The organism is Paenibacillus sp. NPDC057886 (assembly GCF_042796655.1).
In the GTDB taxonomy this organism is placed as follows: domain Bacteria; phylum Bacillota; class Bacilli; order Paenibacillales; family Paenibacillaceae; genus Paenibacillus.
On the sequence record NZ_JBHVMZ010000001.1, the window covers coordinates 1,211,104 to 1,268,774 of the forward strand.

48 protein-coding genes (2 of these 48 only partly in view) are annotated in these 57,671 nt (G+C 45.3%); 40 read left to right on the forward strand and 8 right to left on the reverse strand.

All coding sequences use genetic code 11. The features are described from left to right. Nucleotides 1-914, forward strand: the 3' portion of a protein-coding gene (locus ACFVQB_RS05375; RefSeq protein ID WP_379435342.1) for a glycoside hydrolase family 2 protein. Its footprint begins 871 nt before the window's first position; only the last 914 of its 1,785 coding nucleotides appear in the window; the start codon falls outside the window, past its left edge; its stop codon occupies nt 912-914. A gap of 15 nt (nt 915-929) precedes the next feature. After that, a complete protein-coding gene (locus ACFVQB_RS05380) occupies nt 930-1,937 on the forward strand; it encodes an aldose 1-epimerase (RefSeq protein ID WP_379435343.1) in 1,008 nt (335 codons plus the stop codon). A 105-nt stretch (nt 1,938-2,042) separates the two neighbouring features. Here the strand turns inward: ACFVQB_RS05380 and ACFVQB_RS05385 are convergent, their stop codons facing one another. The 3 genes from ACFVQB_RS05385 to ACFVQB_RS05395 are packed head-to-tail and all read right to left on the reverse strand — an operon-like array spanning nt 2,043 to nt 4,782. Beyond that, nucleotides 2,043-2,573, reverse strand: a complete 531-nt coding sequence (locus ACFVQB_RS05385) for a chromate transporter (RefSeq protein WP_379435344.1) — start codon at nt 2,571-2,573, stop codon at nt 2,043-2,045. A 24-nt stretch (nt 2,574-2,597) separates the two neighbouring features. Then, nucleotides 2,598-3,251 (reverse strand): chromate transporter, encoded by a 654-nt coding sequence (locus ACFVQB_RS05390; RefSeq protein WP_379435345.1) that lies wholly within the window; start codon nt 3,249-3,251, stop codon nt 2,598-2,600. Continuing rightward, on the reverse strand, nt 3,244-4,782 hold the full coding sequence (locus ACFVQB_RS05395) for a sulfatase family protein (RefSeq protein ID WP_379435346.1): 1,539 nt from the start codon (nt 4,780-4,782) through the stop codon (nt 3,244-3,246). The genes ACFVQB_RS05390 and ACFVQB_RS05395 overlap by 8 nt, the downstream gene beginning before the upstream one ends. Nucleotides 4,783-4,905: 123 nt before the next feature. Between ACFVQB_RS05395 and ACFVQB_RS05400 the strand changes: the two genes are divergently transcribed. From ACFVQB_RS05400 to ACFVQB_RS05430, 7 genes are all read left to right on the forward strand, one after another. After that, complete coding sequence (locus tag ACFVQB_RS05400; protein WP_379435347.1) at nt 4,906-5,760, forward strand: AraC family transcriptional regulator; 855 nt, start codon at nt 4,906-4,908, stop codon at nt 5,758-5,760. Between the two features lie 76 nt (nt 5,761-5,836). Further along, nucleotides 5,837-7,636 (forward strand): sensor histidine kinase, encoded by a 1,800-nt coding sequence (locus tag ACFVQB_RS05405; protein ID WP_379435348.1) that lies wholly within the window; start codon nt 5,837-5,839, stop codon nt 7,634-7,636. A gap of 3 nt (nt 7,637-7,639) precedes the next feature. Continuing rightward, nucleotides 7,640-9,331 (forward strand): response regulator, encoded by a 1,692-nt coding sequence (locus ACFVQB_RS05410; protein ID WP_379435349.1) that lies wholly within the window; start codon nt 7,640-7,642, stop codon nt 9,329-9,331. A 158-nt stretch (nt 9,332-9,489) separates the two neighbouring features. After that, nucleotides 9,490-11,058, forward strand: a complete 1,569-nt coding sequence (locus tag ACFVQB_RS05415) for an extracellular solute-binding protein (protein WP_379435350.1) — start codon at nt 9,490-9,492, stop codon at nt 11,056-11,058. A gap of 33 nt (nt 11,059-11,091) precedes the next feature. Continuing rightward, nucleotides 11,092-12,054, forward strand: a complete 963-nt coding sequence (locus tag ACFVQB_RS05420) for an ABC transporter permease (protein WP_379435351.1) — start codon at nt 11,092-11,094, stop codon at nt 12,052-12,054. 16 nt (nt 12,055-12,070) lie between these two features. Then, nucleotides 12,071-12,964, forward strand: a complete 894-nt coding sequence (locus ACFVQB_RS05425) for a carbohydrate ABC transporter permease (RefSeq protein ID WP_379435352.1) — start codon at nt 12,071-12,073, stop codon at nt 12,962-12,964. Between the two features lie 33 nt (nt 12,965-12,997). Then, the gene (locus tag ACFVQB_RS05430) at nt 12,998-15,016 is read left to right on the forward strand and encodes an alpha-L-arabinofuranosidase C-terminal domain-containing protein (protein ID WP_379436352.1); all 2,019 of its coding nucleotides are present in this window, start codon (nt 12,998-13,000) and stop codon (nt 15,014-15,016) included. 129 nt (nt 15,017-15,145) lie between these two features. On the opposite strand, the gene ACFVQB_RS05435 is transcribed toward ACFVQB_RS05430, so the two are convergent. After that, a complete protein-coding gene (locus tag ACFVQB_RS05435) occupies nt 15,146-16,387 on the reverse strand; it encodes an MFS transporter (RefSeq protein WP_379435353.1) in 1,242 nt (413 codons plus the stop codon). 151 nt (nt 16,388-16,538) lie between these two features. Further along, complete coding sequence (locus tag ACFVQB_RS05440) at nt 16,539-17,012, reverse strand: MarR family transcriptional regulator (protein ID WP_379435354.1); 474 nt, start codon at nt 17,010-17,012, stop codon at nt 16,539-16,541. 206 nt (nt 17,013-17,218) lie between these two features. Between ACFVQB_RS05440 and ACFVQB_RS05445 the strand changes: the two genes are divergently transcribed. The 8 genes from ACFVQB_RS05445 (at nt 17,219) to ACFVQB_RS05480 (ending at nt 25,317) form a co-directional block, all read left to right on the forward strand. Further along, on the forward strand, nt 17,219-18,565 hold the full coding sequence (locus ACFVQB_RS05445) for a spore germination protein (protein ID WP_379435355.1): 1,347 nt from the start codon (nt 17,219-17,221) through the stop codon (nt 18,563-18,565). Next, nucleotides 18,558-19,628: a GerAB/ArcD/ProY family transporter gene (locus tag ACFVQB_RS05450; RefSeq protein ID WP_379435356.1), complete on the forward strand. Its 1,071-nt coding sequence runs from the start codon at nt 18,558-18,560 to the stop codon at nt 19,626-19,628. The genes ACFVQB_RS05445 and ACFVQB_RS05450 overlap by 8 nt, the downstream gene beginning before the upstream one ends. After that, a complete protein-coding gene (locus tag ACFVQB_RS05455; protein ID WP_379435357.1) occupies nt 19,625-20,719 on the forward strand; it encodes a Ger(x)C family spore germination protein in 1,095 nt (364 codons plus the stop codon). The genes ACFVQB_RS05450 and ACFVQB_RS05455 overlap by 4 nt, the downstream gene beginning before the upstream one ends. A gap of 260 nt (nt 20,720-20,979) precedes the next feature. Then, complete coding sequence (locus ACFVQB_RS05460) at nt 20,980-21,705, forward strand: SAM-dependent methyltransferase (RefSeq protein WP_379435358.1); 726 nt, start codon at nt 20,980-20,982, stop codon at nt 21,703-21,705. A gap of 57 nt (nt 21,706-21,762) precedes the next feature. Further along, nucleotides 21,763-22,917 carry an NAD(P)/FAD-dependent oxidoreductase gene (locus tag ACFVQB_RS05465; RefSeq protein WP_379435359.1) on the forward strand — a complete coding sequence of 385 codons (1,155 nt, stop codon included), beginning with the start codon at nt 21,763-21,765 and terminating at the stop codon, nt 22,915-22,917. A gap of 177 nt (nt 22,918-23,094) precedes the next feature. Then, nucleotides 23,095-24,279 (forward strand): aminotransferase-like domain-containing protein, encoded by a 1,185-nt coding sequence (locus tag ACFVQB_RS05470; protein WP_379435360.1) that lies wholly within the window; start codon nt 23,095-23,097, stop codon nt 24,277-24,279. Between the two features lie 15 nt (nt 24,280-24,294). Then, entirely contained in the window at nt 24,295-24,603 is a 309-nt protein-coding gene (locus ACFVQB_RS05475; RefSeq protein ID WP_379435361.1) for a hypothetical protein, read from the forward strand. A 213-nt stretch (nt 24,604-24,816) separates the two neighbouring features. Next, a complete protein-coding gene (locus tag ACFVQB_RS05480) occupies nt 24,817-25,317 on the forward strand; it encodes a GNAT family N-acetyltransferase (protein ID WP_379435362.1) in 501 nt (166 codons plus the stop codon). A gap of 107 nt (nt 25,318-25,424) precedes the next feature. Here the strand turns inward: ACFVQB_RS05480 and ACFVQB_RS05485 are convergent, their stop codons facing one another. Then, on the reverse strand, nt 25,425-26,699 hold the full coding sequence (locus ACFVQB_RS05485) for a stalk domain-containing protein (RefSeq protein ID WP_379435363.1): 1,275 nt from the start codon (nt 26,697-26,699) through the stop codon (nt 25,425-25,427). 172 nt (nt 26,700-26,871) lie between these two features. Between ACFVQB_RS05485 and ACFVQB_RS05490 the strand changes: the two genes are divergently transcribed. From ACFVQB_RS05490 to ACFVQB_RS05525, 8 genes are all read left to right on the forward strand, one after another. Further along, entirely contained in the window at nt 26,872-28,107 is a 1,236-nt protein-coding gene (locus tag ACFVQB_RS05490) for an aminopeptidase (RefSeq protein WP_379435364.1), read from the forward strand. A 454-nt stretch (nt 28,108-28,561) separates the two neighbouring features. Continuing rightward, nucleotides 28,562-29,071 (forward strand): sigma-70 family RNA polymerase sigma factor, encoded by a 510-nt coding sequence (locus ACFVQB_RS05495; RefSeq protein ID WP_379435365.1) that lies wholly within the window; start codon nt 28,562-28,564, stop codon nt 29,069-29,071. Then, entirely contained in the window at nt 29,068-29,919 is an 852-nt protein-coding gene (locus ACFVQB_RS05500) for a hypothetical protein (RefSeq protein ID WP_379435366.1), read from the forward strand. The genes ACFVQB_RS05495 and ACFVQB_RS05500 overlap by 4 nt, the downstream gene beginning before the upstream one ends. A gap of 319 nt (nt 29,920-30,238) precedes the next feature. Continuing rightward, a complete protein-coding gene (alr, locus tag ACFVQB_RS05505; protein WP_379435367.1) occupies nt 30,239-31,393 on the forward strand; it encodes an alanine racemase in 1,155 nt (384 codons plus the stop codon). Next, nucleotides 31,359-32,165 carry a D-alanyl-D-alanine carboxypeptidase family protein gene (locus ACFVQB_RS05510; protein ID WP_379435368.1) on the forward strand — a complete coding sequence of 269 codons (807 nt, stop codon included), beginning with the start codon at nt 31,359-31,361 and terminating at the stop codon, nt 32,163-32,165. Before alr ends, ACFVQB_RS05510 begins: the two co-directional genes overlap by 35 nt. A gap of 54 nt (nt 32,166-32,219) precedes the next feature. Beyond that, nucleotides 32,220-33,272, forward strand: a complete 1,053-nt coding sequence (gene vanG, locus ACFVQB_RS05515) for a D-alanine--D-serine ligase VanG (RefSeq protein WP_379435369.1) — start codon at nt 32,220-32,222, stop codon at nt 33,270-33,272. Between the two features lie 14 nt (nt 33,273-33,286). Next, nucleotides 33,287-33,772, forward strand: a complete 486-nt coding sequence (locus tag ACFVQB_RS05520) for a TetR/AcrR family transcriptional regulator (RefSeq protein WP_379435370.1) — start codon at nt 33,287-33,289, stop codon at nt 33,770-33,772. Between the two features lie 79 nt (nt 33,773-33,851). Continuing rightward, entirely contained in the window at nt 33,852-34,865 is a 1,014-nt protein-coding gene (locus tag ACFVQB_RS05525; RefSeq protein WP_379435371.1) for an alpha/beta hydrolase, read from the forward strand. A 56-nt stretch (nt 34,866-34,921) separates the two neighbouring features. Here the strand turns inward: ACFVQB_RS05525 and metE are convergent, their stop codons facing one another. After that, nucleotides 34,922-37,213: a 5-methyltetrahydropteroyltriglutamate--homocysteine S-methyltransferase gene (metE, locus tag ACFVQB_RS05530; protein WP_379435372.1), complete on the reverse strand. Its 2,292-nt coding sequence runs from the start codon at nt 37,211-37,213 to the stop codon at nt 34,922-34,924. Nucleotides 37,214-37,341: 128 nt separating this feature from the next. Between metE and ACFVQB_RS05535 the strand changes: the two genes are divergently transcribed. The 12 genes from ACFVQB_RS05535 to ACFVQB_RS05590 all read left to right on the forward strand — a co-directional run bounded on the left by ACFVQB_RS05535 (nt 37,342) and on the right by ACFVQB_RS05590 (nt 50,898). Then, nucleotides 37,342-37,818, forward strand: coding sequence for a TetR/AcrR family transcriptional regulator (locus tag ACFVQB_RS05535; RefSeq protein WP_379435373.1), 477 nt, complete (start codon nt 37,342-37,344; stop codon nt 37,816-37,818). A 105-nt stretch (nt 37,819-37,923) separates the two neighbouring features. Then, the gene (locus tag ACFVQB_RS05540; protein WP_379435374.1) at nt 37,924-38,895 is read left to right on the forward strand and encodes an MBL fold metallo-hydrolase; all 972 of its coding nucleotides are present in this window, start codon (nt 37,924-37,926) and stop codon (nt 38,893-38,895) included. 260 nt (nt 38,896-39,155) lie between these two features. Next, on the forward strand, nt 39,156-39,977 hold the full coding sequence (locus ACFVQB_RS05545; RefSeq protein ID WP_379435375.1) for an AraC family transcriptional regulator: 822 nt from the start codon (nt 39,156-39,158) through the stop codon (nt 39,975-39,977). 85 nt (nt 39,978-40,062) lie between these two features. Beyond that, on the forward strand, nt 40,063-41,337 hold the full coding sequence (locus tag ACFVQB_RS05550; RefSeq protein ID WP_379435376.1) for an ABC transporter substrate-binding protein: 1,275 nt from the start codon (nt 40,063-40,065) through the stop codon (nt 41,335-41,337). A 52-nt stretch (nt 41,338-41,389) separates the two neighbouring features. Then, complete coding sequence (locus ACFVQB_RS05555; protein WP_379435377.1) at nt 41,390-42,280, forward strand: carbohydrate ABC transporter permease; 891 nt, start codon at nt 41,390-41,392, stop codon at nt 42,278-42,280. A gap of 15 nt (nt 42,281-42,295) precedes the next feature. Then, nucleotides 42,296-43,177 carry a carbohydrate ABC transporter permease gene (locus tag ACFVQB_RS05560; protein ID WP_379435378.1) on the forward strand — a complete coding sequence of 294 codons (882 nt, stop codon included), beginning with the start codon at nt 42,296-42,298 and terminating at the stop codon, nt 43,175-43,177. A 233-nt stretch (nt 43,178-43,410) separates the two neighbouring features. Next, nucleotides 43,411-44,166, forward strand: a complete 756-nt coding sequence (locus ACFVQB_RS05565; protein ID WP_379435379.1) for a response regulator transcription factor — start codon at nt 43,411-43,413, stop codon at nt 44,164-44,166. Continuing rightward, nucleotides 44,135-45,787, forward strand: coding sequence for a sensor histidine kinase (locus ACFVQB_RS05570; RefSeq protein WP_379435380.1), 1,653 nt, complete (start codon nt 44,135-44,137; stop codon nt 45,785-45,787). The genes ACFVQB_RS05565 and ACFVQB_RS05570 overlap by 32 nt, the downstream gene beginning before the upstream one ends. 212 nt (nt 45,788-45,999) lie before the next feature. Beyond that, nucleotides 46,000-47,637, forward strand: coding sequence for an extracellular solute-binding protein (locus ACFVQB_RS05575; protein WP_379435381.1), 1,638 nt, complete (start codon nt 46,000-46,002; stop codon nt 47,635-47,637). 112 nt (nt 47,638-47,749) lie between these two features. Further along, the gene (locus tag ACFVQB_RS05580; RefSeq protein ID WP_379436355.1) at nt 47,750-48,691 is read left to right on the forward strand and encodes an ABC transporter permease; all 942 of its coding nucleotides are present in this window, start codon (nt 47,750-47,752) and stop codon (nt 48,689-48,691) included. 10 nt (nt 48,692-48,701) lie between these two features. Beyond that, a complete protein-coding gene (locus ACFVQB_RS05585) occupies nt 48,702-49,589 on the forward strand; it encodes a carbohydrate ABC transporter permease (RefSeq protein WP_379435382.1) in 888 nt (295 codons plus the stop codon). Between the two features lie 160 nt (nt 49,590-49,749). Then, the gene (locus ACFVQB_RS05590; protein WP_379435383.1) at nt 49,750-50,898 is read left to right on the forward strand and encodes a glycoside hydrolase family 76 protein; all 1,149 of its coding nucleotides are present in this window, start codon (nt 49,750-49,752) and stop codon (nt 50,896-50,898) included. Between the two features lie 217 nt (nt 50,899-51,115). Here ACFVQB_RS05590 and ACFVQB_RS05595 read toward each other — a convergent pair whose 3' ends face one another. Then, nucleotides 51,116-53,170: a GxGYxYP domain-containing protein gene (locus ACFVQB_RS05595; protein ID WP_379435384.1), complete on the reverse strand. Its 2,055-nt coding sequence runs from the start codon at nt 53,168-53,170 to the stop codon at nt 51,116-51,118. Between the two features lie 307 nt (nt 53,171-53,477). Between ACFVQB_RS05595 and ACFVQB_RS05600 the strand changes: the two genes are divergently transcribed. From ACFVQB_RS05600 to ACFVQB_RS05610, 3 genes are all read left to right on the forward strand, one after another. Continuing rightward, on the forward strand, nt 53,478-54,626 hold the full coding sequence (locus ACFVQB_RS05600; RefSeq protein WP_379435385.1) for a GntR family transcriptional regulator: 1,149 nt from the start codon (nt 53,478-53,480) through the stop codon (nt 54,624-54,626). A 166-nt stretch (nt 54,627-54,792) separates the two neighbouring features. Then, nucleotides 54,793-56,997 (forward strand): hypothetical protein, encoded by a 2,205-nt coding sequence (locus tag ACFVQB_RS05605; protein WP_379435386.1) that lies wholly within the window; start codon nt 54,793-54,795, stop codon nt 56,995-56,997. A gap of 41 nt (nt 56,998-57,038) precedes the next feature. Further along, nucleotides 57,039-57,671, forward strand: partial view of an alpha-mannosidase gene (locus ACFVQB_RS05610; RefSeq protein ID WP_379435387.1) — the 5' end (the start) only. Its footprint extends 2,451 nt past the window's final position; only the first 633 of its 3,084 coding nucleotides appear in the window; it begins with the start codon at nt 57,039-57,041; its stop codon lies beyond the right edge, outside the window.

Genomic DNA, 57,671 nt, shown 5'->3' on the forward strand with positions numbered 1-57,671 from the left:
GCAAAATCTCCATTGAACAGGGCAAGCTGTTTCTGAATAACCGTCCTTACTATATGAAGCTCGTTTTGGATCAAGGGTATTTCCCGGATGGAAATCTGACTCCGCCGAGTGACGAGGCCATTCGGCGTGATGTGGAATTAACGAAGGAACTGGGGTTTAACGGCGCCAGAAAACATCAGAAGATTGAAGATCCGAGATATCTGTACTGGTGTGATAAGCTCGGACTTCTGGTGTGGGGGGAGATGGCGAATGCTTACGATTTCTCAGAACAATACGTCGCCCAGGTAACACGGGAGTGGCAGGAGGCGCTGGAAAGGGACTACAACCATCCATGTGTTGTGGTCTGGGTACCTCTTAATGAAAGCTGGGGTGTTCCGAACATCCTGACCAGCAAGGAGCAGCAGTATCACGCCTTGTCGATGTATTATTTGACCAAGTCGGTGGATTCCACCCGTCCGGTCATTTCCAATGATGGCTGGGAGATGGTACAGACCGACTTGTATAACATCCATGATTATGAATGGAGAAGGGACGTTTTGGAGGAACGGTATCGTACCCGTGAAAACGCGGTAAGCGCCCTGCCGGGCAATCGGAAGCTGAGTGTGGGTGGCTACCGCTATGAAGGACAGCCTATTTTAATTACCGAATTCGGTGGAATCGGGTATAAGAAAAGTGACTGGGAGGGCTGGGGTTACTCCGGAGCGGAAAATGACGAAGATTTTGCACAGCGATTGCATGCCGTAGTACAGCCGCTATTGGATTCACCAGTAGTAGAAGGATTTTGTTACACACAGCTGACGGACGTGGAACAGGAGATTAACGGTCTGCTCACGTATGACAGACAGCCCAAGATGCCGATGGAACAGATTCGGGCTATTATTGAAGGACATTATCCATCGTCCGCTGGCGAATAAGGAGGGGAATACGCATTGAATACAAAGGAGACAAGCAGGTCCTGGGAAGGCGATTTTCAAGGGGAAAAGGCCATTTACCTCCGCTTTGGTTCCAGTGAGGCTGTGATGCTGCCGGAGATTGGTGGTAATCTGGTCGCGTATCGTGATCTTGAGCGGGGGCTTCGCTTTCTTCATGAACCGTCACCCGAAGAGATGGAATCATTCAAGGCTAGACCGATGATTCATGGGATTCCCGTCCTGTTTCCGCCAAATCGTTATGAGGACGGGCGGTTTGCCTGGAACGGGCAGACACTTCAGTTTCCGGTCAATGAGGAAGCAACAGGCAATCATTTGCATGGATTTTTGTATAATACGCCATGGATTGTGGATGAGTATGGACATACCGAGAAGGAAAGTTATGTCTCGGTGTCCATTACTGTTGATGAAACTCATCCGATATACGTTTCCTTTCCTTTTCAGTTCAGTATTACATTACGCTACTCGCTGAGCAGTGATGGACTCATGCAGCATGTCCGCATTCGCAATCATGGAAGCTCCTGCATGCCGTGCCTGATCGCTTTTCATACCTCAATTAATGCTCCATTTAATTCAGATGGATCAGCACGGGATTATAAGCTCAAGCTGACGATTGGAGACAGATGGGAATTGGATCAACGCATGCTGCCGACGACTCGTTTTCAGCCCCTGATTCAGGAGGAAGAGCAGATGCGTGACTCAGGGGTATATCCGTTCTTTGCAGAAATGGATAATCACTACACTGCTGTACCGCAAAATGGTAGAAACCGGATGGAGCTTCAGGATACGAAGAATGGAATGACACTGATCTACGATGTGGGAACTTCCTATAAACAATGGATGATCTGGAACAATAATGCGGAAGAAGGGTTTTTCTGCCCCGAACCGCAGATTAATCTTGTGAATGCACCTAATCTGGATATGCAGGCCGAGGAAGCTGGATTATTTAGTTTGCAGTCGGGAGAGATCTGGGAGGAAACGAGCAGATTATATCTGCGTCATTCGTAAAAATAAAGATGAAGGGGAGCAGCCAGGACAGCTAATGCTGTGATCGCGCTGCTCCTTTTAAAACCATTGAAACAGTGGCTTCTGCCTGTCGTCGCCACGCTGAATTTAAAATAAAATAATGCCTGCTGCTCCAGCAACACTGAGAATCAGCAGGGGATGAAGCTTGTACTTGAGCAGGAGAAACAAACAAACTCCGCTAATAAGCAGTGTCGCGATCCATACCCAGCTTATGCCTGCTTCTTCAGTTGGATAGCCAAAATGAATGGCAGCATAGATAATAAGCCCCGTCGTTACTGGGCGCAAGCCATATAAAGAGGACTTTACCCATGAATTGTCGTGTATCCTATAAAATAAGGCAGAGAGTAGTACTATGACGACTAATGAAGGCAAAATCATACCTGCAGTAGAGACTGCGGCTCCGATGTAACCTGCCGTCCGATAACCAATCAACGTCGCGGCATTGGTTGCAATCGAGCCGGGCGCCATACTGGCCAGCGCTACGGTTTGTTGGAATTCTGCGCTTGTCAGCCATCCTTTTTCCGTTACCTCGTGTTGAATGATCGGGATAACGGCATAACCGCCACCAAACGAAACGAGGCCTACACGTATAAATATCATGAACAGGTCCCAGTACATCTCAATCGCTCCGATTCTTCTTGCTTAAATGTAATATTCCAGTTCCGGGTAGCTTCCTGTTACAGACTTCTTCTCCATTTTCACTTGAAGGCCCAGCCGTTTCTTGATCCGAATCATGACCATACCGCATATTAATCCCGAAAGAATAAGATAGAGGGGATGGATACCTGCAAACAACAGCACAGCTACGGTTACAATGGCAGCTATCGCTGTTGTTGTATCTAGGATGGAATACCTGGCCGTCCGATAAGCTGCCATACTAATTAGTGCAATAATGCCACCGTTCATTCCTTTTAAAGCGGCTTCAACTTTGGGTTGGTTACGAAATAGGATGGCGAGCATGCTGATCAGGATCACGATCAAAAACGTGGGACATGTCACGCCGATGACGGCTGACACAGCTCCCGCAATTCCTGCCTGGCGATGTCCAATCATGGCAGCGGCATTGACGCCAACTCCTCCGGGAGCGGAGCCGGCAAGCGATATAAGCTCACCGATTTCGTCCTCTTGCATCCATTTTTTCTTGTTCACCACTTCACGTTCAATAATGGGCAGCATCGCATATCCGCCTCCAAAGGTGGAAGGACCGATGCGGAAGAAAATCCAAAAAAGCTGTGCAAGTATCATACATTGTTCTTTCAGGTTTTTGATGCTACCCTCATCCTTTCCATCAGGCATGATGAATTCGAGGCATCGGCATGGACTCCTTGCCAAGCTCAGCCCAGATATATTTGAGCAGCAACTCTGTCTTGAGCTGGGTGTACTCAGGTTCATTCCACAAGTTAAAGCGTTCATCGGGGTCCTTTTCAAGATCGAAAAGTTCACCATAGGTTTGATTGTAATAAACGGTGATTTTATAACGCTGTTCGATATACGTTTTTTGATGAATCGTGGTGGGTTCGTGTCGAAATTCGCAGATAGCGTGATTACGAACGGCTTCATTGGTGCCAAGCCACACTTTCTTTTGATTCATGCCCGTCATGGCGTGCGGAATTGCAATGTTGCAAAGAGACAAAAAGGTGGGAGCCAGATCGACCAGCGATTGTATGGCATTTGATTTTTTTGCAGCAGGCACCATACCAGGATATCTTACAATAAATGGGATTTTTATGAGATCCTCGTAATGGAATCCACCCTTGGCCTGAAGACCATGCTGCCCGAAGAAATGACCATGATCGGTTGTGAAAACGACGATTGTATCGTCTGCAATGCCCAACTCATCCAGCTTATCGAGAATTTTGCCAATATATTTATCCATCATGCTGATCATCCCGTAATACACACCAACCAGTTTTTTCTTGTCATACGCTGTTAAGCGGGATTTGTCGCCATATTCATAATAATGATGCGAACGGTAGCCGTGGATGCCGAAGCCGGTTTCAACCAGATGCTCAAAATTCGGATTCTCTTCCTGAGTCAGCTGAAAATGTGGGGGGTTACGATCATGCTCTCCAGGTGTTATTGAGGGAATCGTCAGATCATCAGGGTCATACATCGAATCCCAAGGTTCCGGTACCAGATATTCCGGATGCGGGTCGAAAAAACTGGCCCACAGAAAAAATGGATCATCAGCATGGGTGTATTGCTCCAAAAGGGAGTTGGTTCGCTCGGCTATCCAGGTGTTGTAGTGATATTTCTCAGGGATGGGCCACGTATACGTTACGGAAGGGTCCATCGTCCCAGTTGGGGGAAGAAAGTAATCCCTCCAGTTCGTACATCCCTGTTCTTCCAGCCATAGCGCGTAATGCTGACCGACATGCGATTCATTCGTATGATTACGTGTTAACTCTATGTGGTCAAAGCCGTAAAATGGACCGTGGAAATGTCTCCAGTACTCCAAATCCTGCAGGATGGGATACGCTTCAGACGACGGGTATTCCTCTGTAGATTTTAAAGGCTGAAAATGTGCTTTACCTACTAGGGCAGTGCGGTAGCCTGCCTCCATGAAACTTTCCCCGACGGTATGACGATCTTCAAGCAGTTTTGTGCCTAACGTCCAGGCTCCATGCTGACTGGGGTACATGCCTGTAATAATAGAAGCACGGCTAGGGGTGCAGGTAGGGTTTGGGCAATAAGCCCGATCAAACGTTGTTCCTTGCCGGGCAAGACGGTCCAGATTGGGCGTGGAAATCTCAGACTGAAAAGCCCCGATCGTGTTCCAGTGCTGCTGGTCACTAGTGATTAGCAAAATGTTAGGTGTTCTCGACAAGTGTAATCGCCTCCTAGTAAGATGATATTGAAAAAAACGAGTTATAAAAATAGCCCGGTGTTATATTTTTATTGTCATTTTGTTATGATCAAACAAAATAGGAGAAGGAGGGAACTCCCTACGATGCAGGAATATGAGTATGAGTATGCAGAATTCATCTACTATAAGCCAGGATATTTGGATAAAGAGGAACACATCTGGCCAGTCCGGGCAGGGCGAAGTATAGCCAAATCCAATTACCGGGTTGGCCCCAAACGTATCGAGTGTTACAGTCTTCATTTTGTGCGTGAAGGTATGGTTAGGCTTGAGTTTGATGGCAAGCGAGTGGACCTGCAGAAGAATGATCTGTTTTGTCTGTTTCCCGGCAGAACCTATTACTATCACATGCTTCCCTCGGAATCTCCGCTGCAAATGAACTGGCTGGCATTGGATGGGCCTAAAGTCAAACCTTTATTGGAGCTGGCTGGCTTGACTCCGGAAAGTCCGTTTGGCAAACAGATGTTATCTCCACAGGTCCAGGAAACGTCGGAACGTCTGATTCATGCATTGGCATGTGTGGAACGGTGGAAGCCAGCAGTATCGCTGGAGTTGCATGGGTTGGTATATGGATTGTTAGCCAGTCTTGTTCCAGACACCAGCTACGCACAGCCTACAGAACTGGCGGGCTGGATTCATGAATGCATGGATTATATGGAATTACATGCAACAGAGGGTATTTCCGTGCAGCAGGTCGCCGACTTTGCAGGGGTACATCGTTCATACTTCTCCAATATGTTCACCAGTCAGGTCGGTCTGCCCCCGTTAAAATTCATGCAGAAAATACGAATGGATAAGGCAAAACAGCTGCTTAAGGATACGGATGCTACCATTACGGAGATTGCTCTGTCACTCGGTTATCCGAATTTATATTCATTTACCAGAGCATTCAAAATCTACTATAAAGTACCTCCAATCATGATGAGGAGAACCTCAAGCTGATCCTAAACATACAGATGTCCAGTATGGAGAACGCTTACTTTTTTGGATTGGATCTTGAAAAAAGGAGACTCCCACAATGAAGCTCTCTACATTGCAGAGATGGATTTCACCGAAACGCAGCATCCAGGGGAAAATTTTTATCGCTTTTATTGCCGTTACGCTTGTATCCATCGTTTCGATTACGGTCATTGTTTATATGAGCATGCGTGAGACGATTACGCAAAATGCCATTACGTCGGTTTCGGACAGTATAAGGCAGGCAGATGAATCATTGAACATGATGCTGGAAGAGATCGACCGTCTGAATACGGTCGTGGTGACTAACAAAAACACAGTCATTGACACCTTGCTCAGTCCGAATGAGGAGATCAGTTATGAGTGGTTTCAGGAGCAGAAGCGGATGGATGAATTTCTATCGTCCCTGATCGATTATAAGGCTTACATTTCACGGATAGCCGTGGTGGGTCTGAACGGGAAGGTGTTTTTCTCAGGTGGACCTTGGCTGGACAGGACCATCTTGGGTACGCCAATGATGAATTACATGCTGCAAAATGGATCAAGGCACGCATATTTCAAGCAGACAGGGGTGTCAGATGCCGTTACCATTGGTCGGGAGATTCGTTATAACCGTGCGACTATTGGGTTTGTCATGGTGGATCTGAATTATGAGTTTATCCAGAAAACATACGACGTGAGGCCAACTACAGATAGCATGATCTATGTACTGGACAAGGGAAATCAATTCGTCTATGAAACCCGAGCTACCTCATCTCTTACTCCTTCTGACCAGGAAATTAAGAAGATCAATCAGCAATTTACAACGAATGGTGAAGCGGTCAGGCGGTACATTGATGGAAAAGAATATATCGTGGTTTGCCGTCAATCCGACTATACTGGGTGGAGTACTATTTCTTTGGTTCCGATGGATTCTCTTCTGACCGAATCGGTGAAGCTGCGCAACCTGCTGGCAGAGGTGTCCATTATTGTGTTTGTCGTTGTTCTGATCGTTTCACTGCAAGTCTCTTCCCGAATAACCTTGAATATCCGGAAACTAAAATCGCTGATGATGTTGGTGAAGGATGGGAATCTGACACTTCCCCAAAATGAGATTAAAAGTGAAGATGAGACAGGACAACTGTACCATGTCTTTAACGGTATGGTGGAAGAATTGAAAGGTCTGCTCGAAGGAATCCGCCTTAGTGAGAAAGAGAAGCGGGAAGCTGAACTGACTGCGCTTCAGGCACAAATCCATCCTCATTTTTTATACAATTCGCTCAATACGATCAAGTATCTGGCCAAGCTGAACGGAGTGCCAAACATTGAAGAGGTCTCGGGATCGTTAATCGAGCTCATGCGAAGTGTCCTCGGTAATTTAAATGAATTTCTTACGGTACGTGAAGAATTGGCATATGTTGAGCACTACGTCTCCATTATGAAGTATCGATATATGAAGCCGATTCGGATGATTACCGAAATGGAGGATGACGCATTACTGGAGTGCCAGGTGTTGAAGCTGATGCTGCAGCCCCTGGTCGAAAACGCAATTATTCATGGTATTGGACCGCTCAAACAGGATGGATTCGTGTTGATACGGGTGTATGAAGAAGGAAACAATCTCAATATTGATGTGATGGACAACGGAAAGGGGATCACGGAGGAGCAACGGGAGTATTTACTGAAAGGTGCGGGTACAAACGGAGAAACATCACGTTTTAGTGGAATGGGTGTACGTAATGTACACGAGCGAATCGTTCGAACGTACGGCGACTCGTATGGCGTCCATTTGTGCAGTGAACCGGGGTTGTACACCAAAGCTGAAATTCGGCTCCCCAAACTGGAGAAAAGTATGGAAAATACCAAACGAGAGGTGATATAAGCCATGTTTCAGGTGCTACTCGTCGATGATGAACCGTTAGTACACCATAATCTATGGACGTTATTGGACTGGGCTGACTATGGATTTGAATTATGCGGTCAGGCGCATAATGGGTTAATTGCTTTAACGATGATTGAGCAGTCGCCACCGCATATTGCCATTATTGATGTAGATATGCCTGAAATGAACGGTGTAGAGCTCAATCGGGCAATTAATGAACGTTTTCCATGGGTTAAGACGATTATGCTTAGCAGCTATGACGATTATGACTATGTGCGAGATTGCCTGAACAATGGCTCCATTGATTATTTGCTCAAGCATCGATTGGACGAGTCAACACTGCTCAACATCCTGAATAAAGCCGTATCGGAATTGCAGCAGGAAGATCGGTTGCGTGAGAAACAGGTCGCCGAGAGCGCCATGGCCGAGAAAGTGAGTCCCGAGGTTATGCGCGATTATTTGCTGTATTTGCTCAAAAGACAGATGAAAGCAACGTACGGGTTTGAAGACTTTTCCCAGAAAAAAAAACTGTATCCGCATGCGTCCAGATATGCAACAGCAGCTTTACAGATTGTTCCGTTCCTGCTGCTGACGGAGTCATACAGTGACGTGCAGACCAATGGTCTGGTTCAGCAGGTCGTTGATATGATGCAGCAGAGTCTGGGTGATATCCATGAGCGGACAGCGGTGTACGTCGAGGAAGGGCGATTTGTTATCGTGTTTTCTTTCAGGGAACGAAGCGAACACATCATGCAGCGTGAGGTAGACGGACAACTGCGGAAGATTCAGCATGCATTGGAACTGTTCCTGAATCTGCAAAGTGTAATCGCAGTAGGACCTGTATGCACCAGTCTGTCACAGCTGGCATCCAGCTACTGCTCAGCCGAATACGAACTCGATGGATCTTCGTCTGTGAAAACGTTCAGAAGCCATACCGCCCAAGTTGAAACCCCATGTTCGGAAAAGCATTCCGATGAAAATGATGAGCGTCAGCGTGTTTCTCTGACCATTGAGGAGCACAAGCAGCTTCTGTTATCCATAGAAAGGTTTGACAAGCAAGGTGTGCATCAATTGATTTCCTCCATTATTGCTTCGATCGACCACCTGCCTATCCATTCACACACGGTTCAGATGATTGTCAGCGAGCTCATGCAAACGGGCGATAAAGCATGGAGGACCTACTTGCCTTCTACAGATCCAGCGGTAGCTAATCTGCCTTCAAGAAGCGAGCTTGGGCGCATGAAAAATATAAGAGAACTGGAGCAAGGCCTGCAATCCTTCTTCTCTAGCCTGTTTCATTTGCTGAATCAACATCGTGTAATCGGGTCCTATTCTCGCCATGTCACGCAGACGATCCATTTCATTCTGGAGAGGTATTCCGGTTATGTCACATTGGAGCTTGCGGCAAGCGTAATCGGTCTGAATGCCTCCTACTTAAGCAGAATATTCAAGGAGGAGACGCAGCGGACTTTTTCGGAATATCTGAATCAGGTTCGGATTGATGCAGGCTGCAAGCTGCTGGACAGTGGCCGATATTCGATCAAAGAAATAAGCATGCAAGTGGGATTTACGACGCACAACTACTTTTTTAAAGTATTCAAAGAAATAACGGGCTTAACACCACAAGCGTATTTGAGCAATCCGGGAAAAAGGAAGAACGCAACGAAGCTCACGTCTTTGCACTTGTGGGACTAGGCCGATAAGAGCAGTACTCTAAACTCGTAAAATATGTGGAGTAAAGGGTCATATTATTGTAATTACCTTCCATGTTCGGTGAATTATAATGAGCACACACCAACCGTGAACGCTTACAAATTAGGTTGGTGATAAAGAATTGTGGGGGGCACAACTTTATGCGCAAACGCTGGGGAAGAAATATGATCATGATGATGATCACTTCCAGTTTGATGCTGGCTGGATGCAATTCCGGTGGAACCAATAACGAATCTTCACCAGAGGTTTCGAAGAACGACGTTCATACGACCGGGTTTCCGATTGTGGACCAACCGGTGAATCTCAAGATGTTTACCCGAATTGCACCTGTAAATGGCCCTTTCAAGGAGATGCCGGTTTTCCAGGATTACGAGAAATTAAGCCATGTGAAGGTGGAATTCATTGAAGCGCAGACAGATGGTTTCCAGGAGAAAAAAAATCTGTTGTTTGCTTCGAATGAGCTGCCTGACGCTTTGTTCCGTTCAGGTATTTCCCCGCTTGAAGCCATCCGCTATGGCTCTGCCGGCCAATTGATCCCACTGGAAGATCTTATCGATGAATATGCTCCGAATTTGAAGAAATTAATGGAACAATATCCCGAAATTCGCTCAGGCATTACTACACCAGAGGGTCACATTTATACGATTCCGGGTATTGTTACGCTAAGTGCGGCGCGTACGGATAAGAAATGGATCAATCAGATGTGGCTGGACAAGCTGAATCTGAAAGTGCCGGAGACCACCGAAGAACTTTACGACGTGTTGCTTGCCTTCCGTGATGGTGATCCGAATGGAAACGGCAAACAGGATGAACTTCCGATGACAGCTCGTGTTGGATTGGCTGTTGTTAACGCGATGAGCGGATCATTCGGATTGGATTCACAGCTCGGCTATAACATCAATATTGAAAATGACAAAGTAAGTATCTGGATGGGCAGTGACCAGAATAAAGAAATGCTGATGTACTTAAACAAGCTGTATAAGGAAAAGCTTCTGGACCAGGAAATATTTTCACACACGGAAGCGCAATATCTGGCCAAGCAGGGATCGGGAAATACAGGTTTTTTCTTTGACCAGACGAATAACAACTTCTTGTCGATCAAAGACCAATATACCGGTATCGCCCCACTGGAAGGTCCGCAAGGTGACCGATTGCAGAGTCAGGCTCTGCCAATCGCCAGAGATTTTGGAGCCTTTGCAATCACATCCGTCAATAAATATCCGGAAGTCACGATGCGTTGGATTGATTATTTCTACAGTGACGAGGGTTCTACCCTGCTCAGATTCGGAAGAGAAGGCGAGCATTACGAGATGAAGGATGGTATTCCTTACTATAAAGAGGACTTCTTAAAAGAAATCAGTAACCAGGCCAAAATTACGCCTTATGCCGGCGGAGGCGCGCCACATCTTATCAGTGAACAGGTGGCTTCTTTTATCAATCCACCTCAAGTGCAGGAGGCGCAACAAAAGCTTGATCCGTTTATGCCAAAGGTTCGCTATGCCGCTCCAATGTTTGATGAGCAAACCGCCCAGGAAGTCAATATTCTGCGAAATGATATCGACAAGTATTACGAAGAACAGAGCACAAAATTTATCGTGGGAGCGCTTGGCTTCGACAAGTGGGAGCAATTCCAGTCCACGCTCAAAAAGATGAGAGTCGAGGAGCTGGAGAAGCTGTATCAGGATGCCTATGACAAGATGAAGAAATAAGGCTGGAACATCATGGATGAGGAGCAGATGCCCATGAAAAGCGCCAAAAACGATACAACGATTACGATGCCACGAAGCCATCCGAAAAAGAGTTCAGGCCTGTTAAGGCAAATGGGCAAAAGATTGGATTTGTACGTTATGCTGCTTCTGCCGATCACTTGGTATGTGGTATTCCACTATGCCCCGTTGTATGGACTGCAAATTGCGTTCAAAAATTTCAATCCGGCTAAAGGGATTCTGGGCAGCAGTTGGGAAGGCTTTGGCCACTTCGAACGATTTTTTGATTCCTATTATTTCTGGAGACTTCTATGGAATACATTATCGATTAACTTGTTCTCCTTATTGATTGCCTTTCCGATTCCGATTCTGCTGGCACTAATTATTAATGAAATTCGCAATAAAACCTTCAGCAAGTGGCTGCAAAATATTACGTATATTCCCCACTTTATTTCAGTGGTCGTTATCGTTGGCATACTGAATGTCTTTCTCTCGCCCCATACGGGTCCAGTCAATCTGCTGATTGAGGCATTCGGAGGTACACCGATCCGTTTTCTTGAGGAAGCAGGCTGGTTCAAAACCATTTTTATCAGTTCGAATATATGGCAGAACATGGGCTGGCAATCCATCATCTATATTGCAGCCTTGAGCGGAGTGAACCCGCATCTGTATGAAGCTGCCAAGATGGATGGAGCATCAAGGCTGCGGCGCATTTGGCATATTTCGCTACCCGGCATAGCTCCTGTCGTCATCATTTTACTCATTTTGGATATCGGTCATTTCATGAATGTAGGGTTTGAGAAAATTTTGCTGATGCAAAACAATCTCAATCTGGAATCGAGCGACGTCATTTCAACGTTTGTCTATACGACAGGTATCCTCAAGGGAGAATACAGCTATACAGCTGCTATCGGGCTCTTTAATTCAATCATTAATCTGCTGTTACTTTTACTGGTCAATCGGATTGCGCGCAAGACGTCTGAGACGAGCTTATGGTAAAGGAGGGCAAGATCCCATGTCCAAGCAGGCGACATTACAAGCCAGTTCCAATGAACGGATTTTCGATGTAATCATATACATCATAGCCTCGATCATTATCATCGCTGTGCTGTACCCGCTGATTTTTATCGTGAGTGCTTCGTTCAGTGATCCCACAAAAGTATTGAACGGAGAAGTCTGGTTACTGCCCAAAGGACTGACGTTGGACGCCTACACGAACATTTTGCACAACGAGAAGATTTGGCTAGGGTACCGTAATACGATATTTTATACGGTCGTGGGCACTGTGATTAACATTATCATGACCGTGTTGGCCGCATACCCCCTTTCCAGACCTGACCTTCCTGGGCGTAATGTACTCATGGTGTTTATCACGCTAACGATGTTTTTCAGTGGCGGATTGATTCCAACGTATCTATTAATCAAAAATTTGGGCATGGTGGATACGATGTGGGCTCTGATCATTCCCGGCGCGATCGCCACGTACAATCTGATCGTGATGAGAACGTATTTCCAGTCGAGTATTCCCTGGGAGCTGCAGGAAGCTGCCCACATGGATGGGTGCTCCAATTGGCGGCTGCTTCTGAGCATAATCCTGCCCCTGTCCAAGCCGATTTTGGCCGTGATGGTGCTGTTCTATGCCGTAGGACACTGGAATTCATTTTTTAACGCGCTCATCTATATTCGTAACGAAAATCTACATCCGCTTCAGCTGGTACTACGCGAAATTCTGCTGATCAGCCAATCCGATGCCGTGGACGGCAGCCTTGGATTGGAGGACAAAATCCTGCTCGCGGAGAGCATCAAATATGCGGTGATTATCGTCTCCAGTTTGCCTGTACTGTTGATGTATCCTTTTGTGCAGCGCCATTTTGTTAAAGGGGTCATGATTGGATCGATTAAAGGTTAAATCCATATCAACCACAATGATGGAGGAGATATGTTGAAATCAAACGCCAGAATTAGTATAGATTGTAGTCGCGTAAGTGAGCATACGGTCAACCCTTATTTGTTTGGCCATTTTGTGGAAGACATCCGGGACCATATGGAGGCGATGCTTTCATTTCCATTGAAGGATATGGACTTTGAAAGCGATGCTGAATCCAGTACTTCTGTATCAGGGAGCTGGCATGCCCACACCAACGGGAGAAATACTCAATTTGCGATGGAAGCCCCGGCTATAAGACATTCGGGTCGCGCTCAGCGTATTCGTATCTTTAGTGATGATGAAGCGTATGCCGGGATTGCACAAAACTGCGCATTGAAAGGGCCTATGGATTACACCGTCCGTATAGTTGCGCGAGCCTCCATTGAACTCCAGTATTTGATGGTGGAAGCGTTCGATAGACGTACGGAAGAAGTGCTTGGTCAGTTGAAAGTCGAATTGGACAGCCATAACTGGCGGGATTATGAAGGTCGGCTGACGATCCTACGTGCTTGTCCTGATGCAGAAATTCGGGTGTATATTCCGGCAGAGCATCCAAGATGGATCGATCACGTTTCCACGGGAATGCTTTGGCTGGATCATGTGTCTTTATTGCCTGTCGATCATATTGCTCTAGTGAAACGTGAAGTTGTAGAGATGACCAGAGCGTTAAACGCAGGCATGATGAGACTTGCAGGTAACTACATTAGCGCCTATCACTGGGAGCATGGTATCGGCCCGGTGCTGGAGAGACCTGTTATGTACAACGAGGCATGGGGAGGATGGACGAGCAAATATTTCGGAACGGATGAATTTATCCGCTTTTGCCACGAACTGCAGGTGGAACCTCTGATTTGCGTGAACGATGGATCGGGTACACCTGAAGAGGCCGCCCAATGGATCGAATATTGTAATGGAAGTGTGGATACCCCAATGGGGGCTTTACGAGCAAAGAATGGATCGCCGGAACCATATCATGTCAAGTACTGGGAGATTGGCAACGAGGTTTGGGGACAATGGCAAGTGGGTGCTTGCTCTGCGGAGCAATTTGCGGAGCGGACTGTACAGTTTGCTAAAACGATGAAGGAAGCAGATCCCTCTATTATATTGCTGGCCTGTGGACATTACGAGCAGGATTGGAATAAAAAAGTGCTTGCTCTGGCAGGGGAGCAGATCGATTATCTAACGTTGCATTTGTATCATGGCTACGGTCCCTTTGGCATGAATCGGGATACACCGGTGGAGGAACGATATAAAGCAATGGCTAGTTATCCAGAGTGGACCCGGCACTACATACGCCAGACAACGGAGGTCATCCATTCCGACATTAAACATCAGCACGTGAAGCTGGCCATCACCGAATATAACACGATGTATTATCCTAACACAGTGCGAAAAGGACTACCAGACGAACACACCCTTGGAGCAGCCGTGGCGAATGCGGCCAATCTGAATGAGATGATTCGTTGCAGCGATAGCGTGCACATCGGCAGTTTCTCCGATCTGGTTAATGGTTGGCTCGGGGGATGCATCCGTGTCGGTGATTTCTATGCCGATCAATATCGGGGCAAACAGGCTGGGTGGAGTGGACATCCGCTCACGATCTATGGAACTCCTACCTATGAAGTATTAAAGCTTTACGCGAATCGGGATATTCGTCATATTCTACCCGTAGAAGTCGAATGTGGAACATTCTCTGTAGCTTCAAACAAAAAAACGCCTGTAGATCTGGACGGGCTCCCCGATCTGGACGTTGTAGCCGGAACGAATGATGATCACAGCAGGGTCACCTTGTTTATTGTGAACCGAAGCTTGGAGGAAGTACCGGTTGAGCTGGATTTACAAGCTTTCCATGCGAGCGAAGAGGGGACCTTATATGAGATTACCAGCGATTCGCACAATAACATCAACTCCGTGTTTCAACCCAATCATATCAAGTGCACAGAACGGAGTGTTTTGACCGAGGATTGGCAGCGTGGTTGCGCATTACGTCCTTCATCCATCTATGTACTGGAGTTTGGAAAGGCAGACCAATAGAATCGACGTCCCGGATTGTAGACAAATAGGGTTTCAGAACTTGTAAATAAGTTCTGAAACCCTATTATCTGTTCTAGGTAGTGCCTCGAACATCCATAAATTGGATGATCGTCTAATCAATGTAGCCATTTAAATAGTTAATTGCGTTCGCTTATACAAAACGGGTATTGCCGCTGCTATAAGGATCATACCCATAATCGCGGGTGCGGCATGACCAAGTGATACATAGATTTGACCTCCAATGATAGGACCAATCATTCTTGCTAAAGCCTGAATAGATTGACTACCACCTTGAATCCTTCCTTGCTCACTAGAATCGACAGACTTGGAGAGCATGCCATTAAAGGAAGGCCCGAAGATGGAATCACCAAAACCGAATATAAACATGCCAGCGATAAAGAGAGGATAAAATGAGAACAAAGTAGATAGCGCGATGAGAGTGTAGCCTATAATCTCTGAAATCATTCCAAGAATAGCTATCTGTTTATCACTAAGTCTTTTCAAAAGCTTGGGCATGATGAAAGTTTGTGAGATGATGTCTTGGACACCCATAATCGAGAACATTAGTCCAATTATTGCAGGCTTCCAATTGAAAGTATCCATTGAAAATTGGGAGAAAACGGCCTGTAGAGATCCGTTGGGTATCCAAAGTAAGAACGCTGAGATCAGTAGTCTGTTTAAGTTTTTCATGGAAAGCAGGTTTGCAAGCTGTATGAATGGATTAAGTCTTGTAAAAGTAATTTCTGTGAGTCTATGTTTCTTGTCTAGGCTCTCAGGCATAAAAAAGAATCCATATATAACATTCACTAAAGTAATGATTGCTCCAAAATACATGGGTGCAGAATAATCAATCTTGGCGAGTAATCCGCCTACAGTCGGGCCAATGACGGTGCTTACACCTACAACCGCACTCACCCATCCAAAGTATTTGGTTCTCTGTTCCGGTGGGATGATGTCCGCAAAATATGCGAAAATTGTGCCTATGCTTCCGCCTGTTATACCCTCGATTATACGCCCCGCAAAGAGTACCCATAGGGCTCCACCTATGCCAAAAACCAAGTACCCGATTGCGGAACCTAAAAGGCATACCAAGAGTAATGGACGACGACCATATTTGTCGCTCAGAGCTCCAAGTACGGGGGCCGCAAAAAATACGCAGAAGGCATAAACAGATGTCAGCAGCGTAACAATGATAGCTTGTTCTCCCGGATTGCTTGTATAAGGCTGTACTAAGAATGGGACGACAGGTGCTATGATGCTGAATCCTATTCCGCAAAGAAACACAGAGATCAGACCGAATAATAAAGCGTGCTTGTCTATGGTTTGTTCTGTGTTCTGTGTATGTTGTGATCGTGATCGAAATTTAAACATTAATTTCTCCCCTCAAACTTCGTTATTTTATTTCCTTGGAAACATTCATATCGTACAGCTGCTTTGTTTCCTTGTCAACAAAATAATGACAATAAAAAAACAGCCTGTTCTCAAATAGAGCCCGGCTGCCTTTTATTTTGATTATTCAGATTTATTCCGACTTCAGATCTGTACCCAGCTTCTTTATTTCTGCATCCAGATGCCGATTATACTTGTCCACGAAGTTAAGCATACTCTCGAATTGATCATCGGTTACCTGCTCAAATACGGCTTTATCTCGCTCGTGAAACTCGTTATGCAGGTCCTCATGGATGTGATAAATGACTTTCCCTTGCTCTGTAAGCCTAAAATAGATTTCTTTCTTGTTATCCGACTTCTGGTAGCTTTCAATCAGGTCTTTTTCTATGAGCTTCTTTGTTAATTTACTAATCGCACCGCGAGTCATATAAAAGGACTCTGCAAGTTTTGTCACATTGGAATCTGCATTCTTTTCAATGTATTCGATGCAATGTACCTCAGAAGGCTTATAGCCCTTAAGATTTTCTTCCATCTTATCTTTATTAAGCCAAACCAGCTTGTTATATAAGTCCCTGAAACCCACTAAGACCTGTTCCTCTTTGTTCATGGCCTATCCTCCCACCCATTGGTGCACTACAATATTATATAAAATTTTGGTTTCCAGTTCAAAAGTATTAAAAACAATTATTTAGGAAGGGATACGTGCGTGATAAAAGAGAGTCAAAAACCTTTCTGGCTAATGTATAACTCAAGGTTCTAATCTGAATAAACTTTTTTCTTAATGACATACTACTTCAGAAGAGGTGGTAAAATTTGCAGCGAATCCATGAACAAGATCTTCACGATATAGAAAAGCAACTCTCTGATCATTTCAAAAAGAGCTCGGATTTCTTAAGCAAAAATGTGGTTATCGCCGATCAGGAATTCAGAGCGTATTACATGGAGACCCTTGTCGATTTTCCGACAACATTGTCTGCAATTAATCATGCGGCGAGTGGCAATGAGAACGGATCATTTCAAAATATGTTCAGTCCATTTGAAGAAGAGGCCTCCATGTCAATGGATGAGATATCCGGCCATATTTTGCATGGAAAGCTTGTTCTGTTCAGCACAGAAGGGATGGCAGCTGTCATGGAACCGGAGCATACTGACATTTCGCGATCTGTCAGTGCACCGGAGAGTGAGAATCCCCTTCAATCTGCGTACGATGCTTTTACAGAAGATATTAATAAAAACATCGGTTTGCTGCGGAAAAAGATGATTTCCGATGATTTGGTTATTGAAAGACGAGAGACAGGGACCCAGTCTACCAAGAAAATTGCCATGGTTTATCTGGAGGGAGTAGCCCAAGCCAAGGTCATCGCATCTATTCGGGATAAGCTGGAACAAAACAAGGACAAGGAACTCACCACGGTAAGAGACCTGCTTAGTATACTTGGGCATCCGAAAATTTCAATAACACCAACGTATATCTCTTCGGAGTTGCCGGGAGAGATGGTACAGAATTTGATGAACGGAAAAGTGGTTATATTGATTGACCAATATTCGTTTGCCTTTGCTTTTCCAGCCATCATAACAGATCTATGGTCAACAACGCTGGATGTTAACTACCCGTATTTGTTTCAAGTATTTCTACGAACCGTACGGGCAATTGGTGCACTATTGGCCATTACGCTTCCAGGTCTGTATATTGTGCTGAATTCGGTGAACCCGGAACTGTTGCGAATCCAGTTAGCCATCACGGTAGCGAAGAGCAGGGAAGGGGTACCCTATCCTTCATTAATTGAAATGCTGCTGGTTATGCTGCTTTTGGAGATGATTATCGAAGCCACCATTCGACTTCCCAAGAACATCGGACCCACCATAACCATGATTGGCGGTATTTTGTTGGGACAAGCCATTGTTCAGGCCAAACTTGTCAGCAATCTATTAATTATTATTCTCGTTGCCTCAGCAATTGCCAACTTTGTATTGGCAGGTTACATGAACACGACGGGGATACGAATGTACAAATACGTTGTCATGCTGATCAGTTCCTTTTTCGGAATATGGGGTCTTGAGGCGGCGATGATTTGGATTATACTGTATTTTGCCTCGGTGAACACGTGCTCCGTTCCCTACTTAAGTTTAAGTGTGAAAGGAAAGGCTTCAGATGAATAAAGCTCAAATTCTGACCCTGTTTATTCTGCTTCATCTTGCTTCGATCTTTGCCATCTTCCCTGAACGCATCATATCTGCGACTTCAAAAGGACACTGGGAAGCCATTACGGTCCTCTTTTTGGCAGAGTTACTGGTTCTATGGTTGTACTTAAAAGCGTTGTCGCAGTTTCCAGGAAAAACAGTGGTGGACATCTGTAATGATTCACTGGGCAAATGGGTAACGAGACTGATCGTTCTGCCGATGATAATCTTCCTATATATCGAGTTGTTTTTGCTTATGTATTTCCAGGCGGGTGAAATTAAAGCTGTACTTCTACAGAGAACACCGCCAGCAGCGACAGGGGCTCTATTCATCGTGCTCTGTTTCTATGCTGTTTGGAAGGGACTTAATGTAATCATCCAGGCGAGCATCGGACTGTGTATCCTTTTGATGCCATTCATTTTTTTCTCCATGCTGATCAGCATCCAGAACTTCAGAATCAGCTACATTTTTCCGATTTGGGACAGTGGAATGTCGTTTTTCTCCAATTCGGATTTCTATGTATGTACGGTCATTTCAGCTGGGTTTTTATTCCTTGGCATGATTCCCTCCAAGCAACGCATTAGCTTTGGTAAAGCTGCTGCTGCCATCAGTGTCATTTTTTTATTCGCTTTGGGGTCTGTGTATGTTCCGCTTCTTGTATTTGGACAGGAAACGGTAACCCATCTGCAATATCCCATGCTTATGGCATCGGATACCATTGATCTGGAGTGGGTTGTATTTGACTGGCTTCCAAGCTTCTACGTGGTAGCCTCCAGTGCGTTGGGTGTTTTGAAGGTTTCCGTTTTACTCTGGATTCTGGTGTCCCTGCTGCATCAGCTGTTTATGCCGAAAATCAACCGGTTATGGGTTCTTTCCGCGGTGTGCTTCTCCTTGTACATGATTAGTCTCATGATACCGAATGTCAACGCTTTGAATTCATACCTGTACCTGAATTCTTTCTTTTGCCTTTATAGCGTTATCGGTTTTCCGATCATTGTATTCCTCGCCGCACAATGGCAGCGAAAGAAGGTGAGTACATGAACAAGCGCACCATCAAAACTCTGATTGTAGCCCTAGCTATGATGATGTTACTTCCGGGATGTTGGGATACAAAGGATATTAACAAACAATATCTGCCTGTTGTCATGGGCGTGGGAAAGGGGGACACGGAAAAATACAGGATCATTCTCCAAATACCCGATGCATCAGGCAAAACCCAAATTCTTGACAAAGAGGCGAAATCCATCAGTAAAGCGATTGATTTGATACGTACGGATTCCGAAAAAAGCATCGAATTGGTACATCTGAGGTTGTTATTAATCGACAGACAGGTCGCAGAGCAGGGGATAGATAACATCATCAATTTTGCTGTGAGAGCGAATGATATATCGATCAAGGGTCTGGTAGGGGTTATTGACGGTGATTTTGAGAAGACGATGTATCATCAAATCTCACCAACACCTGAAATTTCTTCTTACGACTTTTTTAACCAGGATGCCGGGTGGACGCCCAATCAATCCATCGTCCGAATATGGGAAGCCTATCAAAACCAAAATTCATATACGGAAGACATGGCTATACCAATGCTCAAAAACGGCGAGCGAACCTTGTTTACCTTTAGAGGCACGGCCGTCATGCGGGAGGATCGCATGGTAGGAACACTGAATAAGGAAGAGACGCTTTTGTTTAATTTGTTCAAAGGGAAATATTCAGGGGGAACCATTGAAGTGGCACAGAACACAAGTGTTCTTATTCAGGACGCGAAAATCAAACATCGGACCCAGTGGTCGGAGGAAGGTCCATCAATTCAGACGAATGTTGTCCTCGATGTGGTCATTACGGAAAGCCCTGAAGGAAAAGGGAATGGAGTAATTGAAAAAGAGATGCAGGAACAGCTGAGCCAACAGTTCAATAGAACTGTGAGAAAGATTCAATCCTTAAAATCAGATGTACTAGGCATAGGGATGATACTCCGTCCCCAACTTTCGGAGGAAAAGTTAAAGGAATGGAAAACCAAGTGGTTTTTGAAGCTGAAGCAAAAGATTAACGTTCGTGTCAACGTTCTGAACGAAATTTATTTCAAAGAAAATGCCAACGATAATGACAGTCAGGGGCAATTGTTAAAAAAATAGCTTGGCATTGTTTACTCCTTAAGTGAGGAAAATGCTATACCGTTATGAAGTCGCCTGATTGGCGGCTTCTTTATGTTTTTATCAGTTATATAACCTTCGGGTTAATCGTTTTAGAGTGCAATGGAATTAAGCATTCTTAGATTGGGAAACTCATCGTAAAATAACATATCGCAGCTCTTACGATTATAAGGTTTTGTTAGGGGAATAATTGTTAATTGGATAGAATCACTCACCATATATAGCTGTAAAGGAGCGGGATCATGTCCTTCTTTAGAACACTATCCGTACGCGCAAGGGAAGACGAGTTGATGGACGATTTCTCCATGGGGGGAGAAGAATTGAGCGAAGCGCTCAAACATTTGAGACGCCTGAACAAAATATTCGCTGCTCCCGGTCCAACCCGTGCAGGCGTGGAAAAATTATGGAGAGCGATGGGGAGTCCAACTACGCTGACCCTTCTTGATGTAGGGGCGGGATCAGGTGATGTAAACCAGAATCTATTGCGCTGGGCGGACCAGAAGGGAGTTAAGCTTGAGATTACTCTGGTTGACCTGACAGAGGAGGCATGTGAGGAAGCGAGGAACCTTTTTCGAAATGACCCCAGAATTAAGGTTCGACGTGCCGATGTCAGGGAATTGCCGGATGCCTCAGCAGACATCGTGACCGGCTCGCAATTTGTCCATCATTTTGAAGGAAATCAACTCATTGAGATGGTCTCGCATATGCTGCGTGCCTCCAAATATGGCGTTGTCATTAATGATATCCATCGGCATCCCATATCTTATGCGGCTGTCTGGGTAACCACTCGAATGATCTCACGCAATCGGTATATTCGTCATGATGGACCGCTGTCTGTTGCAAAAGGCTTCACGGGAAGGGATTGGCGGGACTTGAAACAGCAGTTGAACCATGACACGCTGACCTATGAATGGAAGCCTTTGTTCCGCTATTCCGTCGTGATACCCCATCATGGGACGTTATCATAGCATCATTACATCAATAGACAATTATCATATAGAACAAAGAAAGGCGGGTGTTCTTACGTGTCTAAACCATTGGATGCCATAGTCATCGGAGCGGGAATTGCCGGCAGTACCTGCGCGTTGCAGCTTGCCAGGCAAGGGCATCGGACACTGCTGCTGGATCGGCAGGAGTTTCCACGTCACAAAACATGCGGTGAGTTTATGTCGCCTGAGACAACGGAAATGTTGGATTATCTGGGTATCCGTCTATGTGAACAAGAGATAAAACCAAGTACTATGGATTATGCCAAAATCATTATGCCTCAGGGCGGGGAAATTCAGGCACCATTGCCGGGATTGGCTTATGGTATTAGCCGATATGAGCTGGATCGGATTTTACACGAGCAGGCCACAGCCGCAGGCGTTGAAATCGTTACGAAGGCAACGATAACCAACATTCAGAAGTTAGATGATTGTAGCTATGAAGTCGAAGCCAAACAAGGAAATGACCGAATTCAGTATAGAGCAAAAACCGTTATTGGAGCCCATGGCTCGAAGAAGTCGCGCGGGATGACTTCGCCAGCCGAGCTGCGGGATAAAACAGCATATGTCGGTGTCAAATCACACTATCGGGGGATCACCATCCCGTCACGGGTAGAGTTGTATTTTTGCAAGGGAGGGTATGTCGGCATTTCGCCGATTGAAGATGGTATCACAAATGTAGCTGCATTGCTGACCCTTGAAACGGTGCGGGGAAGCGGCAAGTCTGTGAAGGATATTCTGCAGTCTGCAACTCTGACCAACGAAAGATTGGCAGCGAGGCTTACCGAGGGAAGCCCAATTCCAGGAACACAGGTTTCGATTGCACCACTCCATCTATCCAACGTTCCTGAACCGTGGTCCCAATATCCTCATATTGGTGATGCGATGCTGATGATCCCTCCCCTGTGTGGTGACGGGATGTCCATTGCACTTCGCTCCTCACTGCTATGTGCTGAATGGACTGACAGATATCTTCAAGGGGAAATCAGCTTCAATCAGTGGCAGCACAAGTATTCAAAGGAAGCCCATCTCGAATTCTCCCGACTGCTCCGGCGTGCACGACGGATTCAGAAGCTGGCTTTTGCCAAAACGAACAAATTCTATCCTGGTTTGGCCCGGATGGTCCCTGGTCTGGCGACTTATTTGGTGAAGGCAACACGGTTATCGGAAATCAATCTTGTCCATCGATCATAAATGGCAGCAAAATAAAATCCATAAGAACATGGGGCGGCTTATGTCAGCCTCTTTTTGTTGTTTCTCTGCCAATTTTGACGAGACCGTTTAGAAATTTGCCAAATACTCGTATAATAGAATCTAATTGTAGTTATAGAGACAAGAGTCAGACTTGAATTCGGGAGGCATTATTCTAAGATGAACTATTCATTTTCCAACCGGATTGCTGCATTGCAGCCGTCCATTATTCGTGAGATCCTGAAGGCTTCTTCGGGTCAAAATGTAATTCCGTTCTCCGCGGGGAATCCTGCTCCGGAGACTTTCCCTATTGAGGCGATTCGTACATTCACCCAATCGATTCTGGAACAGGACCCGGTAACAGCACTTCAATACGGAATTACCGAAGGGTATGCCCCGCTGCGGGATACATTAACTACACATCTGAAGACAGGCTTTGACACGGGCAAAGCATCCGATGAACTGTTCATCGTATCTGGAGCACAGCAAGGAATTGAACTTGCTTGTAAAGTATTCTGTAATGAAGGGGATACGATTATCTGTGAGAGCCCGAGCTTTATCGGTTCATTGAACTCTTTCCGGGCTTCAGGCGCAAACCTGGTCGGCGTTCCGATGGAGACGGACGGTATGGATATCGGGAAGCTGGAGCGTGCCCTGCAAACCGAGCAAAATGTAAAGATGATCTATGTGATTCCGAGTTTCCAAAACCCTACTGGTTTTACCACCAGCCTGGAGAAGCGCAAGGCAATTTATGATCTTGCCAAGAAGTATGGAGTCATGATCCTGGAAGATAACCCATATGGAGAACTTCGGTTTAGCGGAGAAGATGTAGCGACGATTAAGTCGATGGATGATGAAGGTCTGGTTATTTACGTAGGCTCCTTCTCCAAGATTCTGTCCGCTGGCCTGCGTGTTGGTTATGTTCTGGCTCCTTCCGAGGTTGTTCAGAAGATGGTTGTTGCCAAGCAGGGAGAGGATGTACATACAGCCATGCTGCCGCAGATACTGGCACACAAGTTCATGACTGAGTATAACTATGCAGAGCATATCAGCAGTATCCGTGCAATTTATCGCAGGAAGTCTGCCTTGATGATTGACAAGCTGCAGGAGCATATGGGTGAGTCCATTACCTTAACCCAACCGGATGGAGGGCTGTTCCTCTGGTGTGATCTGCCAGCTCATATCCCGATGCTGGATTATGCTAAAATAGCCGCTGCGGAAGGCGTAGCTGTTGTTCCAGGAACTGCTTTTCTCGTCGATGAGAACGAACCCTGCAATGCTATCAGACTTAATTTCTCAACACCTTCCGATGAGCAAATTGTAAAGGGCATCGAAATTTTGGGACAGGTTCTGCACAAATTCTGATTGGAGGCACATTTCATGAATCAACGTTTTCGGATCACTCGATCCATGCAAGAAAATAACATGGAGCAATCCATTTCCCTGGAAGAATGCAAACAGTATTTTGCATCCAAACCGGACTTTACGTACTCACCTGTTCTTACCGTTCAGGGGCCAGAGAGCGTCATGTCTATCGATGGGGATTTCTTCATGTGGACGTATGAGGCCCAGCAGATTCCATTTCGACTGTATATGGGAGATCTGTATGTTGCCATTGTCAATGAAGCTGTCGTTCCGCAAATGATTGAGGTTGCAACGGATTTGCGAGCCGATGTGGTTGAAGGGTAAGCAGAGGCTTGAAATGAAGTGCATCCGTCCAATTGTAATCATGTAAGTGTCGGGAAAGTCGCCAATCTGGCGGCTTTTTTGCTGTGAGCCTGTTCGTCAGTTTGCTTATTGAAATATTCAATCGATGGGGAATTGACGCTAAGGACCAGTTCGTGATAATTTATATAAATCACAAATTCCAATAAATCCAATGAGGGAAAGGGGTTTTGCGCAATGTCGTCGATCGTGCTTGCAGCTGCCGAAGATATACGAAGCGAGGATTCGGAACTTTTAATCAAGGAGCTAAGCGAAGAACTGGGATTGTTATATGGCGGCGATGGGACGGCGGGATTTCAGCCATCCGACGTGGAGACACCGCGAGCAGCCTTTATAGTCGCGCGTTTGGATGGATATCCGGTAGGCTGCGGAGCCATCAGACCCCTTGATGATACATCCGTGGAGGTCAAGCGCATGTACACACGTTCGGATTTCCGTCGCAAGGGTGTGGCCCAGGCCATTCTGGCCGAAGCGGAGCGTCTTGCGCTCGAATTCGGCTACACCAATCTGAAGCTGCAGACTGGCCCCAAGCAGCCTGAGGCAGCGGCCCTTTATGAAAGAGTGGGGTACTATCGGATACCGATTTTTCACGGGGACTGGGATCAGGTACTTGCTTATCAAAAAGATCTGGTACTTAGTGCACCTCACAGAAGTGAACACCCCTCATTGAACGCATAGATATCATCTATAACAAACGAACCGAAATCTCTTGTCAGCATCCAGAGATCTCGGTTCGTTTTTTTGGTGTGTGAATATTGAATAGGTTCAAGAATATCGGAATTCCTTTACTCTTTTATAACAGAGGCATTTACAGCGTCTTCCATCTGATTACTATAGGTGCGGAATAATCCAAGTCGCCAGAAGGCAGCTCCCTTGAGATCATAACGCTTGGCAAGACCCAGTTTATCATCTATGGAAGATGAGGTTTCACTATTTAAGCTTATCCCGAGCAAAAGCTTTTGCTTGGAGACGCCAGCATCTAGCGCAAGCTGGATGGCTTGATCCACAAGACTGTTCGGCTCAGGGACCTGCGATTTGGTACCGACAGGATTATATTGGTAAGCCATAATGATGATGTCGTCTGCCAACGAAGCGAGCGTTTTGTAATCATAGCCTTTATACGCACTATTTAATGGAGGGACGGCCAAGGATAGAGCGATATCTTTAGGCAAGGAATCCTTCAATTGCTTGACGTAATTGTTCAGCAGCTTCTGTTGCTCTACCGCGTCCAGCTTAAAACCCAGTCCTTCAAAATCAAGAACAACGCCTCCAAAACCATTCTCAGCTATGGCAGCAGTTATTCCCTCAATGGACTTCTGGCGCATGCTGCTATCACTCAGCACCTTGGTCAGTTCTCCATTTCCATCCAAAGCATACACCATAAGATACGGTTTAATGCTCTGATTTGCTGTATCAGCAACGATGGATTGAGGTGTAACGTCCCCGGCAGCAGCAGGGAGGCGGTACTCATCACCCTGAAGCGTAAATTGTCCTTCACGATCGATGCGACTCCAGCCAAAAGTTACGGAGTTCATGGTAGACACCAAATCGATTTCCTTATAGGATTGCAGCGCATAGAAGGCTCTCAGATGCATTTCACGTTGAGGTGAAACAAGAGAAACGGTGCGAGTTGACTGATTCCAGCCTACACCAACACCGAACTGACTACTGAACGAGTTGAGTGGAATAAGCACACGACCTTCCCGCTGAACCGGTGGCGCTGCGAGCTTCACTTTTTCTCCATTGACGGTTGCTGTAGTGCTTCCCACTTTAAGCAGGACTTCCGTCGCCTGACCTTTCACATTCCCAACTGCTTTCACGGTTTGCGCCTTGCTGTTCCAAGTAATATTAATTCCCAGGGCTTCGCCAACTGTCCGGAACGGGACATAGGTTACGCCTTTATCAATCCGAGGGGCTGCATCGAATTTCAGGGGAACATCATCCAACCTGACCGAAATGGCGGGTGCGGCATAGGCATCATTAAGGTTTGGGGTGGTTCCGAGCAAGGATATGGCAAGAATAGTGGTAGCAGCAGTCTTTCCTATTCGTGTATGTAACATGTTTTGCATTCCTCCAACTCATCAAATATAGTAGAATTGCAGCTCATCTGAACGGTAATCTAGCATAAAATAGTATAGCAAAATTTTCATAGAGTTCCAATTACAAGATATGGTGGACTTATGAAGAGTTATAATCAAACTAGCGATATTAATTTTAGTCAGGAGGAGGAGAATGCTATTGGACTTTTATGAAAAATTACAGCGTTACGCAGCACTCGTGGTCAACGTTGGTGTTCATATTCAGAGGGGACAAACACTTGTCATAACCGCGCCAATATCGGCTGCTGCGTTTGTCCGATTAGTTGTGAAACATGCTTATGAGGCGGGTGCTCACGATGTCTATATCGAGTGGAGCGACGATGAGATAATGCGTTTAAAGTATGAACTTGCACCGGATTCGGTGTTCCACGAATATCCGGCGTTCCGGGCAGCCGGTTGGGAGGCTTGTGCCGAAAATAATGCAGCTTTCCTGACGATCACTGCACCCAATCCCGATCTTCTGCAGGGAATAGATCCACAGCGGATCATGAATTTGAATGTTTCCAAAGGCAAGGCATTAGCCAAATTTCGCAGCTACGGCATGTCCAACAAGGTTAGTTGGTCTATAGTTACGGTACCCTCAACGGCTTGGGCTGCCAAGGTGTTTCCTGATGTTGCCGAAGAGTGCTTGATCGATAAGATGTGGGAAGCTATCTTTAACGTTACGCGGATTAATTCGGAAGACCCCGTTGAGGCATGGAAGACACATCTTCAACTGTTTCGAAACAAGACAGAGCAGCTTAATCGCAAAAAGTATCGGGCACTTCGATACCGAGGACCCGGTACGGATCTGCGGATCGAATTGTCGCCTAAACATATTTGGGTTAGTGATGCGGATAACATCAACGAAAAGGGTGTTTCATTTTTGGCAAACATTCCGTCCGAAGAAGTATGGACAGTTCCGTTAAAGCAGGGGGTGAACGGCACGGTTCGCAGTACTAAGCCGTTAAGTTATGAAGGATATCTTATCGATGATTTTTCTTTGACGTTTGAAAACGGGAAAATTATTAATATTCAAGCAGCGCAAGGGCTTGAGGTGCTAAGAAAACTAATTAGCGTCGATGAGGGCGCGGCGTATCTGGGCGAGATTGCGCTGGTGCCCCATCATTCCCCGATTTCGGAATCAGGCCTTGTTTTTTACAACTCTCTATTTGACGAAAATGCATCCAACCATCTCGCGATTGGTAATGCTTATCCCTTCTGTCTTGAGGGAGGGAACGAGATGACTGAAGGGGAAAAGGCGGCGAACGGTGTGAACACAAGCCTCATTCATGTCGATTTTATGATTGGATCGGCTCATATGGACATTGATGGAGAACTTGCAAATGGAGGCTTGGAACCTGTGTTTCGTAACGGGAACTGGGCGTGAGATTTTTAATAATCGATCAATAATTGGTAATAAAACGGAGGAGGATTCAAATGTCACCCAGAAACATACTGAGATGTAACATCATGCCACCCGTTCTACCGGCAGATTTGAATGATTTTGTGGATCATGTTGTTCCGATTCTTCAATCACGGGGGCTCTTCCGCACAGAGTATAAGACCTCTATAACCATATGAACATATCTGTTTCAAACCGGTTTTTCAATCACAGGTCTTCCTACTGAAGAAAGAGAAAAGAAGTCGCCTATTGGCGGCTTTTTCGTTTGGGACAATATAAGTTCTTGTTCCCAGATAAAAGAATTCAAAAAAATCATCTTCTTCAAAACTATTTTAGACTCTCAGCTGTCTAACATGCGAAACAACATACAAAGTAAGCTTTACTAAAAATGCGGCAATAATCAAAATATACAGTCGCAACGGGGGTGGACAAACTGAGCATGGTGAGTACAGCACTAACTGAACAGCAGTTCAGTGAACGTCTGGAGGCATGTAAAGAAAAGCTTTATCGCTTCGCGTTCTCTTATGTGAAAAATGAGCAGGAAGCATTGGAAATCATATCTGAGGCCTCTTATAAAGGTTTTCTATCTTATGAAAAAGTGAAGAGTCCTGATTATTTTGAAACCTGGATGACCCGGATCGTCATTAACTGTTCTCTGGATCACATCAGACGAAAGAAGAAATACACGTATATGGAAGATAGTACAATACCGTTTGCAGTCGAAGAGAGTTCCATGGGGCTTGAAGAGCAATGGGATTTATACGAAGCTCTTGATCACCTGCATCCGGAAGACAGGGCATTTATCGTATTGAAATTTTTCAAAGATCAGCGATTTAAGGATATGGCTGAGGTACTATCCCTGCCAGAAAGCACGGTAAAGACCAGGTTCTATAAGATCTTAAACAAACTCAAAAAACATCTGACCAAGGAAGAGGTTGATTTTACATGACAGGAAAAGAACGATATGAACAGATCAATATTCCATCCGGCCTTTCCGGAGTTATTCAGCAAGCCCGTCAGCGTGCACGAAATCAAAAACGAAGAAAAATGATGATCTGGCGCAGTTCCTCCCTGGTTGCAGCTTGTGCTGCGGTGATGATAACAGCCAACGTACCAGGTGTGGCCAAGGCATTATCCGATGTACCAGTTATAGGTTCTGTCGTCAAGATTCTGCAAGTTGGTGGTGGCGGGGAGCGCACAGATGGGGTTTCGGTTACAACGACCAAAGAATCGGATACACTAAACATTAATTTTCAGATCGATGGTGAACAGATCACCTCTGCTCCATCATATACTGTGGATCACAAAGAAGGGCCGAATCGTCTGATCTTCACCTTCAACGGGGTACGTCATCTAGAGTATGACAAGCTGGAGAAGGATATTAAAGCACTTAAGAATGTAAAAGATGTCTATCAAAATATCATTTTGGATGATTCCGCGATTGGCTTTGTGGTTGAACTTAAGGATGATGTGGATTATTCCGTGTCAGAGTATCAGCAACCTGGATATATTCAGTTGAAGCTTTCTTCCGACGGGAAGTCAACACAAGCGCATGAACTGTTCTTCGTGCGAAGCGAAGACATGGAGCAGGGTGAAGCACTGGCCATGTTGGCTGAGCAGTATTCTGCCGATGGCAGCAGCGTTGTGCAGACTCAAAATGGAAAATTCACCGTCGTTATGGGTGCCTTCGAGAATCGTGCAGATGCAGAGAAACACCTGAAAGAATTTACTGACCGGGAAGACTACAGTGAACCACTGCATGTCGACAGCTGGATGAGTAATGAAAATCCACAATAATGAAAGAAGCCTGCCCTAGCGCAGGCTTCTTTTTGTAGACTTTATTATCTGAAGTCCATTTCCGTTGTCTTTTACGAGTCGCCCTATTAGCTGGTTTTTTGTTGTAACTATGAGATGTGCAAATCTGTAATCTTACATCGTTGTCAGTTTTGTGTAAGTTTGATCGATAGGAGCTGAAGTAGCTTTAATATACACTTAAATCAATTCAACGCACTACATTCACACTTTTAGGAGGCCAAACAATGAAAAGTGCATATGCGGATCTACTGAAAATAGTAAGTAAAAACAAGCCATCTATTCGGTTGAGGAGATCATTCGGATGTACCGAGATACTTGGGCTGAAATAGATTTAACGCAAATTCGCGAGAATGTCATACAGATCCGCAAATTTCTACCACGTTCGACCAAACTAATGGCAGTTGTTAAAGCAAATGCATACGGGCATGGAGATATCGAGACGGCCAAAGAAGCAGTAGAGGCAGGCGCGGACTATTTAGCGTGTGCCTTCATTGAAGAAGCCATCCGCATTAGAAATGACGGCTTAAAACAACCGATTCTTATTTTGACTCCGATACGTCCCGAACTTGTACCTCTGGCTCTGGAACATGATTTGATGCTTACCGTTACACAGGCGTCATGGTTTCTTGAGATGAGAAAATACAAGCCTGTTCATACCCCGCATAAGTTATCTGTGCATGTGAAAATGGATACTGGACTTGGGCGAATTGGTATACGCACAAAAGAAGAGTGGCTTGAAATGGTTCCGTGGCTCAGAGCACCAGATGTAGTAGTCGACGGGTTCTATACCCACTTCGCGACAGCAGGTGAGGAAGACAACCGTTATCTACAGCTTCAGATTCAACGCTTCCTGGAAATGAAAGAGTGGAGCAGTATGTCACGGATTCCAATCAATCATTATCACTGTGCGGGAAGTGTAGCAGCACTTCGATTCCCGGAATTGTGCATGGATATGGCTCGAATAGGAGCTGCAATCTATGGGTTTTATCCGGAAAAACTAGTACCTAACATCCAACTAAAGCCGGCATTCAGTATGCACAGTAGATTATTACAAACGAAAAAATTAAAAAAAGGCGAATATGTGGGCTACAACAATGCTTATCAAACAGACTCAGATCAATGGATCGGAACAGTGCCTATCGGCTATGCCGATGGATGGTCGCAGAGAATGCAAAATACGGAGGTGTTGGTGGAGGGGTATCGTGCAGAAATTATAGGGAGAATCTCCATGGATCAATTGATGGTCAAGCTTCCGATGTATTTTCCGGAAGGATCAAAGGTGACCTTCATTGGCTATTCAGGTAAGGAGAAGATTTTGATTCAGGAACTGGCCAATCATATCGGTGGTGTCTCTCAAGAAATAACGAGTTCCATCACGGACAGAGTATTGCGAATTTATAAAGAAGGTGGGGAAGTTCAACATGAAATCACGGGAAGTCGTACAAAAACATATTGAAATCAACGTAAGTAACGAAGAACTATTACAAGGGCACTTAGTGTTAATAAATGATCAAAACCCAATCAGAAGGCAAGTACAAGTCCATCAATTAGAGTCATTGGATTCCTTGCCTTCAATAAAGAAGTTAAATAAGGAGATGCTTCTGGAGAAGCAGTGTTTCAAACAATTTCATGCTCTGCTTAAAGCTTGTGGGGGGACGGACGAAATTGTCACCGTCAGCGCATATCGAACAAAAGAAGATCAAGTCCAAATCTATCAAGATTGTTTGATAGAACAGGATTTGGAATATACTTCCAAATACGTAGCCTTGCCTGACCATAGTGAACACCAAACGGGGTTGGCTATCGATGTGGGTAAATTGAAATCGAATATCGATTTTATTGCTCCTTCCTTTCCGGATACGGGCATTTACAAGTCCTTCAGACAACATGCCATACAATTCGGTTTTATCCTTCGATATAAACAAGAAAAAGAATCAATCACTCGTATTGCTTATGAGCCCTGGCATTTTAGATATGTAGGATATCCCCATTCCAAAATCATGGAAGAAAACAATCTATGTTTAGAGGAGTACATCGATTTTGTACAGCAATATCGGTACTCTGGAGAGCAGTTTACGATTAAAGAAAAGGACATGACAATCCAGATATATTATGTTTCCGCGGATAAAGGGACATCTAGCCATATCCCGATCTTGAGTTGTGATTCTTATCGTATATCAGGAACGAATCGTGAGGGATTCATTGTTACGACTTTCTCCAAAAATTAAGTTATAGCAATAAGGATTATTTAGATTCATATCACATTTTAGGAGGCTTTTACGATGCAGAAGAAGTCGATTGCGGTATTGTTTGGCGGATGTTCAGGTGAGTATAACGTATCTTTGAGCTCGGCCGCTTCAGTGATTGAAAATTTGGATACCGAAAAATACAATCTTGTGTTAATTGGAATTACACAGCAAGGTTCTTGGCTTAGATATAGTGGAACGGTGGAGGATATTTGCAATGATCGATGGCATTTACATCCGAGTTGTATCCCATCCTTTTTCTCGCCGAGCAGAGAAGTCAGAGGACTCATTGAGCTTGTGCATACGGAATATCATGTAACACCGATTGATGTTGTGTTTCCAGTGCTTCACGGCAAATACGGTGAGGATGGAACCTTGCAAGGATTATTGGAACTGTCGGGTATACCGTTTGTTGGATGTGGCATGTTATCCTCTGCGTTATGTATGGACAAGGAACTGGCTCATAAACTGGTGCAGGCAGCAGGCATAGATACGCCGCGTTCCCTTACAATACATCGGAGTGAACGGATGGAAGAAGTGTTATCAGCAATAGAAGCACTGGGTTTCCCACTCTTTGTTAAGCCGGCTAGATCAGGATCGTCATTAGGCATATCGAAGGTGAACAATATGCAAGAGTTGATTAACGGAACTGAACACGCCTTCATACACGACAGCAAAGTTGTCATTGAGCAAAATATTAACGGTTTTGAAGTGGGTTGTGCTGTATTGGGCAATTCTGATCCCATGATCGGCATGATTGATGAGATTGAGCTACAGGGGAACTTTTTTGACTTCTCGGAAAAGTACTCCTTGATCAGTTCGAAGATTCACTTGCCAGCCCGCATTGATGAGGACACTGCAATGAAGGTTAAAGAGAGCGCTCTGACTATTTATAAAACGCTTGGGTGCAGAGGGGTTGCGCGAGTAGATATGTTCCTGACCACTGACGGAAGAATTGTGTTCAATGAAGTCAACACGATTCCTGGTTTCACATCGAATTCCCGCTATCCTAACATGCTCCAAGCTAGCGGCATGACTTATGCAAATATTCTTAACCAGCTCATAGAGCTCGCCATTGATGAAGACTGAAAGCAGTTGAACTTGTGGTTGAGCGAGGATTGGATGGATTCATTATCGATGATCTCGTTCAAAGGGCCGGTTACTCCAGAAAAACGTTTGCCAATCACTTCTCCTGTAAAGAAGAAGCGATTGCCATGGCGGCTATACTTACAACAGACCATTACGATGACGAGCCATTAAATGCAATTACACAAGAAAACATACTGCCGTTGGATGCTTTATATGTATTGATAAAGAGGTCCCTAACCGCAGAGTATGTTTCTAAAATGCGTCAACTCGTATCACTGTCCAATCGGTACCCGACACTAGAACCCTATCTCCTCAGCGTGCTCTCTCGTTTACAAGCTACGGCTCAGGAGACATTGACCGATATATCCCAGGGTAGATATCCACAAGGATACTCCCATCTTCTATCGGGGGCTGTGTACGGCGCTGTTCTTGCGATATTCGACGGAAGATCAACGTGCTGCTTCCAGGGCAAGGAACCACGGATTCTCCTGGGGAGATGACGTTGGATCAATATTTGGATGACATGTTCAACTATTTGCGAACCGGATTTTAGAAACTCCCGAAAGGATGGGGAACAAGATGAGAGTTACTACTAAAATGATCGATAAACAATTAAGAGTGAAGGGCAAACTGATTGATTTATTAATGAAATCTTCTCATGAAGAAAAGTGGCTTAACTCGATGAGGAAAATCAAAAAAAGATCGGATGCGACAGCGGGGAAAGACATCGACGGTTTACAGTGCAGTGAAGAGTGGATACCACGTACAAGTGATGGTTCCAAGATACGTGTTCGAATTTATAAACCTCTACATCCCAAAGGTAATGCGCCAGGTGTTCTTTGGATACATGGAGGGGGATATGCGATGGGAAACCCGGAGCAATTCGGGGCAACCTACAAGAAATTAATTGATGCAAGTCATTGTGTTGTCGTTGCACCTGATTATCAATTATCGATTGATGCTCCCTATCCAGCAGCTTTAGATGATTGTTATGATACCCTTTTATGGATGAAAAGCCATGTGAAAGAACTTGGGATTAGAGAAGATCAACTCATGGTAGGCGGAGAAAGCGCTGGAGGAGGACTTACCGCCGCACTTACTCTTTACGCCAGAGATAAGGGAGAAGTGAACATTGCATTTCAAATGCCGCTGTATCCCATGATCGATGACAGAATGATTACTGAATCCGCTAAGGACAATAATGCTCTCATTTGGAACTCTGACTATAATCGTTGGGCTTGGAAATTGTATCTTGGCGAATTGGCAGGGAAGGAGGTACCTCCCTATGCGGCTGCTTCCAGAGCGACCGACTACAGCAATCTTCCTCCGACAGTCACTTTTGTTGGTGATTTGGAACCATTTCGAGATGAAACGATGCAGTATGTAGAAAACTTGAGAAAAGCAGGTGTAACTGTCGATTTTGAGCTGTACAAAGGCTGCTATCATGGCTTTGATATCATTCAACCCAATGCAGAAGTGAGTAAAAAGGCAGTTTCAGTTTTTATTCAATCATTTAAATACGCAGTAGATCATTATTTTGCGGAGCAGACAGCGAAAAAGATGATATTAAAAGGCGGACATTCCATAACATAGGAATGTCCGCCTTTTATAAACGAATTCTTGAAATCTTTATTCTTTATCTATTCAGCTTAAACCGTTGTTGCAACGTGCTTTTCACGGGCAATCTTGGTTGCATCAACCATGTTGCGCAAGGAAGCAACGGTTTCTTCGAGTTCACGGGTTTTGAGACCGCAATCCGGATTAATCCAGAACAGTTTAGGGTCCAATACACGCAAGGCGCGTTCGATCATGCTTGTCATTTCATCCACACTTGGAACACGTGGGCTATGGATATCGTATACGCCAAGTCCAATGCCCAGTTTATACGTGTTCAACTCAAAGCTGTGAATGAGTTCACCGTGACTGCGGGATGTCTCGATTGAAATAACATCGGCATCCATTGCTTCGATGGAATCGATCATGTCATGGAACTCGCAATAGCACATGTGTGTGTGAATTTGAGTCGTGTCTTGAACCGTGCAAGTGGAGATACGGAAAGCTTTGACCGCCCAAGCCAGATAATCGGCTTGCTCGTTTTCCTTCAACGGCAGTCCTTCGCGAACCGCAGGCTCGTCGACCTGGATCATGCCAATACCTGCATGCTCCAGTGCTTCGACTTCTTGTCTCAGTGCATATGCCAATTGATATGCGATGTGCTCGCGCGGAATGTCTTCACGTACAAATGACCAGTTCATGATGGTGATCGGCCCAGTGAGCATCCCTTTTACAGGACGTTGTGTCTGGGACTGTGCGTATTTGGTTTCTTCAACTGTCATTTCTCCGGTAAATGCAACGTCTCCAAAAATAATGGGTGGTTTTACACAACGGGAACCGTATGATTGTACCCATCCAAATTGTGTGAAGGCAAAGCCTGCAAGTTTTTCCCCAAAGAACTCTACCATGTCGGTACGCTCAAACTCACCATGTACGAGAACATCGATCTCAATCTCTTCCTGAATTTTGATCCAGATATCAATTTGATCCCGGATGAAGGCAGCATACTGCTCATTGTTCAACTCGCCCTTACGCCACAATTGACGTGCTTTACGCACTTCTGCAGATTGTGGGAAGCTGCCGATGGTCGTTGTCGGGAAAAGTGGCAATTTCCATTTGTCCTGCTGCGCGATATGACGCTCGGCAAACGGACGGGAACGTTCCGGCTGTTGAACGCTGAGTGATGCCACGGCTTCTTGAACAGCAACACGATTGCGTTCTTCGGACTGCTGGAGAGCCTGAATTGTACGATCGGAATTTTCAATTTCAGCGATGATTTCAGCATTTCTTGAAGACAATGCTTTCGTCAACAGAACGATCTCGTCCAACTTTTCATCTGCAAATGCCAGAGCATTTTTCAGTTCGGATGTGAGTTTAGTTTCACGCTCTGTCGTTACCGGAACATGAAGCAAGCTGCATGAGGATTGCACGAATAAACGTTCATGTGTTACAAGTTCAGCCAGTTCATCCAACAGCTTCAGTTTTCCTGGAAAAGAGGCTTTCCAGATCCCGCGGCCGTCAATAACCCCAGCACCCAAAACTTTATCCGCTGGGAAACCGGACGCTTGAATGGACTGAATGTTACCCGTAGCCCCGTGTACAAAATCAAGTCCGATACCTTGAACCGGTAGTGCAACAATGCTGTTATAGTTCTCTACGGATTCAAAGTAGGTTTGCAGCATAATATTCAGACCTGGTACAGCAGCTGCAAACGTCTCATAAATTTTGTTCAGCAGCTGTAGGTCAGCCTCACTTGTTTTGGTAACGAGGATTGGCTCGTCAATCTGTACCCACTGAACACCTTCATTTGCAAGCTCCTGAAGCACTTGTACATAGAGGGGAAGCAGGCGGTCCAGCCAAGCGTTCGTTTCGGATTTATCATATCCTTTGGACAGCTTCAAGAAGGTCAACGGTCCGACAAGAACCGGTTTGCCTTCAATACCGAGCTTCTCTTTAGCTTCACGGTAAGCAAGAAGGGGCTTATTTTCTGTAAGAGTAGGGGAAGCATCGTCCAATTCAGGCACGATATAGTGATAGTTCGTGTTAAACCATTTTGTCATTTCACTTGCTGCTGCATCTTTCGTTCCCCGGGCAATTCCGTAATAGACGGACAAAGGTACAGCGCCACCATCATATGCAAACCGTTTCGGAACAATGCCGAACATAACGGCAGTATCCAGAATGTGATCATAGTAACTGAAATCATTGACAGGAATAAGATCGATACCTTTTTCTTGCTGCTTGCGCAGGTGATCTAGCCGAATCTCCTGCAATCGTGCTTGAAACTCTGTTTCTTCGAGCTTGCCTGACCAGAATGCCTCCAATGCTTTCTTCCATTCCCGATCCGCACCAATTCGTGGATATCCCAATACACTGCTTTTTGCCATGACGTAAAACTCCTCTACAATATGTTACCAAAAAGTTATCACATATCTGGAGTTATAATGTAATTCCATTAAGTTATATCTAGCTATAGCCTATGGCTATATCGGTGTGGCATGAAAGACATTTGGGCATGGAGAAATTGACGTTGGAAGCTGTTGCTAAACATGCGGGAGTAAGCAAGGGCGGATTGCTTCATCATTTTCCCAATAAAGAAGCCATCGTTACTACCATGATCGAGGAATTCGGGGATACGTTTTTCTCTGAACTAGAGCAAAAATCAAGCGAAAGCATCAACGAAGTCGGGAAATGGAGCCGGGCTTATATCGAAACGACCTTCCATGACTCCAAAACAACAGCAGCTTTGAGTACGGCGCTTTTGGCCGTGTTATTTTCAAAGCCCGAATTACTTGCAGCGTACAATAAAAAAAATAACGTTCTTCAAGAAGAAATTTTAAACGATGGTATTGATCCCGTGAATGCTGCTATTATCAAGTTAGCAACAGATGGGTTATGGTTTTCCGAGATTTTCGGAGTTGGAATCTTGGATCAGGATATTCGAAATCAAGTAGAAGAAAGACTAAAGAAGATGTCTTTCGAAGCAAAATGAGAATGCCCGTATCAACTTTTTTTTTCATATTTGAAGCCCAAGAACTTTTTCAATTTGAATTACAATTATAACAGAGTTGAAATCAGAAAAGAGAGGTAGTCTATAATGTGTCGAATAATGGCTTTCGCAGGTTCTAGGCATTTTCATTTGAATGAGGTTACTGAGGGTGTATTTGCTGCGATGGCAGTTCCCGGTACAGGTTCATTGGGCAATGCGGCAATCATTGATTTGGGCGATGTAACGCTAGTTGTGGACACATTCACGACGATACAGGCAGCAGAGGATTTGCAGGCAGCGGCTGAGTACCTCACGGGAAGAAAGGCTTCTTATGTAATCAACACACATTGGCATAGTGACCATACATGTGGCAATCAAGTATTTGTCCCTGCGGCTCAGATTATTTCCACATCAATTACTCGCGAAATTATGGATACCTTTGTAAGGAACAGAATAACGCAGCAGTTGGCAAAACCGGAAGCAATATATGATGCTATAGACGAACTCGATGAACAAATACAACGAGAGACAAACGAAAAGTTAAGACAGGAAATGCAATGGGATAATGCCAGTGATCGTGAATATATGAAGATGCTCCCCGATCTGGTATATACATTACCGAACTTAACGTTTGATCAGCACATGACTATTCATGGCAGTAAGCGCAGTGTTGAACTTATTACTTTTGGTGGAGGTCATACCCAGAGTGATGCCCTGGTCTTTATTCCGAAAGACAGAATTGCGATAATGGGGGATCTGGTGTTATCTAAACATCATCCGGTTCTCATGTATGCCGATCCTCAGCAATGGCTGGATATTTTGAACAAAGTCGAGCAGCTGGATATAGAAATCATCGTACCGGGGCATGGAGAAGTATGCTCATTGACTGCACTGCATGAAGTTAGAGCCTACATAACGGATCTATTGGAAATTGTGACTGATGCTGCTCAAAGAAACCAAAGCTTGGACGAGATTGCTGTACCATCAGCCTATCAGGACTGGTTCTTTACTACGTATTTCAAGTCCAATTTGCAAAGCATCTATGAATGGATCAAGAAAACGGGTAAAAGTAAAACCTGACCCGACCACTTATTGCGTGTCACGTGTGCAGCCGGTTGTAAAGAATATAGACTCAATTTAGGGGCTCCTTAACACATGTTGAGGAGCTTTTTTGGTTTATCCAACCGTTTTTTTAAGCCCGATTAGAAGGGACAGCTACACTTGATGCATAATAATGATAACTAGATCATTGTTGAACTGGAAAATGAGGAAAGGGTGATTCGATGGGTGTACCTACTTTTCTTGAAACAGGTCATATGACAGGAGGTTTTCCAATCCGGGTGATTCATACCGAGGAACAGTTTAATTTTGCTGCACACTGGCATGAAGAGGTTGAATTGGTTGTAGTCAATGGCAAAAGCGCAAGAATTGGCGTCAATAACCATGTATTTAACCTTGAACAGGGAGATGTGCTGCTTATTAAACCCGGAGACATTCACTGTTTCTTGCCAGGTACAGATCATTTAACCATTTTCCTGTTTCGACTGGAATTATTAATGGGAAGCTTCATAACCGAAAGAGAAACCCAGGACCTGGGGGAGCTTTTTAATAAAACGACGGTTATCCCGTCCAACTTTTGTCACGAGAAAAACCTTTGGAGATATATAGATGCCTTAGCAAATGAAGAGAAGGATCAACAGGCGGGATATCGCTGGTTAATGGTTGCCCGATTATATGATCTGATCGTACACATGCTGCGCACCAAGACACCGATTACAGATAAACCAACTTCAGGTTGGCCCTGTACTCCTTCCAAAAAATTCGAATTTCTCGAATCGGTCTGTGAATATTTGGAGGAGCACTATGCTGAACCGATCAAGCTGGATCAGGTTGCGGAGCACATTAAATTCAGCAAGTTTCACGTATGTAAATTGTTTAAAGAGATCAAAGGAATCACATTGATGGAATATCTGAATCATTTTCGAATCATCAAATCGGAATGGGCGTTATTGTTTCGCGAAGAATCCATTCTGGATATTGCCATTGGTCATGGATTCAACAACGTGAACTCGTACAACCGTCTTTTCAAAAAATATAATGACTGTACTCCGTCCGAATTTCGGAAGAAGCATCGTACGAACATCACAACATATGAAGGATGATTCACAATATTTGGGGAGAAAGCCTTCTTCAAAATCCATATACTCTAATAAATTGTAAGCGTTTCCTTTTTGAAGGAGGGGGCCTATGAAGAAGTTTAAGCTTAAATATATCTCCATGATTGCACTCGTAAGCGCAGTGATGATGGTGTCCGGTTGTCAGCCAAATGGAGCCAACCAGCCCAAGCAGGAAGAGATTACCGTCTGGAGTTTTACGGATGAAGCGGGTTATGCCATTGAGAAATTCGAGGAGAAATATCCGGACATTAAGGTGAACTTTGTCAATATTCCGGGCAATTTCTACATCACCAAGCTTAAGTCCGCACTACAGACAACGTCCAAGGCTCCGGATGTGTTTATGATCGAGAATGCAAATATTAGAGAGCTGATTGATGTGCCTTATCTGGAGAATTTATCGGCAGCACCGTATAACGCCAATGAATTGATTCCAGAGCAATATGCTTTTGTGCAGGCGAATGAGAAGGATAGCGAAGGAAATATTAGAGCAATCGGTTATCAGGGAACGCCTGGAGGCATTTATTATCGGAGAGATCTGGCCAAAGAATATCTGGGTACGGACGATCCGGAGAAAGTGGGGCCGCAGATTGATACCTGGGAGAAGATATTCGAGATTGGAGAGAAGGTAGAGCAGCAGAGTGGAAATAAAGTTCATGCCCTTGCCAACTGGAATGCGATATCCAATTCATATGATGGTATTCCTTGGGTTAAGGATGGGAAGTTAGTCATCGATCCTACCTATATGAAGGTGCTTGACCTTGTTCGTGAAGCACGTCAGCGGCATGTGCTTGCAGAGTTGGATGATGGTAGTGCCGGATATGCGGCTTCGATGCAAAAAGGCCAGGTGATGTTCTATCCAGGAGCAACCTGGGCATTGCAATACACCTTTAAGGCGAACGCTCCGGATACGGAAGGGTTGTGGGGTCTCGCGCCGGGGCCATCCGCTTTTAGTGCCGGAGGAACTTATATTGCGATGTACAGCAAAAGTGACAAGAAGGATCTGGCCTGGAAGTTTATTGAGTTTTATAACTTTGATCATGATTTTCTGTCTGTGCTTGCGAAGGAACAGGACTATTTCACAAGCAACATGGTTGTGAATGATCAGCTTGCTGGATCTGTATCTTCAGCGTATTTGGGAGGGCAGAAGCATTTTGAGTTTTTCTCGGAAGCGGCCAAGCAGGTTCCTGTATATGAGCGAACCAAATATGATTCAATCATTAACAATGATATCTTCAAAAATGTACTCCAGTTGTATCTCAATAACGACATTCAGACCAAAGAAGAAGCCGTAAAACGAATCAAGCGTGATGTCAAATTGAGATTTCCGGAGCTGGAAGTGAATTAGCTTAGAAGTAAGCGAATGCCTTTTAATCATCCGATGACTGGGGGTACAAATCATGTTTGCCAAGTCAATCCGCAAAGATCATTACGGATACTATTTCATTGCTCCGTTTTTCATTCTTTTCGCCATTTTTGGGCTATACCCCATTCTGTATTCTCTCTATATCAGCTTCACCAACTTTGATGGGATTACCACGCCGGACTTCGTCGGAATGGGTAACTATATTGCTGTTCTGCAAGATCCTTTGTTCTACAAGACGTTATTTAATACCCTTTTTATCTGGGGTGTCTCTGTCGTTCCACAGCTTACCGTTTCGCTTGTACTCGCCTTTATCCTCAATGATAAGCTGCTTAAGGGAAGAGACATTTTCAGAGCGGTTTATTTCTTTCCCAATATCGTTACGGCAGCATCATTGGGTCTGCTTGTGAGTCTGATCTTTGATTGGCAATCGGGCGGATTGAATCATTTTCTGGTTCAAGTTGGACTCATCGATGATCCGATTAACTGGAAAAATGATCCTTGGTTTATGAGACTGATCGTTTCATCCATCCTGTTCTTTCAATACTTTGGTTACTCCATGGTCATCTATCTGGCAGGGCTTCAGGGTATTGATCCCGCACTGCAGGAAGCCGCTCAAATGGATGGGGCGAAAAAGAAACATATTTTCATTCATATCATCGTTCCAATGCTGCGCCCAATCATTCTGTTTCAGATGATCACGTCCATTATTGGGGGTATTCAGATATTCGATCAGCCGTTTACATTAACGAATGGAACGGGTGGTCCGGATCGTGCAGCCATGACGAGTATTATGTATCTATATAATGTGGCATTCCAAAGTACACGTTTTGGTTATGGGGCGGCGATTGCATTCTGTCTGTTCATCATTATTATCCTGCTATCGGTCGTATCCTTCATGATGACGAAGCGCAAGAGCCGTGCATAGGGAGGGGGAAATGAAATGCAAACCGTCAAACCAGTCGAACAACAAAAAGTTACTCTAAAGCAATACGATACTGTGAAGGGTCTGACACTGGGCAAGGTCATTATTTATCTGTGTTTGATTAGCCTTGCCGTGATCTGTATCATTCCATTTTATCTCATGCTCATCTATTCCACACATAATAATGCAACGATTGCATCGACATTTACGTTTCTGCCCGGACCCTTCCTGTTGGATAATTATACGAACATGGCTTCCAAAATCAATATCTGGCGTGGGTTTGCCAACAGCTTTTTCATTGCCGGAACGTCTACGGTGCTATCCTTGTATATCGGTTCCCTGACGGCATATGGCTTTGCCAAGTTCAAATTCAAAGGTCGCAACTGGCTATTCCTGTTCTTGCTTGCCACCATGATGGTACCTGGACAGCTCGCACTGATCGGGATGTATCGTCTGTTCAGTACGTTAGGTTTGCTGGACAGCTATGCAGCGATCATTTTGCCTGCAGCGGCGAATGCATTTAATGTATTTTTTATCAAACAATTTATGGAGAGCAGCATTCCAGACGAGATTATTGAATCTGCACGTGTAGATAGCGCAGGGGAGTTCCGCACGTTCAATCAGATTGTTTTGCCCATTCTGGGCCCGGCCATCTCGGCCCTTGGCATATTCACCTTTATCGGTTCGTGGAATAATTTCCTCACGCCGTTGGTCCTTTTTTTCTCCCTGGATAAATATCCGCTTCCGGTACTCGTTGCGCTGGTGCAAGGATATTATGGCATGGATTACGGACTGTTGTATCTGGGCGTTGCGATCTCGATCTTGCCTATTATCATTGTGTTTGCGATATTCTCCAGACAAATTATAGGCAGTGTTGCCTTGGGTGCGGTTAAAGGATAGAACGTGTACGGAAATAGTCGCCTTATTGGCGGCTTTTTTGCTATTTTAGGTGAAATTTTTTATCGCTGGGTATTTAAATCAAGGACATTAATGCCTGAAAAGTGGCGGCATACCATTTTGAAAGCCTTTCCAAAATCTATGATATACTACGATATGACTGGAATACCATGGAAAAAAAGATATTCCACCTTATCGTTTCCTTCACTTTCACTTTCACTTGCAAAGGAGATGTCATGATGTTTAATGTTCTTGTTGTTGACGATGAGTGCGTTCAAAGAGAAGGCATTAAGGATTTGATCTCTCACTACGGCTTTCCCTTTCAGGTAATGGAAGCCGAGAACGGGAAGAGCGCAGAGCGAATTCTCGTTCAGAACACGATTGATATCCTCATCACCGACGTCAAAATGCCTCTTATGGATGGACTGGAGCTTAGCAAACAAGCCAGGAAAACGCAGCAGAATATAAAGATTGTCATCTGCAGCGGTTATGATGAATTTGAATATGCCCGCAGTGCGATTCGGCTGGGTGTGGTTAATTATTTGCTCAAGCCACTGGTCAGGGAAGAATTTCTACAGGTGATGGAGGATATCACGCAGATCCGTGCTTATGGTGGAGGTCCTGAACCGGAATCCATGGAATCGAAGGTCATTCGACAGGTGAAGGATTATGTGAAGGATAACCATCAGAGAGATATATCATTGTCCGAGGCAGCCCACGATGTGTATTTATCGCCAGGGTATTTGAGCATTTTGTTTAAAAAAGAGACCGGGGAGAATTTCTCGAAATATTTAACCGATTACCGTTTGCGGCGCGCAAGCCATCTATTGGCTCACTCGAATATGAAAATCAATGATATTGCAGGGGCCGTTGGCATCGACAATCATTCTTATTTTGCCAAGCTGTTCCGAAACAGGTTCGGTGTCAGTCCGTTACAGTTCAGAGAGTGCGGGGTGCTTCATGATCGGATGGATCAAGAGCAAATTCAATGATATCAAGTTCCGAAACAAGCTGCTGCTGTCGCATTTGGTGATTGCACTCATTCCGATTCTTCTGCTTGGGTTGCTCTCCTTCATTCAGTCTTACCGAATTCAAATCAAGGAGTTGCGGAGCGAAGCAGAAGCGAGTCTGGAACAGGTGGCCAACATTATGGATTATAAAATTAATCGGTACAACACGTTAAGTGAGTTCATGGTACTTAATCGGGACTTATCACAAATATTTACGAAAGATTACGAAGAAAATTATTATAATATGTACCTGGATTTCCGGGATATTCTGGAGCCATTGATTTCGAACATTCGGCTGATGGACGATGATATTGAAGGCATTACTTTCTATACATCCGGGGAGTTATTAGGAATTCGCAATAACATTTTGCCAATCGGGGATCTCAAAAGCAAGGCCTGGTATGGCGGATTTCGAGGTAGGCGCTGGATTGTGGATGGGGAGAAGCTTTATCTCGTTCAGGAACTGATTAGCAATCCGAAAGACAGCAATTTTATGGTGATCTCCATTCAGCATGATAGCATCTTTGCAGACCTGGACAATCTGTCGGAACATGTAGCCGTTCATATTGAGGATGCGAAGCAGCATGTGATATTCCAGGAAAATCACGAGCGTGCTGCTGTGACCGCCGGTTCGAAAGTTGGGGAGTCAGGTGATCTGAGTCTTAGCCGCTCGCTCGCCAACAACGGCTGGACGATTCACTATAATCTGCTGAATACCAATGCGTACGCCAATGCAATGAGTATTTTTCAAATTACGCTGTTTGTCATCATCCTCAGCTTAATCATTACTTTCCTGCTCATTTACGTTATCTCCAATAACTTTACGCAACGAATTATCCATATCAAGAACAAGGTGGACAAGGTCGAGCGGAACAATCTGGATGTGATTATCCAAAGTTCATCCAGGGATGAATTTGGTGAGCTGACTAACGGTATCGGTAAAATGCTGAAAAGGATTAACAGCCTGATCTCCCAGGTGTATCACGCCGAAATTGCCAAGAAGGAAAGTGAGTATAACAAGTTGATCAGTCAGATTAACCCTCATTTCCTGTACAATACACTCTCCTTTATACGGTGGCGGGCCGAGAAAAAGGCGGATATTGAGACGAGTTATATGGTATCTGCATTAGCCCGTTTCTATAGAACAACACTAAACCAAGGGAAGCATATGGCCACCATTGAGGCTGAGGTGCAGCATATTAAGGCGTATCTGGATTTGCAGCTCATCATGAACGATGGCCGATTTGATGTGGATTACTATATCAATGACGAGGTATTACATACAGAGGTGATCCATTTTATTTTGCAGCCCATTGTAGAGAATGCCATCAAGCATGGTTTTGTGGAGGCAGATGCGATCAATTATCACATTCATATTGCGATTAGCCGGGTAGAAGAGGGGATTATATTAACTGTTCGTGATAACGGTGTGGGCATGACACCCGTGCAGGCAGCAGGGTTGTTAACGGGGGAGAACGGCGGATGTGGTGTTCGTAACGTTAATGACCGAATCAAGCTGTATTATGGTCGGGATTACGGGCTTGTTATTCACAGTGAGCCTGGCAACGGAACGGAAGTGTCGATCGTCCTTCCTGCCTCTTGAAGGTGTGTAGATTATTAAAAACCTAATGTTAATACTGAAGCGGTTGCTGTGGCAGCCGCTTTCTTTGTTCCTGTTATAAACTTTTAATACAGAGAAATAAAGTGAATTGGAGGTCATAAAGAAAGTGTTACATATCCGAAAAATGTGGCATATACGCCATTTTTGAAAACGCATACAATTTGGTTATCAAATCAGATAAAGGGGATGACGGGATGAACAAGCGCAGAAAGATGGCTACGCTGCTGATCGGCAGCATGATGATGGCTGTATTCAGTGGATGTAACGCAGGAAATAACGAGAGCGCACAGCCGCAAATTTCACAACAAGACTATGAACCATACGGCAAATATGAGACACCCGTGGAATTTACGATTGGCCGTAATACCAATCATGTGAACAACCTTCCTGCTGGCGATACCATTGAAAACAATCTGGCTACACGTTATGTAGAAGACCGGGTGAACGTCAAGGCCAAGGTGGCTTGGGAAACCGATGATATGGATCAGAAGCTGTCACTATCGATGACGACAGGCGACCTGCCGGATGTAATGCTTGTCAGCCGCGAAATATTTAATCAACTGGTGGATAATGATCTGATTGCAGATATGACGGAGGTTTATGAGAAGACAGCTTCCGAAGGCGTTAAAAATATTTATGGCTCATATGGGGACTTGCTGCTAAATCAGGTGAAGGTGGATGGCAAAATCATGGGTCTGCCCATGACGAATATCGGAAACCAGCACCAATTGCTGTGGGTCCGTAAGGACTGGGTAGATAAGGTCGGTGCGAAGCTGCCGGAATCTGTCGAGGATGTATGGAATCTCGCCAGAATGTTTGTAGAAAAGGATGTCTCAGGAACAGGCAAGACGGTAGGCATGGTTATGGATTCCAATGCCATGAATTTTACGCCGATCTTTGCTGCACATGGTGCCTTCCCGATGAACTGGATACAGAAGGACGGTCAGGTGGAATATGGATCTGTTCAACCCGAAGTGAAGCAAGCGCTAACAGAGCTGAGCGCTATGTACAAAGAAGGTTTAATTGATAAACAGTTTGCTGTCCGATCGAATGAAGAGAAGGAAGCTCTCGTCATCAACGGACAGGCTGGAATGCTGTTTAACCCATGGTGGATCGGCTACACCAACTACAAGGATTCCATTAAGCAAGATCCTAAAGCTGTCTGGGTTGCCATATCTGCACCAGTCGATGCGAATGGCAAGTTCAAGACGATCCGGCAGGATCCGGTGGGTGGCGGAATCGTCGTTGTGAAGAAGGACTTTGCGCATCCAGAAGCGATCATGAAATCAGTCAATTTAACAACAGATTTTCTGTACTCCTTAACGGAAGACGCCATCAATTACAAGAAAGAGCATCCCGACGAGTTGCTGACTGATGCAAGCCGCTGGAACAATGATCCTACCCAGATTCCGATGCAAGTGGATTATGATGATGTACTCAAGCGTTATTACGATGATCTGATCAAGGCAGATGAGGCAGGTGATGCTTCTGCTGTTCAGGAAGATCGAGTGGTTTCTTTCAAGGCCTATCAGGAATTCAAAGAGAAAGGTAATGCGGTCGATGCAAACACCTACGGTGAATATCTCTCCCGAATCGAGGGACAGCGTGAGTCGAACAACCCGAACCTGGAAGTGATCCCCGCAGGCTTTTATGGAACAACCGAAACGATGAAGCTGAAGTGGGCGAATCTGCAGAAGCTCGAAGAGGAAACCATGCTCAAGATCATTATGGGGGAAGCGCCTGTAGATGAATTCGATAAGTTTGTCAACACTTGGAAGCGGACGGGTGGCGATGAGATTACAGAAGAAGTTAACGAGATGAGCAACAGATGACGAGTGTGTGAGCTTAGGTGCGGAAGCCTGACCGTGGACTTCCGCACGGGCTTTCGCCGATAAAGCCTGTCCAATTAGGCACATGATGGAGGTGGAAAGGACAATGGCGCAAATGGAAACAACCGTTAATCAAGAGCGGGAAGTGCGTTACCGGAGGAAACAGAAACGTAAAACCTTTGACGAAATGACCTATCATTTTATGCTGCTGCCCGGCATGATCATGCTGTTCATTTTTTCGATTGTGCCAATGTTCGGGGTTGTGATGGCATTCCAAAAGTTCATTCCTGCCAAAGGGATATTCGGATCCAAATGGGCAGGGCTATCCAATTTCACGTATATGTTTCAACTGCCGGACGCAAAGCAGATTTTCATTAATACATTGGTCATCGCAGTCGGAAAGATTGCTCTAGGGTTGATTGTACCCATTGTATTCGCTCTGCTGTTAAATGAGGTGCGTTTGAAAGTATTCAAGAGCACGATTCAGACCATCGTCTATTTGCCACATTTTATGTCCTGGGTGGTTCTGGGCACGATGCTGACCATGATTTTTTCCTTTGATGGCATGGTGAACAACTTCCTTGAGTTTCTCGGCCTGGAGCGGATTATGTTTCTGGCGAGCAATGACTGGTTCAGACCGCTGCTCATTGTAACCGATACGTGGAAGGAGTTTGGTTACGGGACGATTGTCTATCTCGCTGCATTAACGGCGATCAACCCTGCATTGTACGAATCCGCCGCAATGGACGGGGCAAGTCGCTGGAAACAGACGCTGAATATCACGCTGCCGGGTATGTTCCCGACGATTATCCTGTTGGGTACGCTGAGTCTTGGTAATGTACTGAATGCGGGTTTTGATCAGGTGTTTAACCTGTATAATCCGCTGGTATATGAAACGGGCGATATTATCGATACTTTTGTGTACCGTATGGGTCTGATCAACATGCAATATTCATTTGCAACAGCGATTGGACTGATGAAATCGGTGATCAGCTTTGTTCTGATCGTGATTTCCTACAGGCTGGCTTCGAGGTATGCGGGGTACAGAATTTTCTAGGAGGGTTAGCATGATTCAATCCAAATCGCTTGGCTCCAGGCTATCCCGCCTGTTGATTATGTTTGCGTTAATTCTGATTACGTTCATGTCGTTGGCGCCGATTGTCAATACCATTATGGTGTCCGTCAGCAGCAGTACGGCTGTCAATGCAGGTCGGGTCTACTTTTTTCCAGTGGAGCTGAATTTCTCATCGTATGGCCAGATTCTGAATGATACGAAGTTTTGGAGGGCTTTTCTGATCTCAGTCGAGCGGGTAGTGCTTGGGGGAGCAATCAACATGTTTTTGACCATTCTCATGGCCTATCCGTTGTCACGAAGCGTCACACAATTCAGATCGAGAAACACATATATGTGGATTATCGTGTTTACAATGCTGTTCAGCGGCGGAATCGTTCCATGGTATATGGTCATCAGCAAGCTCGGGTTGATCAACAGCATTTGGGCCTTAGTTCTGCCGGGGGCAGTTCCTGTCTTTAATGTGATTCTCCTCATGAACTTCTTCAAGGGAATTCCAAAGGAACTGGAAGAGGCCGCATTCATTGACGGTGCCAGTCCGCTTAAAATTTTGCTCAAAATCTTCATCCCCATTTCAATGCCGAGCCTGGCAACGATTATGCTATTTGTCATTGTCGGGCACTGGAACAATTTCTTTGACGGGATCATTCTGATTAACGACAGCTCCAAAATACCGCTCCAGACCTACCTGCAGCAGCTCAGCCTCACACGGGATCAGATGCAAAATCTTTCGGTTGAACAGCTGCAGCAGTTTAATAAAATCTCAAACACAACACTGAATTCAGCCAAAATTCTGGTATCCATGATTCCCATTCTGCTGATTTATCCTTTTCTGCAACGTTATCTAATCCACGGAATCGTACTCGGGGCCGTAAAAGAATAATTTTGGTTATCCGCATCATTAGCCGCCCTGGCTGAGAAATATGGAAGGGGGTGAAGGAACATCGTCAGGGAAATGCGCGAACAGAGCTGGAGCAAGGGATTGATACTGCTTTACGAGTGAACTGTTAGTTATACGTCTACTGGAGAAGGGAAGGGATCTGATGAGCAAAAGGAAAATGGTGAGCCTTACGCTGGTACTCAGCATTATTCTGGTCACCACCATGGGGGCAACAAGCGGTAGCAAGAACCGCTATGCCACTCAGGCGCAGTGGTCGCAAGAGAAGCTGCATGAATACTACTGGAACGATGCATCAAAAATGATGAATAATGCTTATCCATCAACACCAGAAGGTGAACAGGCCTTGAATTACTGGTGGAAGGCTCATGCGGTCGATGCATTGGTGGACGGATACGAACGAACAGGAGACAAGGCCTACACTGAGCGTGCAGAAGAACTCGTTCGCAGTATCATTGCATGCAATGGTTCACTTCACAATGAATTCTACGATGATATGGAATGGCTCGCGCTCGCCGGGCTTCGTCTGTATGATGCAACAGGCAGTGAAGAGATGAAGGGATACGTAATGGAGTTGTGGGATGACATCAAGACCGCCTGGTGGGAAGATGAGCTTGGCGGTATGGCTTGGAAAAAGGATCAGCGTTACAACCGAAATGCATGCTCCAGTGGGCCTGCCGCCATCTTGGCTGCAAGGCTGTATGAGCGTTTTGGCGATGCGCGGGATCTGGAATGGGCCAAAAAAATATATGATTGGGAGAAACAATATCTGGTTAATCCGCAAACGGGCCTGGTAGCGGATGGTTTGGTGCAGAAGGAGGATGGCACACTGGATGTGAATGAAGCATGGATCTTTACGTACAATCAAGGCACGTTTATCGGAGCGGGTGTTGAACTCTACCGGATAACAGGCGAGAAGACGTATTTGAAAGATGCCGAGAAAACGGCAGCAGGTTCTTTGAAGACCTTAACGGATCAGAAGACGGGCATATTTAAAGAGGACGGCGACGGGGACGGTGCGTTGTTCAAAGGCATACTGATCCGCTACATGGTTGAGTTGTATGAAGTCGGGCATAACAAGAGCCTGCAAAAGGCGGTTTATCGCAATGCCGATGCCTTACTGAAAGGTAGCCGGGACAATGGATTATTCGGTCAGGCTTGGGGCAAAGCAGCCCAGAACCCACTCGATCTTACTGCTCAGCTCAGCGGCGTATTTCTGCTGGAAGGAGCTGCTAAACTGGAAGCAGGCAAATTGGATAAACCAAGTAAACCGGATAGACCAGCGAAGAAGTAGGCATTTGAGTGGATGATAGGTTAATAGGATAGTAATTATTAGAGGTCAGCGCCTGCATGAGTCTTTCCAAGAGAAAGATCATGCGGTGCTGTTATGTTCCGGTGTCACTGTTAAACGGTAAATCAGCGGTGAGGGTTCATCCGAAAAAAAGCATCGTACCCGATATCTCAGGGGTACGATGCTTTTACGCGTCTGCAATTCATTGTAAGTATGGTGATTACTTGCTAGCAGGTAAGTTGTAACTTTCTCGGATTAAGGAGAAATAGTCATCAGCACGAACGACCTTGAATTCTGTTCCGAGTTCTTCGGTGATCGCCAGTGCATCGGATGGAGTCGTACTCCATGCAAGCAATCCAAGAGAAACGAACAATGGGGATTTGCCGTCCCAATTCGCTTTCGCTTCATTCAGCACCTGTAATCCGTCTTGCACCGTACTTATTCCACGAATCGTGGATACGGGCAGGCTATCATCAACGATTTCCACACCATAGTTGTCTTCATAGCTGATGAATAAGCCGGGTGTATTATAATCCTGCGCGTAAGCCTTGGCTTTAAATGGCGTGAGTGGTACATTCTCGCTGTCTACGCGGTTCAGCACATAAGGGATGGTCATGCCGGTCTTTTTCATATATTTTTCGGTCTGCTGCAAAAATTGCCGGAAGCTTGAGTCGGGCCATGCCCCCGGATAGAAGTATCCTGCACCGGACGGTCCTGCGATTAGCAGATCATTCGGGGTTGCTGTGTTCACATAATAATTCAATATTGCTGGTGCACCTTCGTAGAGAAGCGGACTTGAAGTCCAGTTAATCGGAACCTTACCCCTGGCCGGATCATCCCACATCACACGCATGCGATGCTGGTTATACTGAAAATTATCACCCTCCGTAAAGGTATACGTTACATAGATTTTGTTCTCCAAGGCAGGTCGTGGAGATTTTTTCACCGGGGTGAGCTTCGGTTTTGTTCCCGAGAAAACAGTCAGGTTGCTGAACCAATCGGCAGCGAGAACATAGACACCATATCGAGATGCGATTTCAACGGAGCTGAACTCACCTTCCACATCATTGCTAAACCAGCCAAGGTAGGGAGTTCCCGGTTTTACATCAGACATGATCTTCTCGAAGAGTGCTTTTTGCTCAGGCACATTGGAATCCAACCAGAATACCATCGCTTTATTAGCGACTGCATAATCCCTTAAGTATGCATAGGGCTCCCGTTGCTCAGCGGAGAGAGGGCGGATATTACCCGCGGATACTTTATACTGGTTCCACATGTCCACTTCAGCCGTCAGGTTCTGAGTACCTGCAGGAGGACTGAATTCATAAACAAAATAATTGCCATTATCGGCGAAACGGTGGCCTCCTTCTCCTTCAGCAACCTTGGAATTCTGTCTATCATAGAGGAATTGTTCTTCTTCCGGTGTTCCTGCGATGAAGTTTGCGATCTCTTTTCCATCTGCCTTGACCGTAATCTCATGTACAGCCGGTCCCCAGCCATCTTGAGTAAAAGCGTCATCAAATCGGAGATATACCGAAGATTTTCCCAAGAGTGAAGAAAGATCCAGGGAATACGTATCATGGTTGCTTGCATCCCGAATCTGTTGTTTTTCCTCCGTTATCGTAACAAAGGATTCAGGCAAGCCGGATGGGATGCGAATCGCTGTATCCGGATCAAGTCCAATTAACATCTGGTGGTTCGTTTTCTTCCACAGATTCTCATATTGCCAGGTATAGGCATCTATCCGACTATTGAATTTACCCCGCAGGTCATCCACAATCTTCAATTTGTAAGGGGCTTTGGACAATTTGACTGCTAACTCGGGACTGGCAACCACAGCATTCTTCAGTCCTGCGAGCGTGGTTGCTACGTTGATCGTATCAGGTACTTCAGGATCATATACAATCATGCCTTTGACTTCGCTGCGATAAGCAGAGAACACTTCCCAATAATCCTGATGAAGCGTGTAAGGCACGGCGATGTCCTTAAGCCAGGTCAATTTGCCTTCTTCCTGGGACTCAATCAGATAAATTCGGGGTTGTTCTCTGTTAACGATTCCCTGTAATGTTCCCAGCAACAATTTGATGTCACCTGGCGCATCATAGATGTCGGCTGCATCCAAATGTTTCGGCTTTTTGAAACTTGGCAGTTCACGGTGTTTGGAACCATCAGGTTTAGCTGTCTGTATATCTGTCTCCGAAGCTGAAGCTGCGCCCGCGGTTAATGAAAAAGCGCATAGGAAGGCTAAACAGAGCATCGTGAATCTACGAGCCATGGCGAATTCACTCCTTGTTATAGTCAGAAATTAGAGCATGTGCCTTCGTAATACCCACCCTCCTCTTGTGGCTAAAAGCCAATTCACACATCTCTATCCAATACATATTAAATATATTCATATATAATTTTACAAGGGGTTCGACAAAAGTTCCCATCATTCCTGGAAATCAGGCATATTAAATGCGATGATATCAGAGAGATGTTCTTTGCAACTGCAGATAAGCTCAGCTTGTTTATTGCACTTGTGGGTGAAAGGATATATTATATATCTCAAATATTATGAATGAATTGGTGATGTGATCAAAATGAGTACAAATGATCGAATTCCACTGTATCAACAAATCCAGGACTATATCAGACATGTCATAACTTCAGAAAATATGAAACCCGGTGATCGCATACCGACAGAGAAGGAACTGATGGATCAGTTTCAGGTCAGTAAAATTACGGTTGCCAATGCGTTGACCGGATTAGCAAATGAAAAGTTAATTGCGCGTGTGCCGGGGAAAGGCAGTTTTGTAGCAGAAGAAGCGGATAGTGCTTCTGTGACATCAACGCAAGCGACATCAATGAAAGCTAGAGAGGGGACGCTGCCTACTGGAATGATTGGCATCATTGTGCCCTCCATCCATGATTATTTTGCCATCAGGCTTGTTGAGGGAATTGAGCAAGCCTTGCGCGAGGAAGGGTATCGCAGCATGATCATGTTTACACATGGCAAGGTGGATAAAGAGAAGGACGTCATCAAGGAAATGAAGGCGCTTGGGGCAGAAGGTCTGTTAATCTTTCCTGTCGATGAAGAGAACTACAACGAGGAGATCCTTGGCATGAAGCTCTCGGGTTTTCCTTTTGTACTGATGGATCGCTATTTGCCAGGGGTCGAGACACATTATATTGCGGCAGATGGCAGACGGGGGACGAGGCTAGCTGTGGAGCATCTATGGGAGCTTGGACACCGGGATATCGCTATTTGCTCGGATTCTCCCCTTCAGACAGTTACGGTTCAGGAGCGGATCGAAGGTTATATAGAGGCTTTAAAAGGCAAAGGCGCCTTAATCAATCCTGCTCATATGATTACGGATTTCCAACCGTTAAGTGAACTTAAGGAAGCGGAGGCCCACCCTTTGTATCGATATATCCAAAATCGAATGGTCACAGCCTATGTTTCGCTTAACGGCAGGTTAGGTGTGCAAATCTATCAGATGGCCAAGCAAGCAGGGCTTCGAGTGCCTGAAGATGTATCGATTGTAAGCTTCGATGATCCCACCTCAATCGTGGAGGAATTCAGTATATTTACCCATGTTAAGCAATTTGAGAGGGATATGGGGTATCGAGCGGCTGCTAAATTACTTGAAGTATTACGTGGTCATGGGGAAGCGAAAAGTTATAGCAAAATGCTGATTGAACCCGAGCTGGTCGTACGTCAAACCACCGGAACAGTTCCTCAAGCTTAATTTTCACAAGAAAAGAAAACCTTTTCCGTAGAGAAGCGGAGAAGGTTTTTTTATGTTTGTTTAAAAAACATATTGAATATATTCATATCATATATTATAGTCTAGAAAATGATGGATAGTCATACATTGCAACCCAAATCAAATACGAGCTGGGGAGGTTAAGAAGATGGCACGAGATCGAAAGGAAGAGCGTACCGGATTTCAAGAATCTGCTCCTTATCATCCCGATTATGATCTGCAGACTGATTTTGTGATGGTTTACGGGATTGATGAGTCGATGCAGGAACGCATTCTGAAGTGGAAAGAAAAAGGCTATGTTGTTCATCTGATGACAGGAGTTGCTTGGGGGACCTACAACAGCTATCTGGATGGCGAGGTCGATGGCGCAACACATTGGGATGAAGCTCAAATGGACCGGGAAGGAAACATGATTCTTCATGGGAGCGAGCCAGTCATTCCATACATGGTGCCTACCATTTCCTTTGGTCAATACATAGCGGATCGAATACGTATTGCCGTTGACGCAGGCGTGGAAGCTATCCATCTGGAGGAACCTGAATTCTGGGTAAACGGTGGATATTCGGAAGCTTTTAAACGGGAATGGCAGCTGTATTACAAAGAGCCTTGGATTCCGCCACATGCTTCACCTGACGCACAATTTCGAGCTTCCAAATTAAAAGCGTATTTATATACACGTGTCCTGGACCGATTATGTGCCGAGATGAAGGACTACGCGTTAAAACGTTATGGTCGTGTCCTTCGCTTTTATGTTCCGACCCATAGTCTGATTAATTACACACAGTGGCGTATTGTCAGTCCGCAATCTCAGCTCTTGGAGATGCCTTCCATCGATGGGTACATTGCACAGATCTGGACCGGGACATCCCGAACCCCCAATGTGTATGAAGGGTTGCGGAAGGAGCGCACATTTGAAACCGCTTACCTTGAGTATGGTGTCATGCAGGAACTGGTTCGTGGGACCGACAGACGAATGTGGTTCCTGCATGATCCGATTGAAGATAATCCGAATTACACCTGGGCTGATTACCGACAGAACTATTTAAAAACGGTGGTTGCCTCATTGCTGCATCCCGGGGTCGCCCATTATGAAGTCTCACCTTGGCCTCGACGAATCTTTCAAGGCACATATCCATCCGAAGATGGCTCTGGCAAGGAGCAAATTCCGTCAGACTATGTCACAACTTTGCTTCAAGTCATGCACACGCTTGGTAACATGAATCAGGATGTGATTGAAACAGCAGAAGAACCATTACAAATTGGCGTTTTTATTGCAGACTCAGCGATGTTTCAACGAATGAAGCCTGATCCCAATGCACCCCATGCCGGTAAATACGATGGAACAGATCCTGAAGGATTTCAGGAGGATGGCGATACCGAACTGCTCGATTTTTCCCCTTTTTACGGTCTGACACTGCCGTTATTGAAACACGGTATTCCTGTCCGTCCCCTTCAACTGGATAATGTGAGGCGGTATCCGGGTTACTTGGCAACATATCGTGTGCTCATACTAAGCTATGAATTTATCAAACCGGAATATCCGGACATTCATTATGCGCTTGCACAGTGGGTACAGGATGGCGGAGTGTTAATCTATGTTGGCGATGACAGTGATCCATATCACGATATTCGTGCGTGGTGGAACCATGACCGCAAGGAAGGGCAGTCAGATCTGACGTATAACTCTCCTCGATCGCATTTGTTTGAACAGCTAGGTCTGAAAGATAAGAGGGAAGGTGTCAATAGAGTAGGAAAAGGGGGAGTTTGCTGGTTGGATGAACATCCGGCTGACTTCACTTTATCCAAGGCAGGGGCTGATCGGCTGCGCCAATCTGTCAAAGAAACGATGGAAGCTGTCCACGGACCAGAATTACAGTGGGAATCGAAACCATATTTCCAAATTAGACGAGGACCCTATCTGATCGTATCGGTTCTCGATGAATCGGTCAGCGAAGAGGCAGTAGTCATTCCAGGTCCGATTGTGGATTTGTTTGATTCAAAGCTCTCGGTTCTGAGTCAGGTGGCACTAAATTCTGGAGAGCAAGCCTTGCTCTATGATGTTGAAGCGGGTCGTCCAACGGCTGGAGAAGTATCCGTCATTGCTGCTTCCTCCAGAATAGAAGGTCTGTCACAGTCGGCCACAGGTTTTCGATTCGTTGCGAAAGGGCCAGCCAATATGAAGGCAACGGCAAGACTGTACTGCAAGGCCAGACCATTATCTGCCGAGTATGTCGTTCAAGAACAGACCGCCCCAGTGATGTGGGAATGGGACCCGGATTCAAAGACAGTGCTTCTTCAGTACGAACATGGTAACGAGAACAATGCAGAGGTTCATGTCCGCTTGACTTCCTGAATTCACAACCTGATTGATGTAACAGAGAGGAGTATACTAGCATGCCCTACGAACCGATAAGGCCAGAACGGTTAAAACAGATCTTAAACAAACTTCGGGAAGCCATATATGAGCCGATTGCCGAATTGGAAGTGACGGCTTGGGTTACACCAGAGCCCGTACCTTACGAGGAACGGATGTCCGGCACGGAAGTGACACTCAAGCAAGGAGAACAATGGGGGGAGTTATGGGACTGTGCCTGGTTCCGTTTTGCAGGTAATCTTCTGGCAGTCACAGGTAACCAAAGCACGGTCCTCTTGCTGGATGTCAACGGTGAGCTGTGTCTGGTTGACCATGAAGGATCACCTATCCAAGGATTGACGACGATTAACTCCGAATTTGATTTTTCATTAGGTCTCCCTGGGAAACGAGTCGTGCAGCTCCATGAGACATCTGTAAATGGACAGGAAGTTGAAGTGTGGGCAGATGCAGGCAATAACGATCTGTTCGGCAAGTATCGGGGAGGGACGTTGAAAGAAGCACTCGTCGCCTTCTGCAGGGAAGATATTCGGGATCTCTATTACGATACCGAGGTGCTCTTGGAGACCGCAGAGCAGCTCCATGAAGGTTCCGCCCGGAAGGAGAGAATCTATCAGACGCTCTATGATATTTCAGTACAGTTGATTGATTTCTCG

Excerpts from the sequence above, each read along its gene's own strand:
- alr (WP_379435367.1), top strand. The coding sequence starts at position 30,239 with ATGTACCGAGATACTTGGGCTGAAATAGATTTAACGCAAATTCGCGAG.
- ACFVQB_RS05385 (WP_379435344.1), bottom strand. The coding sequence starts at position 2,573 with ATGTACTGGGACCTGTTCATGATATTTATACGTGTAGGCCTCGTTTCG.
- ACFVQB_RS05585 (WP_379435382.1), top strand. The coding sequence starts at position 48,702 with ATGATTCAATCCAAATCGCTTGGCTCCAGGCTATCCCGCCTGTTGATT.
- ACFVQB_RS05435 (WP_379435353.1), bottom strand. The coding sequence starts at position 16,387 with ATGTTTAAATTTCGATCACGATCACAACATACACAGAACACAGAACAA.
- ACFVQB_RS05570 (WP_379435380.1), top strand. The coding sequence starts at position 44,135 with ATGATCGGATGGATCAAGAGCAAATTCAATGATATCAAGTTCCGAAAC.
- ACFVQB_RS05400 (WP_379435347.1), top strand. The coding sequence starts at position 4,906 with ATGCAGGAATATGAGTATGAGTATGCAGAATTCATCTACTATAAGCCA.
- ACFVQB_RS05500 (WP_379435366.1), top strand. The coding sequence starts at position 29,068 with ATGACAGGAAAAGAACGATATGAACAGATCAATATTCCATCCGGCCTT.
- ACFVQB_RS05425 (WP_379435352.1), top strand. The coding sequence starts at position 12,071 with ATGTCCAAGCAGGCGACATTACAAGCCAGTTCCAATGAACGGATTTTC.
- ACFVQB_RS05415 (WP_379435350.1), top strand. The coding sequence starts at position 9,490 with ATGCGCAAACGCTGGGGAAGAAATATGATCATGATGATGATCACTTCC.
- ACFVQB_RS05440 (WP_379435354.1), bottom strand. The coding sequence starts at position 17,012 with ATGAACAAAGAGGAACAGGTCTTAGTGGGTTTCAGGGACTTATATAAC.
- ACFVQB_RS05525 (WP_379435371.1), top strand. The coding sequence starts at position 33,852 with ATGAGAGTTACTACTAAAATGATCGATAAACAATTAAGAGTGAAGGGC.
- ACFVQB_RS05470 (WP_379435360.1), top strand. The coding sequence starts at position 23,095 with ATGAACTATTCATTTTCCAACCGGATTGCTGCATTGCAGCCGTCCATT.
- ACFVQB_RS05475 (WP_379435361.1), top strand. The coding sequence starts at position 24,295 with ATGAATCAACGTTTTCGGATCACTCGATCCATGCAAGAAAATAACATG.
- ACFVQB_RS05410 (WP_379435349.1), top strand. The coding sequence starts at position 7,640 with ATGTTTCAGGTGCTACTCGTCGATGATGAACCGTTAGTACACCATAAT.
- ACFVQB_RS05450 (WP_379435356.1), top strand. The coding sequence starts at position 18,558 with ATGAATAAAGCTCAAATTCTGACCCTGTTTATTCTGCTTCATCTTGCT.
- ACFVQB_RS05550 (WP_379435376.1), top strand. The coding sequence starts at position 40,063 with ATGAAGAAGTTTAAGCTTAAATATATCTCCATGATTGCACTCGTAAGC.
- ACFVQB_RS05595 (WP_379435384.1), bottom strand. The coding sequence starts at position 53,170 with ATGGCTCGTAGATTCACGATGCTCTGTTTAGCCTTCCTATGCGCTTTT.
- ACFVQB_RS05605 (WP_379435386.1), top strand. The coding sequence starts at position 54,793 with ATGGCACGAGATCGAAAGGAAGAGCGTACCGGATTTCAAGAATCTGCT.
- vanG (WP_379435369.1), top strand. The coding sequence starts at position 32,220 with ATGCAGAAGAAGTCGATTGCGGTATTGTTTGGCGGATGTTCAGGTGAG.
- ACFVQB_RS05490 (WP_379435364.1), top strand. The coding sequence starts at position 26,872 with ATGCTATTGGACTTTTATGAAAAATTACAGCGTTACGCAGCACTCGTG.
- ACFVQB_RS05485 (WP_379435363.1), bottom strand. The coding sequence starts at position 26,699 with ATGTTACATACACGAATAGGAAAGACTGCTGCTACCACTATTCTTGCC.
- ACFVQB_RS05600 (WP_379435385.1), top strand. The coding sequence starts at position 53,478 with ATGAGTACAAATGATCGAATTCCACTGTATCAACAAATCCAGGACTAT.
- ACFVQB_RS05575 (WP_379435381.1), top strand. The coding sequence starts at position 46,000 with ATGAACAAGCGCAGAAAGATGGCTACGCTGCTGATCGGCAGCATGATG.
- ACFVQB_RS05405 (WP_379435348.1), top strand. The coding sequence starts at position 5,837 with ATGAAGCTCTCTACATTGCAGAGATGGATTTCACCGAAACGCAGCATC.
- ACFVQB_RS05580 (WP_379436355.1), top strand. The coding sequence starts at position 47,750 with ATGGAAACAACCGTTAATCAAGAGCGGGAAGTGCGTTACCGGAGGAAA.
- metE (WP_379435372.1), bottom strand. The coding sequence starts at position 37,213 with ATGGCAAAAAGCAGTGTATTGGGATATCCACGAATTGGTGCGGATCGG.
- ACFVQB_RS05560 (WP_379435378.1), top strand. The coding sequence starts at position 42,296 with ATGCAAACCGTCAAACCAGTCGAACAACAAAAAGTTACTCTAAAGCAA.
- ACFVQB_RS05555 (WP_379435377.1), top strand. The coding sequence starts at position 41,390 with ATGTTTGCCAAGTCAATCCGCAAAGATCATTACGGATACTATTTCATT.
- ACFVQB_RS05460 (WP_379435358.1), top strand. The coding sequence starts at position 20,980 with ATGTCCTTCTTTAGAACACTATCCGTACGCGCAAGGGAAGACGAGTTG.
- ACFVQB_RS05495 (WP_379435365.1), top strand. The coding sequence starts at position 28,562 with ATGGTGAGTACAGCACTAACTGAACAGCAGTTCAGTGAACGTCTGGAG.
- ACFVQB_RS05420 (WP_379435351.1), top strand. The coding sequence starts at position 11,092 with ATGAAAAGCGCCAAAAACGATACAACGATTACGATGCCACGAAGCCAT.
- ACFVQB_RS05565 (WP_379435379.1), top strand. The coding sequence starts at position 43,411 with ATGATGTTTAATGTTCTTGTTGTTGACGATGAGTGCGTTCAAAGAGAA.
- ACFVQB_RS05510 (WP_379435368.1), top strand. The coding sequence starts at position 31,359 with ATGAAATCACGGGAAGTCGTACAAAAACATATTGAAATCAACGTAAGT.
- ACFVQB_RS05480 (WP_379435362.1), top strand. The coding sequence starts at position 24,817 with ATGTCGTCGATCGTGCTTGCAGCTGCCGAAGATATACGAAGCGAGGAT.
- ACFVQB_RS05535 (WP_379435373.1), top strand. The coding sequence starts at position 37,342 with ATGGAGAAATTGACGTTGGAAGCTGTTGCTAAACATGCGGGAGTAAGC.
- ACFVQB_RS05590 (WP_379435383.1), top strand. The coding sequence starts at position 49,750 with ATGAGCAAAAGGAAAATGGTGAGCCTTACGCTGGTACTCAGCATTATT.
- ACFVQB_RS05540 (WP_379435374.1), top strand. The coding sequence starts at position 37,924 with ATGTGTCGAATAATGGCTTTCGCAGGTTCTAGGCATTTTCATTTGAAT.
- ACFVQB_RS05390 (WP_379435345.1), bottom strand. The coding sequence starts at position 3,251 with ATGCCTGATGGAAAGGATGAGGGTAGCATCAAAAACCTGAAAGAACAA.
- ACFVQB_RS05455 (WP_379435357.1), top strand. The coding sequence starts at position 19,625 with ATGAACAAGCGCACCATCAAAACTCTGATTGTAGCCCTAGCTATGATG.